The organism is Xanthocytophaga flava (assembly GCF_030068545.1).
In the GTDB taxonomy this organism is placed as follows: domain Bacteria; phylum Bacteroidota; class Bacteroidia; order Cytophagales; family 172606-1; genus Xanthocytophaga; species Xanthocytophaga flava.
The window spans coordinates 230,686-278,316 of sequence record NZ_JASJOR010000009.1 but is presented as its reverse complement, the minus strand read 5'-3'; the positions used below and the strand labels follow the sequence as shown (position 1 = coordinate 278,316).

Below are 47,631 nucleotides of genomic sequence, written 5' to 3'. Positions count from 1 at the left end.
ACAGTTTCAAAGTCTTATTAATTCGGTTTGAGAAGAAGGCGCCTAACTGGACTGCATTTCTCTATATGGCTTTCTCTATTCGTTTTTTACGTAAAATCCAACCTCTTAATAAATACTAAACAACTTCATAGGTAAAAGTATAGTCATTATCAGAACGATAATTCCAAGTCCAGGTGCGAAATTCATATCATCCATAAGTTATATATAATTGTATCTGACAAACTCAAAGCTAAAAGTGATAAAGGCTCATATATAGAATGCTCTAGTATATATAGCCTTCTCTATTCGTTTAATGTAAAATTTAACCTCTTAATTAATACTAAATAACTTCAACGTATCCTTGATCTGTTATATATCAATGCTATGTTTTTTGATTTTCCTGTCGTTCAGATTGGTGATAACGTCAACGGCAGAAAAATATGAGATTACTGATCTTCTCCATCAGCAGATACATGTTTTCGCTTTTGGCTGATACTATAAACTATTCCTGCTATTAGTCCAATCAGCCCGCCTGCATAACTGAAGTTGTGCATGGAACCAACTGCAATAAAACTTTTTTTGTCAACCAGGTTTTCTTCAGATATCCACCAATTTATGTCTGTATCTGCCAAAAAAAGTCTACCGTATACAAGCCCAATAAGACCAGTTACAAATGCAATGAGTATGGTCACACTAATTGCTCCCATTGTGGCACGAAACATTTGTTTGTGGTTTTTGTGTACTAACCCAACAAGCCCAAGAATAAGTCCGATAAGCAATCCCATCCACCAGGTTGCCATAAACCCAACAACAGAAACTTCAATTCTTGGGGATGGGAATATAGCTTCCGTACCTAAGTCCATAAGCCCGAATTGATAGAACTTAAACTTTGTGTAATACTCAGGTGAAATTGTATACGTCAACTGGTCATGTAAAATGCCATAAAGTCCACCGATTAGCGAGGCAATTACAACTATCAAAATAAGAGTGACAAATTTCTTCAAAGTATTTCTTATGATTGTTGAGCTTGGAAAGCAAACCAATGAGGGGATAAAATGCATAAAAGACCACAATGGACTAAAAACTACTATTTTAACTTATAGATGGCTTTTTCTAACCCACTGATATTGCCCGGATATCCTTCAAAATCATAAACAAATTCACCTTTCTGATTAATTACAATGGTTGTAGGGTAACTATTGATATCATATTGAGTGGCTATTTGCTCTGTTTGGGGGATAATGGCAAATCCAAAATCGCCCTTCTCTTGTACATATTTTTTTAATTTATCTACCTTTTCCCGGGCAAAGGAAATAAACACAATAGTTGGGTCGCTTTTATACTTCTCAGCTAGTCTTTTTAATTCAGGCATTTCTTCTATACAAAAAGGACACTTAATAAACCAAAAGTTCACTACTATTATCTTTCCTTTTAGCTGATCTGTAGAATAGGTTATGCCATTTATATCTGTTGTTGTAAATGAAGGTGCTTGTGTATGATATTGTCTTTTAGGAGAATTAGATTGAAGCTTTTCTTTTTCTGGTTCGTTAATTCCTCTCAAAGATATTTCTGTGATTGACAACCCACTGACTTTATAGTCTCCCACAACGTATTGACCTGTTTTTAACTTGTCTCGAAATTCATTTTTAGAAATAGATTTTCCATTACTATCTATAAAAACAGTTGAGTTGTTTACTTTAGGTTTTTGAGCAGAAGATTCTACTATACTAATACATATAATCAGAAGTGTTAACAATGCTATTTTGTTCATTTCCTATTGCGGTAGTTTATATATGTTGTTACTTTATTAACAACAACGAGAAAGAGTTTTATTTTAGTAGGAAATAAAGTCTTTTTCTGAGTATAAATTAGAAATGTGCTCTAAAAATAGCCAAAAGATCACTTTTAAAGCACCTCATTGTGTTGTGGTCCTTGTTTGATGCATCTTTTGCAAGATACAGCACGAAATATTCCGTAGCATTTCACCCCAATGCCTGTGCCATTTCTAAAAGCAGATTTTTATTTCTCAACAAGGTTTCAAACTTGTCCATATTTGGACGAGTGGTATTCATTTCTGGATAGCTAATGGAAGTCTGTGGCCTTGGTGTCAACTTTATCAGCAATTAATTTATTTCAGGAAGGACAGCCTCATTGCCGTATAAGGCTACACCGAAATAGTTTTTTTTGGATGTAAAGACAAACATATTTACTAATCAAAAAACTTACTTGATTGAGTTCATTTAGTGGCTCTCTTATTGGTGTACTCACTCGCAACTTGTTGGCCCATCATTCAGCTTGGGAGAACGATGGCATCATGACAGATATAAGTTAAATCGCATTAGTAGAGAAGGTAATTGTTGTAGTAGACTATCTTTCTTCTGTCGATGGCTTTGCTTTCTTACCCATTCCCTTTTGCCACCATGCAGTTATGGTGATACTTCTGTAGCAGGACAAAAATCAGAAATACTCCACCCGAATTAGTACCAATAATCTTATGGTATCAATTCAACAAATTTGTTGGATACGGATAATTGGGTAATCTGTCTACTCTATCTTTAATATCCTCCCATTTTAGAGAAGCCCAGGCTGGAACAAAACCATTGCCAAAATCACCTCCTAATTTGACAAGTGCATACAAAGCTACTCCCAATAGATAACTTATAGTATAATATCCAAATACAGTAAGTGATACAGTATCTCCTTGATATGTGTATATAAAGTTATCACTTGGATAGTGAGGATTTATTATCTCATATTCATCATAAATTACCTCTATCCCAGTAATTTCATTGATTTTCGCAATAAACTCTTCTACAGACGGAGGTATATCGGTAAATTTAATGTCTCTATGACATACCATATCGTAACAGGGTTATAGTAAAATAAAACAATGTTTAAGTTTATTTAATTTTGTAGTATAAAGTATAATCATGACTATAAACAAGCTTTTAAAGGATACTATAAATGATCCTAATATTATTGTTAGTACGACTGTAATCATGCACACGATTACTTTCAATTTCCAGAATGGCATTACAAAAACTTTTCCACTTGACCCAAAAAATGCTATAGATTCTCTGCTATTAAAGAGTAACCAAACTAATGTTCCTATTAATTTAGCTGTTGAATATTTAAAAAGCATCATAGAGAAACTAGACTATATTCGATTGGTTAAAGCCATTAGAGGTAAAATAGACAGAGTTAATTATATAACTGATAGTGTCCCTTATCCCATATTGGAAATTGTATATTCACTGAAAGCTTTTAACAAAGTAAATTACTATTATAGAAATACAGTATTTACACAAAATGCTCTTTTTCATCTAACCTATAATGAAAAATGGCTAATAGATATTGCTGCGGTCAGACCACTTGTAAAAAAAGATGGTGAGGATTTTATAAACAGGCTGCTTGAAAATTTGTACATAGATACTCTTCATCTCTGAAAAAGGACTTTACCTCAAATCTAATCCTGTATTTGAGGTATTTTATTGAGGTGGCCTACTTTAGTGAGACAAGACTGAGACACCACTAGTAATTTTTTACTCTTTATCTAGTATATACTCTAAGGCTACAGGACTATACGGATACATATACCTCTTGTCATTCTTCAGATACTTTAAGTGCTAAAATATCAATTACATTATCAGTATCCATCCGAACTATGATATGTATGGAAGATAATCCACTATATATAAGCCATTGATATTTCTGTTTTCGGGCTAGACTTTTAAAGTTTCAGGCTATTGGACGTGTATACAATTATAGACCTTTGTCCTATGTTACGGTTAAAAATGAAGAGCTATTTGTATGAATGATAAAAGTAAAGAATAGGCAAACAGGTATACAGAAATAAGCTTGTTCATTGCTACTAATTTTCTTTTCAATAGGCTCCTTTATTTGAAGGATAGGTATAGCACTCTTTTGAGTTCATACCTACATCAAAAAAAGCATTTTTAACAACAGACTATATATCTTCCACTATTCTAGTAATGCAAGTTATGATTAAGCTAGCTATTTTGCTAACACGCCGAAAAGGGATGACACATCAGGAATTTGTAAATTACCGTCGTGATATACATGTGCCACTTCTTCTCTCAATTCCAGAGACAAAACAGTATGTCAGAAAGTTTGTTGTGTCTGTACCCGTTCCTGCAACGGGTTACCCCAATCCAGCCTATGATACCATGATAGAAACATGGTTTGATAGTGTTGACGATATGAATGCATTCTTTTTATCTGATAATTTTAAAAAGAAAGTAGATCCTGACCATAGTAACTTCCTTGATATTCCTGCAGCTGTATGGCTGGTTACAGAAGAGACAGTAGTTATATAAGCTACTGTCTCTTAGAGGTACATGTCAGCCAAAATGCATCAGGCTTTTTGTGTGGGTATTGTAGTTACCAGATGCTGGACTGGCATTCGGTAACTACAATACCCACATTGTCTTTCATCTTAGAAACGGATATTCCATTGGAGGCTACTGTACAATTCTTTACCAGCAGTGTCGCAGCATGTTAACACTAGTGTTAACATGGGATAGTCTTAAACAGTTGAACTTACTCAATAGAGCTTCTGGCTGCCTGTGAATTTTGCTACTTTCGTTTTTTGTTTGAAACAGATTTTTTATGAAAACCCATATACGCATCAACAAAAACGCTGACCTGATTGAAAGCCTGTCAACTGATTTCTATACGATCCGTACGAAAGATTCGGTTGATCTACCTTCCGGCTTAGGTTCAGGAACTGTGAAGGGATTTTATTTCCCTTCACAGTTAAATGTATATATAGGAAGCCACCATTTGCACCTTCCCTGGCAGCTGGAAACAATCAATGAACAGGACAGCACAACTTTCTGTATTTTTGCAAGCATTGTATCCAATAAAATCACAATCAAAAAAGATGGTGAATGGGTAGACATGAATCACAACGGACCCAATAGTATTTTGTTCTATTCGGCGGGTTCTTCTGTCGAAATCGCATTTCCACCCAATGAGCCCTTCAAGACACTGTTCATAACTTTTACCAGTGAGACGATACGTGCCATTATAGACCAGCCAGATGTATTGAAAGGGCTTACTCCAGGTTCACCATTCCTTTATTTATCTGAAACGACTCCGGAGGCCGTAAACTTGATTCGTAAATTGGGTAGCATCTCCGATGAAAACGGGCCTTCCAGATTTGAAATGTATATTGCTCTTCTTAATCTGCTTAGGCTCACATTGTATCGAACGTTTGTTAGTAAAGAACGTTACAATTACTCCGGCCTTTTAAAGGAAGATGTAGAGAAGCTGTTTTCAATTCGGAGAAGGCTCATGGAGAATAGTCACCTGACACTAAAGATTGCTACACTCGCAGAAGAAGTCGGGATGAGTGAGAGTAAAATGATTAAACTATTCAAGCAGGTATTCAGCTATACTGTCTATCAGTTTGCCCAAAAGGCAAAGATCATCAAAGCAAAAGACCTGCTCACCACACGAAATTACAATGTTTCTGAGGTAGGTTATATGGTTGGATACAGCAATATGACCCATTTTGCGAAAGCATTCAAGAAGCATTACAAAGTTAATCCCAGCGAGTATCTGAAGAGTGTACTTAGTAATAGGACAAGTACATATGAAATACGCCCTACTCAAACAATTTCCTGAAAAATCTACTATTTTTAAAATTGTCCGGTAGTCAACAAATAAGGTACGTATAACAAGAATTTTAGGGAGTGTGACTGCTCCATTTCTTTGGTTTCATACCCTTATGTTCTTCAAACAATCTTCCGAAATAGCTAAGGTTACTGAATCCCAGACGATAACCCGTTTCTGATACGGATAAGCGTTCCTCTCGCAACAGTCTGGCAGCCTCTTCCATTCGCATATACTGAAAGTATGTGTACAATCCTTTACCAAATACCTGTGTAAAAACTTTGCGCAATTTGAGTTCATTCATTCCACTTATTTTTACTAACTCACTGATTGGCAATGCACAGTCAAGTGACGCGGCCATGGCATTGCGCACCTCATATACTTTGCTTATTTCATCACGAGTTACTTGCTGATGTGAGACCGACTCCCTGCGCGAGAGGTTATTGAACAGAAAGTATAGCAATTCCAGTGCTTTCATAGAATAAAAAAGGTCAGGAAAGCTAACGTTATGGCTGTTGTTCAACATCTGATCTACAATAGAAGCTATCTCCGGCGACATAAACTCTTCTATCCAGAAGGTACTGTCCGCATCAAAGAGATAACTAAATTGTGGCTGATCTTTACCAAGAAACCTACTTAGGTAGGTCATTTCTATAATAATGGAGATCTGTTTGATATGTGACTGTTTGGCAAAATGTACCTCACTTGTCATATGCAAGGGAGTGATCCGTACATGTGAACGTTCTTGTTGTAAGTTGCCGGGCAGGTCTGCTACATTTTCCTGACCGTCGTTGAATACATTCTGAAATGAAAACAGTAGTCCATTTTTGATCACGGTGATTGGCTCCCTCCGAAACGAGAAGGCTTCTTTTGCCACCAGAGAACGCATCATAATTATCATTTCCGGCAGTAAATCTATAGTCCTGACGTAATTAAACTGTAATACTTTCAGGTTAGCTATCTGTTCAAAAACCGGCACGCCAAGTTTTTCCGCGAATTCTAACATCTGATCTTTACTCTGCTTTTTCATTTTTTTTGGACTATTAATAGTCGGTAACCGGCTATTTTATGCCTAAACCTACCAATATTTTTGTAGGTGTAAATCAACTAAAAATACAATGAAAAAACGAATCATCATTTCAGGAGGCGGCATTGCCGGGCTTACTGCTGCGAAATTATTACATGAGCAAGGACATGAAATTATAGTCATCGATAAAGCCAGAGCTTTTACCAAGGCTGGTTTCTTTGTATCACTCAAAAGCTTTGGTGTGGATATTATGGACCAGATGGGACTGAAAGAAGAACTGATTCAGGAGGCGACACCTTCGTTGTTTATGCATTGGTTAGACGCGGAGGGACATATGATTCGTGATATCAGTTATGAAAAGGTAAATCAAAACACCACTCAATCCATTCTGATCACCCGTGGCGGTCTTCACCATGTATTGTACAAGAGTGTCAGAAATGAGATAAATATCTTGTTTGACACCACTATTGAACACCTGGAGCAGCATGATCAAAAAGTCAATGTTACTTTATCCACTGGAGCTGTCCTGGAAGCCGACCTGCTGATCGTTTCAGAAGGGTTACGTTCTTCTACCAGAGCCCGTTATTTCCCGGAAAGCCAACTGGAAGATTTTAATCTTCTGTATATGGGTGGCAGGTTAAAAGGAAATCATCTGTATACTATAGGTACAGTCAGAAATTACCTGGATGTAAACAAGATGTTTGCTATCTATCCAGTCAATAAGGAAGAAATTGCTATTCAGTGCTATATCCATACTACGGACAACTTACCAGCAGTACAGGAAAATGCCCAAAACCTGTTAAAAGAGACATTTAAAACGTATCCCAGTGAAGTACAACATGTAATCAACAACTTTCTCAAAAACGGCCTGATGTTCGTTGATAAAATGGGTATGGTGCATGCTCCTAACCTAGTCAATGAAAACGTAGTTTTGCTTGGTGATGCAGGATATTGTCCTACTGCCTTATCAGGTATGGGGGCTTCCTTATCTATCTATGGTGCAAAGGCTCTGGCTTACTTCCTGGCAACGTATGCAGAAGATCTTGCCTTATCACTTCAAAGCTATAATTCATTACTGCAACCGATCAGTAAAAAGTTTCAGGGCAATGCCAGAGACAATGTAAAATCATTCATACCCAAAAATGAAGCTGACCTCGCCCGCTTTACACACTTGTTCAGCAATGCAACGGATGAGCAGGTAAGCAAACTAATGACTGATCAGCTTATACTTACTCAGGAACAACTCCACTTCACCCTGCCAGCAGATGAAAGGTAAATAACGATCATACTTCCAACAGTTAAGGTGTGTTATCACTTTATTCATAAACAGACTTTTGGCTGAAACAAAGCGTAATTTGGCTAAAAGAGATTGCACATTGACTCTGACCTTTGAGAAAGATAAAAACAAAAATAAAGAGTTATGAAAGCAATTAGAATTCATGAATTTGGTGGACCAGAAGTAATGCGTCTGGAAGAGCTGCCATGTCCGGTCCCTGCAGCGGATGAGATTTTAGTACAAGTATATGCCAGTAGTGTTAATCCTGCAGATTATATTATCCGTCAGGGCGGAAATGATATCTTACGGCCATACCTGAAATTGCCTCTGGGATTGGGGCTGGATGCAGCAGGTATTGTTGAGGAAGTGGGTAGTGAGGTCAAAGACTTCAAAAAAGGAGATAAAGTATATGGTGTACCGAACTTTCCGGGCGATGGCAGTTACACAGAATACCTTGTTGCCAGTGCAACCCGGTTTGCACGCATGCCGAAAACCATTAGCTTCAACGAAGCAGCTGCTTTTCCATCGTGTGCATTGATCGCCTGGAGCGGTATATATGATTTAGGCAAGCTTCAGCCAGGTCAGCGGGTTTTTATTCATGGCGCTGCTGGTGGCGTGGGCAACCTGGCTGTGCAGATTGCAAAAGCAAAAGGTGCCTATGTGATTGGTACGGCATCGCCTCATAATTTTGATTTTTTGAAAGAATTGGGCGCTGACGAGACCCTAGACTACAAAAACCAGCCGTTTGAAAGTTTATTTGGCAGCATTGACCTTGTATTTAATGCCTCACCTGTTCGGGATGACCAGACTCGTTTGAATTCAGCTGAACTCTTAAAAAAAGGTGGTATTTTTGTTTGTACACAGCTAGACAGTCCCTTTACAGATGAATTGAAAGAAGCACTTGCCGCAAAAAATGCAACAGGCACATATGTTGGCGAAGTCAGTATGGGGTATGTTTCGTTGCTAAGTGAAATAACAAAACTTGTAGACGAAGGTAAAGTAAAAGCTGTTGTGAGTAAGGTTTTTCCGTTGGATCAGGTAGCAGAAGCCCACCGGGAAAGCGAAACGAAACACGTTAGGGGTAAAATCATACTGGAAGTCAAAAAAGAAACCAGATAAAGAATGAAACGTTTTGCAACAATCAGCGAATTTTTACAGTTCAGGCACTTACCCAAACCCCAACACCCACTCATCTGTGTATTTGAGATAAAGTCTGTTGAACGTTTACGCTTGGAAGAGCCTGCAAGCTGGTTGTATGATTTTTATGCTATTGCCTTAAAGAGAGTTTCCAATGTGGAGGATGCAAAATTGAAATACGGGCAGCAGCAATTTGACTTTGACAATGGAATCATGTCGTTTGTTGCACCGGGACAGATTTTGAGTTTGTCGCTTGAGGACCATGTGGAAGCAATCCAACAATCCGGATGGATGTTACTCATCCATCCGGATTTCCTCTGGAACACACCACTGGCACAAACTATCAAGCAGTATGATTTTTGGGATTATTCGGTAAATGAAGCCTTGTTTCTCTCTGAAAAGGAAGAGACGACCTTAGTTCAAATTCTGGTAAACATTCAGCAGGAGTGTCATTCAAACATTGATAAGTTTACCAAAAATATTGTCATTTCACATCTTGAGACTTTGCTCAATTATGCGGATCGCTTCTATCACCGCCAGTTTATCACACGTGAAAAAACCAATCATTATTTATTGGAACGGCTGGAAAAATTGCTCAATGATTACTTCGCTAATGACGATCTCATCACAAAGGGATTACCCACAGTAAGTTATATTGCTGAATCCCTAAACTTATCGCCCAAATATCTGAGTAGTCTCCTTAAAGTGCTGACCGGGCAGAATACCCAACAGCATATTCATGAGAAGCTAATTGAAAAAGCTAAAGAAAAACTTTCATCCACTGACTTATCTGTTGGTGAAATTGCTTACGCACTAGGCTTTGAACACATCCAGTCATTCAGCAAATTATTTAAATCCAAGACCCAACTATCCCCTATCGAGTTCAGAGCTTCTTTTAAGTAAGAACAAGCATACTAAGGTTTGAAACATGGGTGAGGCTCTGCCATCTTATCGTGTACCATAACATTTCTAGAAATAAAAAAAGTTTCTGGCACAAGCATCCGCTCAATGCTGTCAACGTAAGGCAAAGACCCTTATTCCCATCGTTCATGTTGGTGATAACACCAACATGGGGAAAAATGTAAACTTGGCTCTCTCTGTCCCAACACAACGGACGTTGCTTTTTAATTAGGTCTGAACAGACGTTCGAACCAGCATCTTTCTTTTTAAAACCTTCATTTCCAGAAAAGTTATGGGACAACATAATGCTCTACCATAATTATTATCCATACTGAACGGAAAGTGGCTAAAAACTTGCCCTTTCCCTGATGGAAAGATGGTTTGTATTAATAGACACAACACATACCCATCAAAATGTCCGATTTGTCCAATGGATAAAGGTAGCAAAAGCCCAATTTTGTGCCATTACCTAACGACAAATAACATGAAATTAAATCACATCAATTTAGTGGTAGCAGACATTCCCAAAACAATACGCTTGTTTGAAAATCAGTTAGGGTTTACATGCATTCAGAATCGAAAAGATGCGATTGCTGTCTTAACCAATACTGAGGAATTTGCTTTAGTACTTTGGTCATCAAAACTCAACAAGGAAGCCACTGTACACTACCCTGAAAATTTTCATATTGGATTTTATCAACCCGACAAAGAGGCTGTACTTACTGTTTATCAGAACCTGAAAGCGGAAAATGTCACATTTGAAAGTGAGCCCAAAAACATACGAAACACGTTTGGCTTTTATTTTTATTTTGACAGTTTACTAATCGAAATCAGTGTTATTCCTGACTCATTTGACTAAACCACCTCAAACTTCCATTCTGTCCTTCTGAAAGAACATCACTTTCTCCTGTCCTTCTGAAAGAATCTTGTGACAAATAGAGTGGCGCTTGTTTCGTGAAAAAAAATTTATTCAGAAACCACAGGCCGCCGGTCTTGTCACGAGCTCCTTTCAGGAGGACAGAGTGTGGATGTTCCTTTCAGAAGGACAAAAAAGGGTGTTAGGGACAATAGCTCGGAAAAGATATCTTTCCTAAAACCTCAAAATTGAAAATGGTTAGGTTTGGTTGTTATTATACTTAAAACACAAATCCAGATCTGCATTTTGAAACCTACACCTGTCACCGTAACCAGCGTTACTTCCAGAATGGATTTTGTACCAGATTAGGGTTTTTATCAATTTCAGACTGAGGAACAGGAAACCAGTAATTCTTTTTAGAAAAAACCCGGCGTTGATAAACCGTCCGTTTAAAGTACGCCTTCGGATTCTTCTCATCATCGCTAATTTCTGTTCCGTTAAAGTTCATGCCAAAAAAATCGCGATTCAGGACTTCTTCCCCAATCTTCCATCTGCGGATATCGCTATACCGAATTCCTTCACAGTTTAGTTCTACCCGTCTTTCGCGTCTGATGGCAGCTCTGATTTCATCCTGGCTTCCGGCAGCTACTTCCGGTAAGCCAGCTCTTTCTCTGATTAGATTTAAGTATTTAAGGATATCCGGATTGCCGGGATCAGTCTCATTTAAAGCTTCGGCATAGTTGAGGTATGCTTCTCCTAACCTGTACAGAATTCCAGGACGGTACGGATTGGTACGATTTCGTGGATCATGGTCAGGATGCACTTTTTTTCGTAACAGATAGCCACTTTGAGGTGCATCATGGGTAGGGCCACCATCCCATTCATCTATCATAAACCGCGTTGTACGATTCTCTCTTCTGTGCCAGGCTCTGTTGTATAAGACAGATATATAAAAGCGGGGTTCGCGATTGCAGTACATATTGTAGGTACCCGCTAAGGTAACTTTACCCCCTCCCTGTACTTCACTCCACTTTGTATTGCGGAATTCATCAGCCGTTGAAAAGCCTTTCTCAACATAGCCAGAATTAGGATCATCGATAGGCAAGCCATTTTTCATAAAGAAAGCATCTACCAGCGATTGAGTAACACCCAGTCCACCATTGCCCCCAGTGCCACGTGGTTGTGAGTGTCTATCGTATTCCCATGTCTCACTATTAGGTCGTGCAAAAAGAATTTCCGCATTGCCATCTGTCGTTCTTTTAAACATCATATTCTGATACGACAAAAACGGATCAATGCTTCCATTATCATTGTATTCATAGTATAGTTTATGTCCGGCGGCATGAGCTTTGTCGATCAATAGCTTGCAGGCATCACTGGCACGCTTCCATTTATTGGCATCATAGGAAGTATTGAATAAAGCTTCCCCTTTGTCATTGACAAAACCATTGTAATCCGGATTGCCATTTGCCAGGGGACTTGCTGCAAATAAGAGCATACGTGCCCGTACGGCTAAACACATAATGGATGTAGCTCTGCCAAATTTTGCATTACTGGCATACTTGTCGGGCAATAAGCCGGATAATTCCAGCATTTCAGAATCCACCCAGTCTATTACCTTGTCAAAAGGAGTCTGTCCTATCAGCAATTGTTCTGAAGTTGCATCACTTGGTATAATCTCCCGTACAAGAGGCACAGGACCATAGGCTTCTGCCATGAGCCAGTAATAATAGGCAATCAGGAAACGTGCTTCATACTTCATATTATCTGCATCCTCCTGCGTAAACTGTTGTGCAGGATTTGGTTTGACATTTTCGATCAGAATATAAGCTGACCGTATCCTTCTGGGTAATTCATACCAGTAATTGGGCCCCCAAAATGAATTCGTATTCCAGTTACCGGTTTGTTTGGCAATCACATCCCATCCAAATTGTTCCCATCTCGGGTTAGGGCACATGTCATCTGACAAAGGATCGTAACTGATATTACGTGCATAATCCCAATAAGGATCCGGAATGTTGGCGTATACCCCTGCCAACCATTCTTCTGTCCGGGTTTTGTCTTTAAAGACCATCTCCTGTGTAAGCAAATCATCTGGCATCTTGTCCAGAAAATCAGAGCAGGACTCTGATAAAATAATCAGCAAGAAGAGTATTGTATATCTGAGTACTGTATAGTTCTTCATCTTTTCCCGTATGTTAAGTAGGTCGTAAAATTTAAAAGTCAAACGTCATACCGATAGAAACCGACTTCATAATTGGATATCTGTAGCCATTATTCGGTCTGTTATCTGGCCGGGTATCAATTTCAGGGTCCCAGAGTTTAAAGGAGGAGAATGTGAAAAGGTTATTTCCTGTCACAAATATCCGGCTGTCTTTTATCCCTATTCTGCCAATTACATTCTTTGGTAAGGTGTATCCTATCTCAATGCGTCTAACCCTAAGAAAACTCATATCTTTCATCCACCAGCTGGACGTCTGCGTATTATTGGCCAGTGTACTGATCTGACTGGAGGCATTGGATAATCGGGGCCAGAAGACATCCTGACGTGGATTTTCGGCTGTCCAGCGATCATTGGCATTGGAGTAAATATTTCCTAACGCGCCATTACCAGAGCCAGGCATAAAGGAGCTTGCATCTCCAATAATCCGCGAGGTTCTTCCTGTACCCTGAAAGAAGGTTCCCGCATCAAAATTTTTGTATTGCACACTCAATCCGAAGCCATACACAATCTGAGGATCCACTGTTCCACCAATGGCTGAGACATCAAGCGCATCCACAATTCCATCCTTATTCACATCCTTATATTTGATATCTCCGGGTTGCACCGGGCCAAACGTCTGTCTTGGTAATGGACTTATCAATTGGCCAGTTGAAACGTCGGCAAAGTCTTCAGTCGTAAATAATCCTTCTGCTACCAGTCCCATAATCTGCCCTACAGGTTTTCCTGTAAGCGATCGGTTGGTACCAATGACAGCACGTGCCTCATCCTTCTCGATAATTTTATTTTTAGCGTAGGTAAATGTACCCCGTATAGATACAAGCAAGTCAGTGAAAAGCTGCTTATTTACATTCAGGGAAATATCAACTCCCTGGTTATCTACCTTGCCATAATTGGCCCAGGGTTTTTCAACAAATCCACTTGAACTTGGGATGTTTTCACGCCTTAAAAAGATATCTTTTCGTTGTTCCTTAAAGAAATCAGCCTGGAACTGAATACTATTGTTTAGTAGCGCCAACTCAAGGCCCAGATTTGCTTTGGTAACGGTCTCCCAGGTTAAATTTGCCACTCCATAGTCACCCTCTCTTCGTCCTGTCCGTTCATAATCATTATTTACGCCCCATCTGTATTTATCTGTCTCTCCAATGGTTGTAATGTAGGCAAAGCGACGTCCATCTAACCGATCATTTCCAACTTTCCCAAGAGAGGCTCTTAGTTTAATTTTTGAAAAAGTGGCTTTAAAAGGCTCCATAAAGTCTTCTTCCGTCAGAATCCATCCAATAGCAGCGGATGGGAAAAATCCATAGCGCTTTCCTTTGGCAAAGTTTTCTGAACCGTTATACCCAAAATTCACCTCAGCAATATACCGTCGGTCATATGAATACGAAAGGCGGGCTGCCAATCCCTGATTTCGGAAAGGAAGTGCTTCTCCTTTATCATAGTTGCGTCTGTTACCAAGAAGCAATGCATCCAGAAAGTGCTTTCCAAAGGCTCTTGAATAGGTAAGGCTACCTTCCATATACACACTTTTATCACCCCATTCAGAAGTCTTTTCATACCCCAGAAAATCCTGTCCATTCCTGTAAATAACCAGATTCAAAGACCCATCTTCATTTCTGCCTACAGAGGGACTATAGTAATTGGGATCTTTACTTCTTTTTACTCCAGTAGAAGAAAATCGATCAAACGCAAACTTTACTCTTCCTTTTAAGCCTCGAATAACTTTGTCGAAGTCCTGTTCAACCCCAAACAACGACTCAAGTTTACTATCGCTGACACGCTGATATCCCCTTTGGGTAGCTAATGCCCATGGATTAGCCCTCTCCGGAACAACCGGAATTTCTCCACTGGAGTATTTGGTCGGATGGACGAAAGGAGGTGTCTCAAAAGCCAGATAAAACAGATCGTCGATAGATTGAGGAGGGCGATTCATATCCTGCAGGTATCCTCCAATATTTATTCGCAGCAGTGTTGAAGGAGTGATATCCAAATCAACATTTGAACGCACATTATACCGATGCAGTTTTAGGGAAGAATCCCACATCTGTGCTGGGTCACGTGCAACAATGCCTTTTTCCGAATAATAAGATCCTACCAGCGAATAGCGCAAGGCTTCGCTGCCACCAGAGGCAGTCAGGTTATACCGGCTATTAGAGGCATGATCGTTTGTGATAGCATCCAGCCAATTCACATCGGGATATAAATCCGGGTCTGTCTGATTGCGGGTATTGTCAATTCTATCCTGAGAATATGGAATGGCAGGAGCGTTCGTTTCCCTGGCAATAGTATTGAGGAGTTCCATATAGTCAGCAGCACTCAAAAAGGAAGGTAGCTTGGTTGGTTTTGTAAAGCCTTGTTCATATCTGAAGCCGATAGAAGGCTTGCCGATTTTGCCCCTTTTTGTGTTGATCAGAATGACTCCATTGGCACCCCGAACACCATATACAGCACTGGCAGAGGCATCTTTCAGAACAGAAAATGATTCTATTTCCGCAGGGTCAATGTTGTTTAGCGAACGCTCCACCCCGTCAACAAGTACCAATGGATCTCGTGCTCCCTGGAAGGTAGAAATACCTCGTATCCAAAAAGTAGAATTATCATAGCCTGGCTCTCCGGAACGTTGCACCGCTATAATACCGGCCACCTGTCCTGCCAGGTTATTACTTACGGATCGAGTAGTACCAAATGACTGAAGTTTTCCAGGTTCAATGGTGGTAATGGCTCCTGCCACCGTATATTCTTTTTGTGTACCAAAAGCCACTACCACTACCTCATCCAACGTTTTAGAATCAACAATCAACTTAACATTTACTGTTGTCTGATCACCCAATACTACTTCTTCTGTTTTGTAACCGATATAGGAAAAAACAAGAATGAGTTTCTCACCTGTAACAGCAAGAGAATAGTTGCCTTCTGCATCAGTAGTAGCCCCGAGTGTAGTCCCTTTTACACTCACGCTCACACCCGGAAGAGAGGCACCTGTATCATCAGTCACTTTACCTGTAACGGTCCTGTCTGTTACAGAAATACCCGGAGCATTTATCACGGTACCCACACCATTCTGCGATTGCTTTGTCAAAATGATGTAATTTCCCGAAAGCTGATAACTGATATTTAACGGATAAAAAATCCCTTCGAGAATCCGGGATAACTTTTGATCTTTGTAATCAAACGAAAGCTTTTGATCAACGGCAATTGCCTGGGGATTATAGGTGAATTTTATGTTGACTGACTTTTCTATTACTGACAAAACATATTTAATGGTTTCACCCTCTGCCTTGATTGAAATTACCTTATCCATTACACTTTGCCCATATATATCTGTTGGTGCAGCCATAGCTACACCTGATACAATCAACATAAGCAGAAACTGGATACTGGTAAATTTTGTAATAGTAACAATCAAACTTTGAAGTGTATGATATTTTTTCATAACTTTGGTAAGTTTAGGTTCATAAAATAGTGGACAAAGCGAATCCTGTAGCTTTGTGTAGAGTACCAATCGCTACAAAGCCGGGATTGAAGAGAACAGATCGGTGATGCTGGTAACATCACCATCTTTTTTATGATTAGGGTTTTGTATTTTTTCTATCTCATAGGCAAAACAATTTTGGTGAGGGCTGGATCGATTAACATCCGGAACTGGTGATAATTACCTTAGCATCAATAACTTCATAGGTAGCACCTATGGTCTGACATATGATTTTTACTTTTTCGAACAGGGACTCATTCCCCATGGGTGCGGTTAAAAAACAATTTTTCATTGTCTCTGCATTGAACATAATTTCAATACCATATGCAGTCTCCAACGTGTTGAAAACTTCTGCAATGGGAGTGTTCTCGAATCTAAAATCAGCTTTGGTAATCTTTGCATTTACGATCTGAGGGGAGTCAACAATCATTTTGTTAAATGACTGTTCAGTTCTCTGATAGCTTACGCACTGGTTAGGCAGAAGGGTAACTCCCTCTCTACTATTGGTTATCGATGTAGTGGCTACATTAGACTCTGTTTTAAGGGTATAAACCGAGACCTTGCCAGTCTTCACAGAAACCACTATATTTTTTCCATCTTCCGGAGCCTCAACATGGAAGCTGGTTCCCAGCACCTTGGTAAAGACTTCATTGGAATGAACAATAAACGGTTTGTATGGATTTTTGGCAACTTCAAAAAAGGCATTTCCCAACAGATATACATCCCGTGTAGAATCGTTGGTATAATCTGTTTTATACTTGAGCCGGCTTTTATTTTCAAGTACAATCATACTTCCATCAGACAACAGAACCTTTACTGGCTTTCCAGTCTGGTTTACCTGTTCACTATATTCCTCCTTTAAACTATTGTGGTAGACATACAGATCTGAACGCGGTTTGGCTGTATCCTGTCGACTCACAAACCATACCATCACACACAAGCATAGTAACAATACACTGGCAGCAGCCAGGAAACGAATCTGACTGACAGATCGCTTTATGGGCTTTTCTGTTTCTGTATCAGAGGATATATGGATTTGTGTTTTAGATTCTGTTCTGGCCTGAATTTTATCCCATAACGCATCTATGACTACAGGGTCCTGGTGTGTTTCCTGTGCTCGTTTCAGGTTAAGTACCAGTATACGTGCCTGTTCTACCTTTGTACTTAGTTCAGGATGTTCATCCAGATACCGCTCCCAATAAGCACTTGCTCGCGGATCGGATTGATGTACCCAGTCAATAAAGCTCTGATCTGAGGCAAAATCCTCGATCGTATAGTGTGTATAGTCCATTTGTATGGGAATGCATTAGGCTTTCCATATACTAATGGACTAACCTTCTTTTTTTAACTCTTTTTTTTGAAAAAAAAATAAGAAAAAAAGAAAGTAGCCTGCCGAGGCCTGTAAACCAGGTGTTTTAATTATTTATGCATTGAAGAGAAATTGTATCAGGTCGAAACAATCTTAGATATCACCTTGTAGGAATCTTTGTCATGTACACATCAGGGAGTATCGAGATTTCTACTAATATCGTAGAAAATAGCCATACACTCGGACTCTTTTTTACGAAAAAAGTAAGAAAAGAAGAAAGCAGCCTATCGATACTTGTAGGTTAAGTTTTAGTTTACGAAGGGCACTGTAAATAAAATTGCAGGCCGACTGGTAGTTTACCCCCATGATCTGGGCAACTTCCTCATTGGAGAAGTTATGATAATAACGAAGGTTGATGGCTTCTTTTTGTCTTTTGGGGAGTTGCTCCAGAAGCGTTTTCAGATTTTCCATCTGTAAAGATTGAACTTCAATGCCAATCAGCTGGCTTTCATGTGAAGGATATGAAAAATAATTCTGATTCAATTCCGTATTGTATTCTGTACTTTCTAAGCTGGAGAAATCCTTTGTATTTGTATTGTGATAAATCTTATAGCGAAGTGCCTTAAATAAATAAAATTTCACTGAGGTAGTCTCTGCAATTCGTTCCCGGCTTTCCCATAACTCAAAAAACAAATCCTGAATGCTATCTTCGACTAAGGTACGATCAGAAGTAATCTTATTGCCATAATTTAATAATGCAGTCACATACTTTCTATAGATAGAGGCAAATGCAGCCCTATCTCCGGCCTTGAAAGAATGCCATAAAGTATCGTACTGCGAATTAGATGAGGTCATAATACAGCGTTATTGTAAATGCGGAATGAAATTTATATAAATAAATGAATATTCCACATACTATCCCCAAAGAAAAGTTCATCTTAATCCTATTAAAGTTCAAAAAAAACAAAGAATGGGCTTTATGGCTGTTTTTACAGCTATATATAGAGACAAGGCAGTTTGTGCATATCCCACTAACAGGGAACTGGCTAACTAGATAATCAGGACAAAGCTTTACGTTGCCAAATGCTTTGTTATTACTCCTCTGAGTAATGGCCTAATTGAACAAACCGGATATACCGTTGCAGATAAAGTTGTTTGGGTGTATTTCCAGTATGTTTTTTAGTTTGTCTGATGAAATGAGACTGATCATAGTAATGGTCTTGTGGATAAAAATCACCTTGTCCAATCTGAGGTAAGGATGAAAAAAAGGCAAGTTGTTCTAAATACACCTTTAACGGTAAGCCAAATGTATTTGTGAAATACCGATTGATTTGTCGGGCAGCCCACCCAGTTTCAATAGCCAGCTTGTGCACAGGAATGGTTCCCTTTGAGTGATAGACCAAGTCTAAAAGCTTTTGTTTTCTTGGATCAATTATCACTGACTGGAGGTGTTGATGCAAATGTGTACTAATGGTATCGACAAAGCTATCCAGTGACGTTTCTGCTTGTGGATCAATCTGTTCAAAATGTATGGGTGGTTTTTGAATGGAATTGGTTTCTAAAGTCGTCTTGAGCAAGTACTCAACTGCTAACAGTTTAAAGCGAATGCCATAGAAGACAGCCTGATTAGGGATTGTGATATCCAGAATGTGGGTTGCTAAACCAAAAAGATCCATTCGATTGGGCTTATCAGGCTGCACGGAGATAATCAGTTCAATACCCGCATCTGGTACTACCGTATAGTGGGTATCTGCGCCACTGTTATTCTGCGTCTTCCAGAAAGAAAAGATGAAAGCTTTAAGTGGCTCGCCTGGTTGACATTCTGAATAATCGATGGTCATAAATCTACCCGAATTAGTGTCAATAAGTTTACAACTATCAATTCAACAGATTCTTTGGATACGGATAATTTGGCAACCTGTCTACTCTATCTTTGATATCTTCCCATTTTAAAGATGCCCAGGCAGGTATAAATCCATTGCCAAAATCACCTCCTAATTGCACGAGTGCATACAAAGCTACACCCAACAGATAACTTATAGTATAATATCCGAATACAGTAAGTGATACAGTATCTCCTTGATATGTGTATATAAAGTTATCACTTGGATAGTGAGGATTTATTATCTCATATTCATCATAAATTACCTCTATCCCAGTAATTTTATTGATTTCCGCAATAAACTCTTCTATAGAAGGAGGAGTATCTGCAAATTTAATGTCTCTATGGCATACCATAGCGTAACAGGGTTATAGTGAAGTAAAGTGGTGTATGATTCCTTTCAATGAGCCTATAATTAATTCAAAGTCATTAGATAGCTTAATTATACCTATTTCAAAAACAATAGCCAGGATATAAAAGATGAACTTTCCGAGCTTTTTCTCAAACCAACTCATAATCAGGCCAAAAAAGAGGATAAAAACATTAAGATAGGAGAAAACAAAAAGGATTAGTAAAGCAATGTCTATTAGTCTATTAAACCCTGGAGAGGTAGTTTCAACTACTGAAAAAGGATCACTTTTTAAAAGCTTTGTTACGACAGATAGAAGAAAAAGAAAAGTTATACCAAACGCTGATACATCACAATATCTGAGAAATCTTTGTCGAAATTTCATTCGTTCTATTGGTTTGGGTATGATTTTACGAGGTTTCACTTCAACTCGTTTTCGTTGCTGTGGTTATCACCAGCAATCTTTTATTAATACGCAGACTGGTGATAACACCACGACAGGAAATGATTGCGTTTGCAGGAGGTTGAGTGAATTAATGTTTAAAATGACTTATTGTAATCTTTAGTACCTGTTAATCTGTTTCAGGATGAAACAAACTCAAGATAAGTCCCTTTATTGTTTTTCTTGAAAATAGATTGTGTTTTGTGTACTACTTTTCTTCATAGAAAACTCTTTTACATATCCTTTAAAATACGGAGCAACTAGTTCATTCTGTAATTGTATAGAATTTGTTGTAGAAAACTGGGCCATACGTTGATTATAAAATGTGTTACCAGTAATCTCTATGCTTGTTGTATCTTTTTGGATAAATAGTTGTTCTTTATCTGGAAACACCTTCAATATCTTCTCCAGCTCTGCAACACCATAAATATAGGTTAGTTTGACTTTGCCTTTTTTCAATATCTCAATCTTTTCTGGATTTTTTATGGTTAGCGTTGTTTGAAAGATCTCTTGAGGTTTTAAAACTTTAAAGCTTTCATATAAAATATTATAGTCTTTGGAATCATAATAGTAAAAGATATTAACATTAAATTTATCATAAATATCTATATTTTTTGGGTAGATATATAAAAAATTAACGAGAGGCCAATCATCTGCAATACTAATAAGAAGTGTTTTTGGATCTACTAGAAGAACTCGCCAATCCTGCATCCAAAGCACATATTCCTTTTTTGAAATATTTTTGTATGTAATTTGGAGGGTGGTGTCCTTATCCATCGATAAAACAATGGATTGAGAAAGCGGAGAGCCTTGACCATAACTAAAATCTGTCAGAAAGAAGCAAACTAAACAAAAAAACGTCCAAGATTTATTCATAAGATTTAGGATTGAAGATTGTTACCATTTAGTCTGTTTTTGCGTTCCTCGAACTCTAGAATGAAATCTCTCTGTGTATTTCTCTACCAATCTGTAGTAAAAAGACACCCTCATCTGTTGCTCCGCTTCCCGACGTGCAGATTGGAGATAACCTCAACCTGTGGAGGGAAATTTACTATTTGGACAAACTGTCGGATCAGATAAACTTCTCCCCTTCCTCATCTATAGGGAGATAGTCTTATCCATACCTGTGTTATTGTTTATCTCGCTCATCTGCAATTTTTTTAGGCTTACGTATCATCTCTATTTTTCCTTCGGGATTAACCCTATACAAGGTTTCATAGGATTCATCCCACTCATCTGTATCTAATTTCGGATCTTCAGTTTTGGCAACTGATACTAACTGATACACCTTTATTGTATCACCACTGAAGTAGCTATGGGTCCTTGTGGAAAATTGATATAATCCTGATGGACTACCAACTTCCGGATCTGAATTACTCAGATTCTTTATGTAGCATACAGGTATTCCATCTATATACTTTCCAGTAGGATCAACTGTAATAAGATTTTGTTGCTGGATTACAAAATCATCCCAAAAGCTTTCAATCATCATTACCAGAATTGTAGAATAATTGTTTGTTTCTTTCTGAAAAGCAACTGCTTTAAAATACTGAAACTGCAATTCAATGTTGTATCTGTCTTTTTCAGGTATAGGATCTATCCAGGCTTTGACTTGTTCCTTATTCAGATCTTTTAACTGTCTTATGAAAGATATACTATCCTTATTTACTGTTATCTCCGCTGGTTTTAGAAGAAACATATCTGGATCAGGAATGCAACATGTTTTGGTATTGGCAGAACCAACCGCAATTGACTTTTTACTTAGGGATTGATCTATACTTTTATTGAATACGCTGTCTTTTTTGATAGTCGTATTGCTTTCTTGAGTGTTACATGCCACAAACACAAAAAGTATAAATAGAGAATTTAAACCTGATTTCATAAAAGGACTTCGATCTGCTGGGCTTTACTGATGGAAAGTAGGTTTGTTATTTGTCAGAATAATACAAATAAAAAATACAGATTTCAAACAGTTCTATTATATATACATGTAAAAGTCTGCCTATCAGCGATTTTATAGAATCACAAAAACCAAGAAAAATACAACCTTGGTTTTGAGAGCCTGAAACCTTACGAACAGGCTTGGCGGATAGAGTCTAATGAAGCGGCAGAGATTACCACAGCTACTGATATACAAAAAAGAGTACAGTAAAACTCCACACTCATTTTGAGGAATACTTCAACTGCTACAACAACCATACTAATTAGTGTAGAAAGTAAAATTTGACCCTGGCTAACATGAATTGTGCTATAAATCTAGATTTTCATTACTGATTAAGCTAGTTATATACTCAGGGGATTCTGGCTACACTTTTGACAGATTAGGCTAATTTTCAGATGCTGGCTTAGCTTACCTTTGCATTATGAAAAACAATAGAGAAGACAATCAGGATCTGATCACATCACTGCCAGGTACTACAAACTTTGCTGTGACAACAAATGTTATCAGTCAGCCACACACTATAAAGGCAGACCAGATTATCAGACATTCTGGTGTAAAGAATTTAGTATAACACAGGCCAAGTTATGAAAACTATATCACAACCCATCATTTTCAAAAGCATATCAGAGTTTATGCGGGCACTTGAGCTGCCTAAACCATTGCATCCCCTGATCGCGCTGGTCAACTATAGTACGGAAAATGTTACCCGTAAAAATGCAGGGCGTAGCTTTCTGGTCGACTTTTATAAAGTTTCCTTTAAGAAGGCTTTCAGTGGTCAGATAAAATATGGACAAAGCTATTATGACTTTGAAGAAGGTGGCCTGGCCTTTTTAGCCCCGAATCAACTTATCACCATATCTGGGGACGAAAACTGTTATGAGGGATACAATCTGTTTTTTCATGCTGATCTACTGCGGAATTATCAGTTGGGAAAGAACATTCATCAGTATGGCTTCTTTACCTACGCCGTAAATGAAGCCTTGTTCCTCTCAGAGAAAGAGAAAAACATAATTGCTGGCTTGTTTGACACGATTGCTGCTGAACTGGAAACAAACACGGATGCCTTCAGCCAGGATGTACTTGTTTCACAGATTGAATTATTACTTAATTACAGTAATCGCTTTTATAACCGGCAATTTCTGACCCGAAAGGCTATTTATCATGATCTGATCAGTCAAATGGACACCTACCTGGCAACCCGTTTTGCTGATCAGCAGAGTGGTATACCTACTGTACTTGAGGTAGCGAATCATCTTCAGGTATCACCCAGATACCTGACAGATATGCTTAAGTCGCTGACAGGTCAAAGCGCACAGCAGCATATCCATGATCGCTTAATTGAAAGGGCCAAAACAATTCTAAGTACCACTCGATTGACGGTAGCTGAGATTGCGTATCAACTGGGTTTTGAGCACCCGCAATCTTTTAATAAATTGTTTAAGCGTTACACCCATCTTTCACCCAACATCTTCAGAAAGTCTTTTTACTAAGCTCTTAAACAAGTCTTCAGCAACCTGTACTGTACACAGGCTGTTAGGTTGACGTTGATTGCTAAACAGATAGCAAGTCATCAATCCCTTTGTAAAAAGTTATCCCTTTTATGTATCCAGTAATGGGTACTCAGGTATTGCTATGCCAATTTTTAACAAAAACACATCATGAATAGTCAAGAAATAGAAGATAGAGTTTTTCTCAGAGAGCTGATTGATAGCATTTCTATCCTGGCAGATAAAAAAGATGTGCACGCCCAGGTGCAGCTTTTTTCTGAAAATGCAATCTCAGAAACCTATATAAACGGCAAGCCATTTTTAAAGCTAAAAGGCCGCATAGAAATGGAAAAAGCCTTTACTGAGTTTCTTAAAAACGTTGAAATCGTCTACCATTTCAATGGACAGCAACAGGTAGCTATCCAGGGCAATAATGCTACCGGGACATGCTATTGCTTAATCACCTTGATTGGCACCGAAGATGGCAAAAAAATAAAGACCAGTATCGGGGCTGTTTACCAGGACACATATATCCGTCAGAATAACCGTTGGCTGATCACAGAGCGAATAGGAAATTTTGAGTGGCAGGAAAAACACGAAGTCAATTCTTAACAGGTAAACCCTTCACAGCTTAAGTCCATAATAAGAATCCATTCAATAAAGAACATACTAAAAATCAATACAATGCAACCATTCGAAAACGCAACAGATAATATAAGCAATACACAAATGATGAAGGCCATTCGGCTCCATACATTTGGTGGACCAGAAGTACTACGTTATGAGGATGTGCCACTTCCTACAATCGAGCCGGGCGAGGTGCTCATTCGTGTGCACGCAATCGGGATCAATCCACCTGACTGGTATTTACGTGATGGATATAAAACAGTTCCAAACTTCAAGCCACCCGTAACTTTACCTGTCATTCCCGGATCGGATGTTTCGGGTGTTATTGAGGCCATAGCTCCAGATGTGCAAGGTTTCGCTGTTGGTGATGAAGTTTTTGGAATGATTCGCTTTCCCAGTTTCGGAAAAAGTGCTGCTTACGCTGAATATGTGGCTGCACCTGCGTCAGATCTGGCACACAAACCAGCTGCCATTGATCATATACATGCTGCAGGTGCCCCTATGGCAGGCCTTACAGCATGGCAGTACCTGATCCGGTTAGGGCACAACGAACCTAACCCATTTCAACCTCAGCCTCATAGTCCAGTACCACTCACTGGTAGGACAGTGCTCATAAATGGGGCAGCAGGCGGTGTGGGACATCTGGCAGTACAGTTGGCAAAATGGCAGGGTGCACAGGTGATTGCAGTAGCCTCAGGAAAGCATGAAGTGTTTCTGCGTGAGCTTGGTGCAGATCAGTTCATCGACTATACAACGCATGCTCCTGAGGAGGTGGTGAAGGAGGTAGATCTTGTCCTCGATACACTTGGCGGACCTACTACTGGACGTTTCCTTCGTATTCTCAAACGTGGTGGTGCTTTATTTCCCGTGTTCCTGGGTTTTGCTGACCATGAACAGGCAGCAAAGCAGGGCGTAACGGTTTCGGCAGCCCAGGTACGCTCAAACGGCCTGCAACTGGCAGAGTTAGGAAGCCTTCTTGATGCTGGAACTGTCCGTATAGCTATTGATAGCACGTTTCCTCTTTCAGATGCCCAAAAGGCTCATGAACGGGCTGCTCTTGGCCATATTCAGGGAAAGATTGTGCTTACAGTAATGTAATACTGTGTACAAATAATGACATCAAAAGGTATAGTTAATACCTTTTGATGTCATCAGATAAAAACTACGACCAATAAGTATAACTCACTTGCATAGAACTTGTAGATAAAACATGGATGGGTCTTGAAGTGGTTGCTATCTGGTCCACTCCCTGTAAATCGCTCAATTCATCCTATTATACAAATGGGTGGAAAATCTATGGAGTGAGAAAATCAGGCAGAAGGCTTTACTGCTTGATAAGAATAGAGTTATTGGCTTGAGAGGTTGTCTAAAATTATTCTTAAAGGCTGCAAAGGTATATTTCGTGGTGAGTTTATTTAGACGATCAGCCGAAAAACAGGTAAAATTGTAGCTCGCATGTTTTTAGTTTGTATATAACGTTACTAGGATCTGACTTTACAAAATGAAGCTGTTTAAACAAATTTTAAAGAGACGAAAAGGATAGATTTTGGAGCGAGACGAAATTATTTTGCCTGGCGTAGCCTTATGAAGGCGCAGCACAAAAGATGCTTTTCAGCTTCAATCCCCAAGTTGGTGTTATCACCAACTTGCATGAGGGGAAAGTGGTCGTTGGTGATAACACCAACGACGGGAAATGGTTCTTCAAGAACTTTCGTATAATCTGCCTTTGCAGCCTTTATAAATTTGTTTAAACTGCTTCAATAGCTATTTGACAACTTCTCAGAGCCCGTATGAAGTTTTATCTTTACTATAGAATGCTTCTATGCGTATTTTTATCGGCAAGGATACACATATATAGCCAGTATAGAACTTATATACAAAGCTATTGCCTAAAGAAGCTGATCGGATAGGATGTAGCTAAAACAGATACCAACCAAACCTATGCAGGAACAAAAAGACATTATAGATTACTATGACAAGATAGCGACAAATTATGCAGCTAAAATCCAAGATGAATTTGCGCCTAATCAGTTTGAACGAGTTTTAATACGAGAATTTGCGTTAGAAGTCCTCCATAGAGGAAAAGTGATCGATGTGGGGTGCGGTTCCGGACAAATTACTGACTTTTTATCCAAGCATAAGATCACCGATCTGGTGGGCATAGACATGTCTTCTCAAATGATACATATTGCAAAAGAGCAATACCCCTTGCTGCAGTTTGAGGTGGCAGACCTCCAACAGCTACCTTATCCAGATCATTCTTTTGGGGCAGTCCTTGCTTTTTACTCCATGATCCATTTTGATGAAGAGCAACTGAAAATCGCATTTCAGGAAATTAAAAGAACCTTGTCTGCCAATGGACAATTCCTATTGGCTTTTCATACAGGTAACTCGATCAGGCATCTGGATCAGTATGTAGATCACCCGGTTAGCATTGATTTCTATTTTTATGAAATCGGGCATATCATGGAATTGCTGATAGCACTCGGATTTGAAATCATAGACATAATGGAACAACCCAATCCTTCGGCTTTGGAAAATGGGAGTAAACGAGCCTACATCTGGTCGCAATACAATCCTTCACTCCTTTGACTTTGAAACGGTCTGACTATTTGCATATTTCTACTATCAACTGGAATCACAGGATTCTAGTTGATATGAATAGTGAAGGCTTCTGGTCGGTATTAGTACCAATGAACTTTTTATCATCATTCAGTTTAGTAATAACACAATGACAGGAATAAACATCTACCCTTTTCAGGGTGATGTTTACTCTATTTAGATATTCAGCTTGTTGTTCTACCTGGGAGAATACTTTACGATATCAATGCCAACACCATTAGGGTCCTGAATAGCAAAATGCCTGTCGCCCCAGGGTTCATCCCGAATGTCAATTTTAATGGGAATACCTTTTTTCTTTATCTCCTGATAGATCTTGTCCACATCATCCACTTCAATAGTCAGATACATTCCCTGCCCCTGAAACGGTTTATGAAAAAGTGATTGTTGGGAAGCATGATTAGGCAATAGAAAGCTTAATTCTGCTTGCTGGCCAGGAGTATGCAGCAATATATAAAAGTCATTTTCAAAAGTAACACCAAAGCCCAGCACATTGGTATAAAAAGCCTTGCTTTCAACCAGTTTTTCAGTGATAATACCTGCGTTTAGTTTCATGGTATGTCGGTTTGATGATGATAAATGAGTTTGTGTATAACCATGGGTTATCAGACAAACAAATGCGAAAACAGAGAGTATCCTTTTCATAGAGTTGTGATAAAAGAACACTGCAAAGTTCGGAGGGCTAACCGTAAAAATATTGTAAAAATCGGACAAAGTTACTCTGCAAAGGCCTTACCGGGTGTAGTGCCATACAAGTGTTTAAAGTCTTTTATAAAGTGAGCCTGGTCATAGTAGCCAAGTTCAAAAAATAGTTTATTGTGTCGCAAGCTCTCTGCAGAAGGCTGTGTATTGAGCAAATGCTGAAATCGGACTACTTTACAAAAGATTTTAGGTGTATCGCCAATGTAAAATTCAAAGAGTCTGCGTAGTTGTCTGGAACTAAGACCTGTATCCAAATCTTTCTCAACATCAAGAACTCCCTGGTGATTTAAAATAAGTTCGATAGCCTTATATACTCTGTTATCGTTATCAAAACGCACCTTCGATAATGAGTTAAACAGATAGGTGTCCAGCAATGTTTTAATCTCATGTAGTTGTAAGGAAGAGGTAAAATGCTTGCCAATATATTGAGCCATTTCAGGAACCACCAATGCCAGATCTTCCAGTCGATTGCTTAGTTCAGAAGCACTGATTCCAAACAATTGTGCAAACATAGTAGGCAAGAACCGGATTCCAATATAATTAAATGTATTGGCTAGTGAGAACTCGGTGTACTTTTCACAGAATCCCATGACGAAGGCATTTTGCAAAGCATTTAGTTCAAAGAAAACATCAATACAGCCATCCGCAACCACTCGATAGGTGAATGACTGTGACAGAGGTTGTAACGTTTTTAATTGCCAGTAGCAATAGATGAACGGCTGAAGTGCCGGATCGGGTAAAAACTCATAGTATTGTACATCAGGAGTAGAGGGTCGGATGGTTGGTTGTACAGGTGTATATAGCTTTCGAATATCAGCAGGTTGAGACATACATATTTTGAGGCTTCTGGATTTATAAAAGTATACTTTATTCAACTAAACATCCAATATATAGCAGAACTTGGCATTATCAGTAGTGCGCTTTTCTCCATTGTTCAGCTTGCAGAGGATATATTGGAACATGTGATGAGAATAGAGAGATGCAACTAGCGTTGTATTAGCTAGCATACTCATAGACCTAATTTAATGATAGCATCTTTTGGCTTCGTCGACTCAAATACAACCTTCCCATCAACCAGTATGTAATATCCCTTCTTCTGATTATACTGTTTGCCTGTTTTATCATAATAAATCGTTAGGGTTTTATTTTTATAACGCACATTGTCCAGACAGTAATAATTCCACTCATGTTCGGGAAGAAGTGGATGGACCACAAGATCGTTGTCTGCAGAGGGGCGTATACCAACGAGCCCTGTTATAATTAAATCGATAAATGTGGAATGGTTATAGTCTTTCCCTCGTTCTTGACCTCCTTTCTTCTGACTCCAGGTACCATTTTCCCAGGTCTTTAATCTTGTTCTGGATACCCAGTCTCCGGTAAATAGATTAATGTTTTCATCTATCCAAGGTTGTGAGTGGCATCGGGGAAGCTGATTTGGTGTGAGGAACTATATATTTTTACTAATTGGTAGTAATCATTTTTTGATACGTATGGCTGAGTGTAATTATTGAGCAAATTGGCCATTGCCGTAAGTGTGATTGACGTTGAAAATGGCCAGCTTGGTCCATTCCATTGGCATTCATGCCCTTGATAAGAAATCCTGAATTTTGGATGGTTTTGTGCTGCAGTAGTGGGATCATATTTTGCATAAAAATAGTTGGGATTCATTACGTACTTCCATGCTTGGGAATATTCTTTGGGGGGAATGTTAAAGTACCATGGGGTATAGCCATGCAATTCCAGTGCATCAGAAAATGTTAAATTTCCACCCCAGGGAATTACTTTATAAAATGCTGCCTTCCTGTCCCATAACCTGGTATTGATGTTTTTTTTGATTGTGTCTGCCTTACTTTTATAATACATTGCTTTGGTTGTATCCTTAAGTTTGAAGGCAAGATTCATCAAAGCCTCCGCTTCAGCAAACATATAACTATTTATAGTTGCTCTGTATCCTTTCGTATCACAGTTGGGATATTCACCTGAAATCGATAGTTCCATTCCATCTTTGTTATCTGTTTGCCAGAAGAAACCAGTAGAATCCCAATTTTCTCTTTCCCACTCCCTGAAGTTGTATTCCAGATAAGGAAACAACTCTGCCAGCAATGAATCATTGGGATGCACATGGGTATAGTTTATTAGCGCATTGGCTATTCAAAAGGAATAACCTCTTGCTGTTTTTGCCCCACTTCCTTTTAGCCAAAACCTTGCATATTCTTCAAAATAGCTCGTTTCTTTTAACCACCTTCCTTCCATAAAATGAAGAGCGGCTGCACAGGCAATCGAATTGTATTTACCCGCCCAATACACATCTGGAAGAAACTCTGTGATAATGTGACCTTCTGGCGTATTACGGATATGTTTACGATAGGTCCACCACCTGAAATAGTATGTTTCTTCCAGTTGCTTATCCGGACAATCAAAAAACGGAATATTGTTTTCTAAAAAACTCCATGCTTTCTCATTACTAAAATCTCCGAGCTTATATAGTTCATAATCATTTTTATTGAATGCTTCTATATAATGTTTGTAGTTATCCTTTTTTAAAACCTGGCCAGTAGTAAACTCAACAATTGACAAAATAGAAAACACCAATAGCTTTTTCATATATACAGGTCTTACATGTTAAATACGTAGGTAAAGCGACAGAAGCAGTATAAAACTTTCTATATGCATCCAATCTAGAATGTTAAGATAGTGATATAAAATACAATAGTAAGTGAGCGGAAAGCTATTTTTAGCTAACACTCACTTACTAGTATTCTCACTTACTTATGTTATTTTACAAATTAATCAGACACTCTTTGAAAAAATGCATTAAAATGTATCTAAAAAGCTCTTATTTTTAATTTTGCTATGCTCTTTTGATGTGATCAATTGCACTTCTTTAGTTCCTTCCTGCCATCACACCACCATCGATATCCCAGATAGCTCCGGTAACCCAGCTTGTCTGCTCTGACAACAGGAATACAATAGTCTTTGCGATATCTTCAGGTCTGCCCACTCTGCCAATGGGATGAAAAGTATTAAACCCCTGCAATGTTTCTTCTATTTTGCTATCTTCTATAAAAGAACCGTAAATAGGGGTTACTACTACTGCAGGCGAAACCGCATTTACACGGATATTGCTGTCGGCCAGTTCCATTGCTAAATGCTGTGTTAAACTATGTAAGCCTGCTTTTGCCATCGAATAAGCAGAAGACGGAGTAGCTTTAATAGCTTGTTTTGCCCACATTGATCCGATATTTACGATAGAGCCTCCCCCATTCTCTTTCATAACTTTAGCAGCTGCCTGAGTAATAAAGAAAAAGGCTTTGTTGAAGGTATGGTATATATCATAGTCCTGCTCGGTATGTTCTAAGAATGATTTTGGACTAAAATAACCTGCTGCATTTACCAGGTATTTTAAATTGGGCATTTCCCCTTGTAATGATGAAGCAAAAGCTTTCACTTCACTTTGTGTGGACAAATCTACTCCTTTTGTTTTTATCGCTCCAGAAGCAGATAGCTCCTGTTTAGCTTTTTCAAGATTCTGACCAGTTCTGCCTACAATTACAACCTCTATCCCTTTTTGCAATAAAAGATGTGCCGTGGCTTTTCCCATTCCGGTTGTACCACCAATAATTAATGCTTGTTCCATTCTTTGATTTTTTATACGATGAACGTTTTGTTGTTGCAAAGTTCAGCAGAAGACCAGGCTCAAAAAATGGACGAAATTGAAAAGAAATGGTAAATTCAGGAATAGGTAAATTCAGGAACGGGCTTAAATACTAAGCAATAAAAAACCACCAGCACTTCCTGTTACTAACACGACGACAGGACTAGCCTTTTTTGTAAAAAGTGTTAGAACAAGGCATATCAACAAAATTACTGTCCCCTGCCACTGTTGTATAGATGCGCTAAATAAATGAAGTCCTACTACAGCGATTACTGAAATGGATGCAGCACTAAGCCCATCTAAAAACACTCTTACTTTCTGGCTTTTCCGGGCAACAGAAAGTAGCTTATGCAGAAAAAAGGAAATAAAAAAAGAGGGTAAAAAAATACCGATAGTTGCTAGTATACCACCTGTGGTCCCACCAATAAGATATCCGGCAAACGTGGCACTCGATAGTATAGGGCCAGGAGTGATTTGTCCAACAGCAATCGCATCCAGTAATTGCTGATGATTTAGCCAGTGGTTATTTTGCACAAGTGCTTCGTCCATATACGCAAAGAGAACATACCCACTACCGTACAATACGGCACCAATTTTGAGAAAAATGAAAAAGAGCTTAGCCTCTGAAAAATGTGCAGGTATGTGCAGATGTGTATATATCTGACCCAGAACAGGAGAAAGAAACGGACCGGAAAATACTGCCACTGTGTTTTTTACATGATAAGCCACATAGTTTATAATACCTGCTCCCAAGATAAGCAATACTTCATTGAGACCATACAGGGAGCCTGCAAAAACCAAACAACACAGTACACTAAGTATTTTATTATCTTTCAAGGTAGTCGCCGATAGCCGAAACACAGTACTTAGTACTAAGGCTGTAGTTGCTGGTCTGAGGCCAAAAATAACGTTCTGCACATCTGGAAGTGAGCTATAGGTCTGATAAAGGTAACCCAGAAGTAAACAAATCAGCATAGCAGGCAAGATATAACAGATACCTGCCAGTACTAATCCCATTCTTCCGCCGCGTTCCTTCCCACAATGCATCACTACTTCCACGGCATTGGGTCCTGGAATGATATAAGAAGCACTCAGAACATCCATGAAATGTTGATGATCAATCCACTTTCTTCGAATCACCATTTCGTTTTCTATGGTGGCTACCATGCCTACAATGCCACCAAATCCTATTGTGCCCAGTTTTAAACAGGAGGTAGCAATTTCCTTTAATTTTGTCACCTTGCTTTCTGCGCTGTTTTCGTCCATATGATAAACGTATGATTATATTTTTGTGATAGGCACTAAAGTCGTCAAACGATAGGATACACTTCAGCAGGCATTTAAAACTTCTCAGAAACTGATTTTGCAGAAATAATTGCACCTTCCATGTAGCCAGCAAATCGGGTGGCTGTCTCTGTACCACAAAAATGCAGCTTACCATCCATATACGATGAACGCAACACCGGATGACCATTATTTTGATGTGGTCGCAGGATAACAGCACTTTCATCCTGAATATATTCACCATCCCATACTTTATCAAAATAGGCGATTGGGTTGGCTGCTTTTGATCCCAAAAGTTCACCAAGCTGGCCCAGTACAAATTCTTTCCGTACATCCTGACTATAGGCAGCAGCTCCACCATTTAGAAATCCGGTAAATCCATACTTATTTTCTTCAAAATTGGTATGGTCATACATTTCTACTACTATCCCAGCATGGGAGTATACCATGCCTGAATAGCCTTCTTTTCTCCAGAATGGCTCAGCATATTCCAGGGTAAACTTGATTGAACCAGCAATCCAGGTTTGCACTGTCGGAAAGAGTTGACTGACAGCTTCTGGCAATGTGGGTGAAAACTGAACTTTAGTAATGGTTAATTGAGGTGGCAGACAAACAATTGCCTGATCTGCGCTAAAAACAGTACCGTCAGTTGTCTCAATCTGCACCCCAGCATTGGTTTGTTTAATAGCAGAAACCTTTTTATTCAGGTGAATTTGTTCGCGGTTTAGTTTTTTAGCCAATGCATGGATAAGCATTTGTGTTCCCCCAACTAGTCTGTAAGATGGGTTATCTGCTGCTGGAACAAAGAATTTTTGTGGAGGTTCAAATGATTTTGTTTGAAAAAGAGCAATACCTTCCGAATACTGCGGGTACTTTGTCAAACCCAACTCTTCTATTAACCCGAGCAAATGGATATGTAGATCCGAAAACCAGGTAGCACCTAATTCCAACGGTGTCCCAAGCAAACCTGTAACAGTATGTATGCGTCCACCCAGTCTGTCAGACGCTTCTAAGACAGTTGCCTCCATACCTTTTTTCTGAAGAAAGAATGCTAGTGCTAAGCCACTTAAGCCACCGCCAATAATAATTACGTTTGATTTCATCGCACAAAAATGATTCTTTAAAACAGGGTATTTAGTGGACAAACGCGAATTTGTATGGTAGATATGAGCAATCTCCTAATAGTGGCGCAACGATCTTCTTTATTGCTGTCAGATTTTTGTAGATTCGTTGTCAAATGCAAGTTCGGAAAAATAACTTTCTGAAATAGAAGTAAAGAAGAATAACATAGATCGTAGAAAGGTTATGGCAAAAGAAGAAACTACAATTAATGAATACCATCTGAACAGGCATCAACCCGATAAGCCACAATTTGCTATTCATGATCTGCATGAATATTTAAAAAAGCATCAGAGTAATACAACCAGACCACATATTCATAGCTATTATCAGATTATCTGGTTTAAAAGTGGAGCGGGCAAACACTTTGTCGATTTTAAAGAGTATGAAGTTTTGAATAATACCCTATTCTTTATTGCTAAAAATCAAGTTCATTATTTTGATCCAAATACCCATTACAAAGGCTTTCTATTACATTTTAATGAAACCTTCCTGGTCCAGAAAGACAATGAAACAGACTTCTTTTTGAAATATACGATTTTTAATAGTCCCTACCAGCAATCCTCCTGCTGCATGGATAAGGATATGGATTCTATCTTGGAGGAATATATCAGACAAATCATTCGGGAGTTAAAGGGTGAAGAAGCATTTGGACGGGAAGAATTAGTAAGAGCATCGCTAAAATCCTTTCTGATTCAGGTACAGCGCAGGAAAAATGAACTTGAGCAGGCAGACAACATTGATTCATTTACGTTGAATGAGAAAAGAGTTCAACTTATCAAATTTGTAAACCTGGTAGATCAGCATTACACAAAGGGATTTTCCGTAGCTGAATATGCCGATTTACTATTTATATCTTCAAGAACCTTATCAGATATTACTAAACAAGTTTTGAACAAAACACCGTCACAGATGATACAGGAACGTATTATCCTGGAAGCACAGCGGTTGTTATTGCACTCTAATATGAATGTGAATCAGATTGGCTATCGGTTAGGCTTCGATGATCCTTCTTATTTTGTAAAGTATTTCAAAAAACACACCCAACTATCACCTTCAGAGTTTAGAAAGTCTATTTCCTGAATTTACCATTCCTTTTCAATTCCGTCCATTTTTTGAGTCTTCCTCTCTTTCGACTTTTGCCTTATATTTAACATTTAAATCCAATGGCAAAAGCATATTTACAAATCAGTCTGAAGATTGATCAGGCAGACAGAGCAAAAGCAGCAGGCGTTTACACTCAATACAAAGCACCTTTCCTGGATACTATAAAGGGAGCAATATCCAAAGAACTCCTAATACGAGAGGAAGATGTTCAGGTGTTACATGGTTTTGCATCTGCCGATGATGCAAAGGCGTATCTTTCAAGTGATCTGTTCACCAGTGATGTTGTGGTTGCATTAAAACCGTATCTGAAAGACACGCCTGATATCAGAATTTATATTGTAGCATAACATAATTTTGACCGCAAACGGAAATACCACAAAAGCTGAAGAAATATCATCTGTACCCAATCATAGTATCTCATCATGATTTCTCAAGATAAAATCAGCACAACATTTGACCATTTGATTTTTGGTTCTTACTCACTTGAAGATGGAGTAAGTTTCATTTATGAACGGCTTGGTGTTTTGCCACAAAAAGGAGGGCAACACCTGATGATGGGAACGCATAACGCTGTTGTTAAACTAGAGGATCAAACCTATCTGGAAGTCATTGCTATTGATCCAAGCCTATCCAACCCACAAAGGCCACGCTGGTTTGGCATGGACACCTTGCAACCAGGAAGCGAGCCCAAATTACTAACATGGGTAGTTAGAACCAACGACATCCAAGGAGCCGTAGATCGTTCAACAATGCAACATGGCAAAATCGAATCGTTACAGCGTGATAGTTACCAGTGGCAGATTGCTATTCCCGAAAATGGCCAGATGCCGTTGCAAGGGATTGCCCCTACGATCATCCAGTGGCAGGGTCAAACCCACCCCGCTCAACTTTTATCTCCTTCTGATCTGACTCTTGAGGCAATTGAAGCATGGCATCCAAACGCAACTGAAGTGAACGAATGGCTAAGTCAAATAGGTTACCAGGGAAAATTTACTGCCCACCTACCAGAGGGAGGAAAAACAGATAAGTCTAGGTTAAAGGTCACACTTGGATCAAAAAAGGGAAACATAACATTTGAGTCTTTTGTTTGACTGAACATTCTCTTGCTCAACTAAAGGACTTCGATTGAGTCAACAGGCAAACGTAGTTGCAGAGGTGTATTCGTTTTAATCATCCTATTTTACAAAGTCAGTTCTTTAATACACATTTGGTTTTTACCATCGATTCATATTTTAGTAGTAACAATGGGGCTTAGATACAACCAGATAAAAATAATCGTAAGCTATTTGTGACACAAACCCTATAAACACATGAGTGGATCAAATCTATTTTATGTTAGTTTTGATTCACTCAGTGCGATTCTTATTCCAAAGCAAGGTTATTTTTCTGTATTCATACAACGTATCAAATCATACCAATGGATAACGATATAAAAAGGCTTACCCGATTGACTGCCATTTTAACACAGTTGCAGTCAAAACGATTAATCACAGCCCGAAAGCTGGCGGATAAATTTGGCGTGAGCAACCGAACCATTTACCGCGACATGAAAACACTTGAAAGGGCAGGTGTTCCCATCGTTATCGAAGAAGGTAAAGGGTTTCGTATTATGGATAGTTATCGGCTACCGCCTATCATGTTTACTGAAGAGGAAGCGAATGCATTGTTGACTGCCGAACTCATTATACAGTCCAGCAAGGACTCTTCCCTGATCCAGCTATTTTCTGAAGTTACAGGAAAAGTACGATCTGTACTGCCGGACATAATTTTAAGCAAAACCGAAAGGTTAGAACAGAAAATGGGCGTTTCCAATACCTATATTGATCAGACTCCCAAAAGCAAGTATTTGATCGATATTCAAAAAGCATTGGTTGATTGCTTAGTGATTCGTATTGACTATACCAATAAAGCAGGCCAGTGCACCCAGCGGAGTGTAGAGCCTTTTGCTATCTACAGTAACCAATACAATGAATGGGTATTGGTCGCGTTTTGCCAGCTAAGACAGCAACTACGCTCGTTCTCGTTAGTGAATATAGATAAACTATTGATTACCAACGCAGGTTTTGAACCTCAAAAAATAACCTTCACTGAATACCTAAATAAGGCATTTGGTAACTAAAACTGGCCAGCACGAAGCGCTGGCCAGTTTTCAGGAGTAATCAGGCAAAATCGTCATAGAAAAACTGTTCTTTGACAATTTTACCATTACGAACTTCGAATACACAGATTTGCTCTTTGTTCTTTCTGGGTTTGCCTTGCATGGTAACATCCATTCCTGTCATCATTGAGAAAAAGAAGGTAGAAACAACCAGTTCACTCATGTAGCTGCTGTGCATTTGCTCAACCTGAGAGAAAAAAAGACTTTCTTTTTGTCTGAGTGCGTCTATTCCTGTCACTACCAAAGGAAGCTTAGAGTCGTTTTCAGGCTCAATACTGACGGCATTCGGAGCGTAAAGTTCATTTTGAATTTGCTCATAAAGGTTTTTCTGGATGAGCTCATAATACCGGTTTGCTACTTGTTGTGTTGTCATAATTTTTGATGAATTAAATGATCAGGAGCAAACGTAATTTGGTAGTGAGACAACCGTATGTCTAAGGTGCTAAAAACTTTTACACTATTTTCGGCTTGAATTGCCATTTTTTATCAGAAACCAGAGATCACTCTATTTGTCACACATGTCCCGCTCAGGCCCACGCCGTTGCGTGGCAAGCAAGTCGTGACAGGTGTGGAGGGGAGTTTCTTTCAGAAGGACAGGGAGGGAGTTTTCTTTATCGGATTGAAGGATCGGAAAAAGTTTCCTTTTTGGATTATCACGCTGTGGTGTGACAAAAAAGTAATATGGTAGGAAGAATTAAGAAAGAGACAATAAACAAATGAAGAGAGAATAGTTCTCAAAAATTACCCCAAGCCCACATTTTAAAAACATAGACTTGGGTTTTATTCAGATACAACAGTCGGAATAAATCATGCTTGTATTATCAGCAATTTATTTTCCTGCAAACTTACTTTTCAGTTCACGTATGAGCTTGTTTACTACTGCTTTGCTGGAATTAAATCCGTTAGTACCATTTGGGCTTGATTTATAGGCATTGGATTCCCACATTACTTCTCCCTTCGGATCGATCAGTTTAGCCACCAGCATAACAGAAGTTCCACCCCAGGAGGTTAAGGTGATGCCCTTAGATGCGGTAACATCGATTTTGATTTGAAAGTCTGCTGCTTCTTTCTTGTCAACTACCTTCCAGTATCCCCACTCTTTAAGTTGTGCCTCCAACTGCTCGGCGGTGTGGATAGCATTTTCATTTTTAGAGGTATTCTCTACAAAAACCTTGTTGCCTGCTTTCAAAGCAGCTTGCTGGGCTATACTGTATCCCAACGAAAAGAATAAACAAAGACAAATCAGGTATCTTTTCATAGTATGTAACAGGTAGGGTCTGTGAAAAAATGATTGAATAAGGCAGGTTAGCTGCCACTTTTAAGTAGTCCTGATCTTTGATCAGCTACAGAAGCAAAACTAGGGCAATGGGTAGGAAGAGTCAATCCCGGAAAACCAGGATTTTTTTACTTTGAGGAGTTAGAGATTGTCTAAAATAATCTTAAAAGCTGCAAAGGCATCTTTTCTGCCCATCGTTGGTGTTATCACCAACGAGTTGTTTCCCATCGTTCATGTTGGTGATAACACCAACTTGGGGATTGAAGCTAAAAAGCATCTTTTGTGCTACGATTTCGTCCATTTCTCGGCCCGTAGCCGCTGGCTATGCCCCTCAAAACACGCTTGGTCCGCTCTAAAATCTGCTCTTTTCGCCTCTTTAATACTAATTTAGACAACCTCTCAGGGAGATTAAAAATACTGAGTATTAAATCGAAAAGGTAACAAAGCAGGATTTGAACAAGCAAAGACCACTGTATTTTTGTATTTTCGTACAATTTTAACAGTAAGAGTTGAGGTACATAAAAATGTATAATACTATTAGTACGTATAGCCAATGAGGGTAGTTATTTCAGGCAGCGATAATCGTGTCATATCTGAGACAGAGAGCATTTCAGAAAATGACTTGTCGTTTCAAGCATATAGTAAACTAAAATACTCCAGCAATGAGAGTTTTTGGAAAAGTAGTGCCCATGAAATCAGGTACAATGGCACCCATATTGCCAGACACACTGTAAATGTGTTAGAAGACATTTCGCTTCAAACCTTTGATGCACCAAATGTTGTTAGTCTTTTTTTTGTTGAAAAAGGTATTATCCAATCTGAATCGTATACTGGAGATCGGTGGGAAATAGGCGCTTTGCAACATAACCTGATTTATAACTCTTACAATACCACCGAAACGTTGTTCAAAAAGCAGACTGACTTACGACTTACTATCGTAAGCTTTGCACCCAGGTATTTTATGGAAATGAGTGATGGAGGTGGTAAGGTTATGGACAAGATTGCCTCAACTGTTGCAGGGGGACAAAGCTTTGTGTTAGGTAGTGCGTCCAATCTTCGCCTGAATTTACAAATGCTACAGCTTTTACAGAGTTTGGGTCAAACAGGATATAACACAGCCGTAGAACGGCTCTTGACTGAGTCAAAAGTTTTGGAATTACTGGCCTTACAGATTGGTCAACTTCATAAAGAAGAAACGCTGATCCATGGCAAAAAATTAAGCGCTATGGATATCAAAAAACTGCATGACGTCAGAGATATTCTACTTTCAGATTTGTCTGCAAATTTCACTTTGCATTCGCTTAGCCATCAGGTGGGATTGAACGTGTATAAATTAAAATTTGGATTCAAATTCCTTTTTGGACAGCCTGTTTTCAACTACTTAAAAGAAGCAAGACTAACCTATGCAGCTCAGCAACTTGCACTGGAGACAAAGTCTATCACCCAAATTGCCTACGAAGCAGGATTTGCCACTCCAAGTCATTTCAGTGATGCGTTCAAAAAGTTTTATGGTGTATCGCCTAATAAATTTCGTTAGGTGATTTAAATCCCTTTTACGAAACTCTTACTCCTTTTTACGAAAGATCAATGACCAGATTAGTCTCACTTTTGCAAAAAAAGATATTGTAAAAATGAGAAATCTCCGTTTTAATTGGCTAAGAGTATTCGTAAGCCTGATTATTTGTGTTCCCTGTTTCTGTAGTGCACAAGGGAATGATGTTGAAATTAATGCAAAATATCATCCTACGTCCAGGTATGTTCCGCCAATGGACAGTAGTTCCAGAATTGGGAGTAGCCGCCAGGTTGAGTTTACCCTAAGTTCTCATATCAGTCTCTACAAAAAGATTGATACCACTACCGGAAAAGTAAAACTACTGAATGGGGCATTTTTTGGAAAGAAAACCCCTTTCTCAAATTCGGGATATAACAAACAAATACTTCCCGATGACCTGTATTCCATTAGTGCGGGCATTTCCTATTATGCGTCAATAAATAAAACATGGGCGTATACGCTATTTCTCAATTCAGCGTTAAATACAGATTTTATTTCTGTTGACTACAACGATCTCTTTCTTACGGGTGGTGTACAATTTATCAGGCAGTTTTCGCCAAGATTCAGGTTAGGGTTTGGAGCCATAATCCATAATAACCTGGGCAAACCTATGTTCTGGCCAGCATTATCTGTTTATTGGAATTTTGGGAGGCGCTTCAATGTTGATATCCGTGTCCCTGACGAAGGCAATGGGCTTGCTTATACTATTGGAGTAGGTTATCAGTATAATGATCATTTCAAACTTGGCTTTGCATTTAAACCATACACTATTTCATACGACGTTGAACGTAAAAATGAAATAAACAATCGTTTAATGAACTATTGGCAGCTGCCATTTGAGCTTTCCGGAACATATACCAGAGGGCACTTCGGCTACACTGCAACTATTGGCTTTACAGCGTTGAGAAGTTTTGCCTATGCAGAGAAAGACATAAAGAATATGTTCACAAAATATCCTTACCATAGCCTGAGCACAAACCTTATATTCGGTGCAGGCATCAAGTATCGGTTTTAACTCCTTGCCGAATCCATTGAACTCTACTGAAGGAGTATAGGCTACTTTGTAAAGGATCGAGATAGTAGATTTTGAAGCCTTTACAAAGTATACTATACACTTTATCCACTCAGACCTGGCTTTGATTGTGTTTATACATTTCTTATGAAAACGGTTGAAATCTTTAAGACTAATGTTCAAAATGACAAAGATGCCAAAAGAATCATTGCTTCTTTTTTAGCTGTCTATCCTTTGTATAAAATTAACTTTGACCTGGAAGATGAAGATAACATATTCAGAGTTGAAGCCAATCACTTGGGTATAGGGACAGGAGATAATAATCAATTACATGGTAGATCTTGGCTACAGCTGTGAGCGAATAGACTAATTGTCAAATTAATCTGGCAGAGCTAAAAATTTCGGATGAGAAGAAACTATGCAAAGGCTTCATTGTATGTTGTGGTATCGATCCATCAAAACGAACCGATTTCAATGCCTGGTTAACAAATTCTGAAAAGAAAAAGCGAGTCAGTATATACTAACTCGCTTTTATATACTTTAAACTGAAAAATCAACTTTCTTAGAAACGAATACCAAATTCAGGAAATCCATATACTGATTGATTATAAGTCAATTCAGGATATGTCGATTTGGTACTACCATAGATAGTAGAGACAAAGGTAATATTGCCTTTTGTTACAGGAAACACATCATATTTTGAACTTGTTTGTCTTTGCTCGGTATATGATTTTAAATAGTTTATGTAAAAAGGTGCCCCATTATTGTAAACAGTAATGGCATATTCTTTATTAGCCGTAAGTGCAACTTCGCTAATGTTTGCGGTTGCTGAGGTAGCATCTTTCGATTGAGTTACAGTTACCTGAGTGATTGATTTCTTAGCTTCCACATCCCACAACGTTACCTGGTAGCTACCTGCTTTTGGCATATGTGTTCCTAAGTGAACGATCTTACCCGTTTTACTTGATTTGAAAGTATAACCTACTTCCAAAGTTTCTCCCTCATCAAAAATATAGCTGGTTGTCGTACTATCAGCCATAAAAGTAGCAAAAGGTGTTTCTGTTGGAGCTACTTCATCATCTTTTTTACAGGCGCCTAAAAGTAATGTTAACCCTAATAAGGCATAAGCTGAAAATTGTAATGTTTTGCGCATAGTTTTCATTAAGAGTAATGTAGATTAAATTGAGTGAAGAAGAGAGATAAGGCAAAGCTACCATAAAACAGAAAGATAATATTTTGAATAGTGGTCCAAACATCTCAGATGTATGATAGTATGAAAAACACATCTATCAGATGGTTACTAAGTAGATTGAGAGGGATTTACACTATTCCAGTTATTATTATTTCAGAACCTTTGCCCAGGAAAAGAGAATGGAGAACATAGATAATGACCAGTACAGACCACCCTCTTCATTTTTTGCTTGTCCAAAAAAGGGCATCAAATGAGAATTTGTTGGGCCAGGATGTGTGCCAGCCGCAAAAAAGGACCTTTTCTCCGATCCTACACCCACTGAGTCAAAGCCAACTTCGCGGAGAAAAGATTGCCAGCGCACCTACACCACCATCCACGATTGAAGTCGGCTTGCTCTCTTTCTGACATTTGGTCTTACTTTCTCAATCACATCCTTTACTCAAAATTCGGGATGATTTATGTTAATATTTGAGAAAGCTTTTTATTTGAGAAAGCTCTTTGTTTGAGTTTATTTATTGTTTTGACTAAAGTAAAGAAGGAATAGAAACTGTATTTTTGGAAAGTTGAAGCTAGTATGAACCAATTACCACGTTTATGCATTATACTACTATCGCTTGCTAGTATACGCATTCTAAGTTGTTTGTTATTTGTTTGCCTGCATCCTTCTTATACATAAGAAATCCATTGGCACTACATCGTATCTCTTTTGTAAAGAGTTCTGAATTGGACACTCCCGTCTTTGCCTGTTTTACTGTTCTTGTTCGTCTTTAGCCAAAACTGTTGTCTGTGCTGAAAATCTCTTTACTAGTATACGTTCAACATTTTCGCTTTATTCTTACAACTACAATAGAACTAATTAGTTTCTATTCACTTGTCCGCCTTCTTGTATATAGTCGCGGTTTATCCCTACTGATTCTATGCGCAAAATTCTGATTGTAGACGACGATCCGGAAGACAAATTTCTCTTGCAGATCGCATTTAAAGAAAATGAAATTGATAATCCATTGGTGTTTCTTGGTGACGGATTAGAGCTGATTCACTATCTGGAACAAAACCAGGATTCAGACCTCCCCGCCTTTGTACTATTGGATCTGAATATGCCTCGCATGAACGGTAAGCAAGCATTGCGAGAACTCAGATCAGACAGCCGATGGTATGGGGTTCCTGTACTCATTTACTCTACTTCTACTAACATATCGGAGATTTGTGAATGTTACCAACTGGGAGCCAACTGTTATCTAATTAAGCCTTCAGACTATGAAGAACTCATTAGAATGGTAGCACACACCCATGACTTCTGGACACAAACAGCTGTATTATTTGAGGCTTAGGCTGTTACACCATCGTCCCCGAAAAGTGTATACAAAATCTCTGATGGCTTTATCCAATCCATATTCCTTCAGCAGAACAGGAACTAGTTTGTAAGAAATTGTCCAGGATAGTGTTTAGGTTGTTACCTCTCTGAATAATTGCCAGAGTGCTATTAAATGTAGATCCGGCCAATCGGAAAGGGAAGAAATGACACTACTTTTTGCAGCTGTCAGATCTACCTGCAGGAGTGCATTCTGTAAAACAGGTTTGATAGTATGGAGTTGCTGCTCAAGATCCAAGCGTCTTTCTACAGATACAGGAGTTGGCTGACCTTGTACAATGGAGTTATATTCAATCTGGTATTGAAGGTAAGAGCAAAAAACAGGGCGAAGCGTATCACTCAGCAGAAATAATTGCAACTGTTTTGCTATTTTATCAATCTCGATTTCAGTCATAGACTACATAAATAGAATTTATACATAAAGGCTATAAAATAGTATACCCGAGGTAATATTCTACAAATACCATTTTCCCCTGTTGCCCAACAGGAAATAACTTGTGTAGAATCGAAATAGCTGTATCTGCTAAAATAATACTGAAAGAATTTTCCGGTAATGTGAAAATATTATCCTAATATGCCACCTGTTTGCTATTGATTAGCAGCATGTTATTTGTTACTTTAAGAGCGAATAAGTGAAAGCGTCTCCAACCAGCCCGTAAGAAGGAAGGGGATCAGATAGTACTCTCTGGCACTACTTTTATCTTGTAAAACTATCCATACAACGTTCATCAGCATACAAAAAATATCTATATGGAGTCTCATGATTCTTTAGTAAGCAATACCCTTTATCAGCTAGCAGAGCAGAATGATTTGATAGTTTTTATTTTCGACCCGGATACAAAACAGTTTCTTTACCTCAGCCCTGCGTTTGAACAGATTTTTGACCGAAGCCGTGAAGGTCTTTTATATACTGATCTTTTTTCTTTGCTTGATGCTGACGACCAATCGTATCTGGAAGAAGCTTATCAAAAGTTGCTTTCCGGAGAAGATAACCCGACAGGAGAAGCGAACAAGAACCTTGAATTTCGGATTGCCTTAGCTGATGAGACCATTAAATGGCTACAGGTAAAGCCACTATTGATTACTGATCAACACCATACACGCCTGATTACGGGTACGGCAGAAGATATCACTGCCCGGAGGCACTATATAGAATTGGAGAGCAGACATGCCAATAAGAAAAATGCTATTCTGCAAATCCTTTCGCATGATCTGGCAGGTCCGCTGGCTACTATCCAGTCGTTATCTTCGGTTATATCCACTGCCATCCAATCATATAAAAATGAAGACATCAGCAGGCTAATCGACCTGATTACCCAGACCAGTAAACGTAGCATTAAGATAATCCGGGACTTCATAGAACAGGAATTTCTGGAATCAGCAGAGTCAGACTTGGTGAAGACACGCGTAAATCTGGTCGAAATTGTAGGACAGATGCTGGAGGAGATGCAGCGATCTGAGCAGTATCTGCAGAAAACGTTTCATTTTACCCATTCTGACCCAACTATCTACGCTGTAATTGACGAAGTGAAGTTTGTGCAAATTATCAACAATCTTCTTTCCAATGCCATCAAGTTTACTTCTGATGATGGGGTAATTACTGTCTCAATCGACGATAACGAACAAACCGATACCATTCGGCTTACTGTCAAAGACAATGGGATTGGTATCCCAGAGAAGTATCATGCTTCCTTGTTTGATAAGTTTACCAAAGCACGCCGACCGGGTTTACGAAAAGAAGTAACCGTTGGCCTAGGTATGTCTATTATCAAAACCATTGTAGAATGGCATCAGGGAAAAATCTGGTTTGAAAGTAAGGAGAATGCAGGAAGTACTTTCTTTGTGGAAATTCCACGGTATGGAGCCTATCACAAATAAGTATTTCATGGTCGCTATACGGGCAGATTGTGTGGTAATAACAACTTTCCCGCAGGCTCACCTGAATACTGAGCTTGTATCTCCCCCTCTTCTCTGCGGTATCTAATCGCATTTACTATCAGGTTTTTCAGGACACTGCTCAATAATCTGGTTAAAATCTATCGGCATTGCTGTCACTGCGGTATTGATACTATACGAATGCGTTAACACAAACCGAATAAGCTCGTCCAGACGTCCAATCCGATTCCTGATTAAATCTATATAGACTTACGCCTGTCCGCAAAGTTCTTCCTGTTTAAGTAATGATATTCGAGTAGTGATAACAAACCTACAATAGAGGTTATTGGAGTATGGATATCAAGCTATACTTTATACACGTACTGATCCAGTTTTTCAAAAGAGAAGTGCCCCTTTATTAATTTATACACATTTATAAGCTTATTAGAAGAGTTATAAATGAAATAATATACAAATCTGCGAAATTTGATTTTGATATATATATCTAAAAATAGTTATATTTGAGCCCACATAAAGGCTTGTTTAACTGACTTTTATTATTTTTTACAAGTATGAGTAAAAATCTCTTTGAACAAAGACTTTCTGAATGGGAAGACTGGTCTGATGTAGCATTTCAACTGGGAGGTATAGGAAGATGGGAACTCGATCTGAGTCAGTATACAGTGTATTGGGATGACCGGTGCCGGGAATTGTATGGTTTTCCTTCAGAGGAAGCACCTGCTTATAATGACTTGTTAGAGTATATATATCCTGAAGATCGGGTAAAAGTAGAACAGGCAGTTAATCAAAGCCTTACTTTTTCTGATTACTCTCCTTATAACATTCGTTTCCGAACTATTGGCGTTCAGGATAAAAAAATACGCTGGATACACTGCAAAGGTAAAACGTATTTTAATCCGGAAGGAAATCCGTATCGGTTTGTCGGTACAGCACAGGATATAACGGAACTGATTGAATCCCAAACGCAGGTAGCGACTTCCGAACGTTTGGCAGGACTAGCGCTGGAAGGAGCCAATGCAGGCTGGTTTACCATTCGCCTGGCGGATAATTACATGGAGTATTCTAAGGCCCTGGTCAAAATCATGACAGGAACCGAACAGCCCGCAAACCGTAACTTGCTGATAGAACATCTACACCCTGATGACACTTCTCTGCGAGATAAAGCATATCAGGAGGTTACAGAGTCAGAAAAGCTTCGTTATGAGGCCCGCTTTATCTGGGATGATGGCTCTATCCACTGGGTCAGAGTCATTGGCGCCTATCAGTATGACAGTAAGAATACTCCTTTTTTCTTTGCTGGGATTGTTCAGGATATTACTTCTGAAGTATTGGCCCGGCGTGAGCTACAAGTGAGTGAAGAGCGATTTCGCAGTATTGTTGAGCAGGCTCCCATGGGATTAGGATTGCTAAAAGGATCAGATATGATTATTGAGGTCGGTAATCAGCGAATGTTTGATTTATGGGGTAAAGATAACTCTATCATAGGCATGAAGCTAATGGCAGCTTTGCCTGAACTGGAAGGACAAGGATTCTGGGAGTTATTACAGAATGTGTATCATACCGGAGAGCCTTTCCTGGGGAAGGGTACACTGGCAAAATTACAGCGTAAAGGAAAACTGGAAGATGCGTATTTTGATTTTGCCTATAGTCCTCTACGCACCGCTACAGACAGCGTATCAGGGATAATGGTACTGGCAAATGAAGTGACGGCTCAGGTACTAGCCCAACAAGGACTCAAAGCTAGTGAAGCTAAGTTTCGTTCCCTTATCGAAGAAGCTCCATTTGCTACCGCCCTTTACCGGACAGAAGAACTACTGATAGATATTGCCAATCCTGTTATGATTGAGCTTTGGGGAAAGGATCAGCAGGTGATAGGCTTACCTCTGGCCGAGGCGCTACCAGAACTGCAATCACAACCTTTTCTGGAAATATTGGCAGAGGTATACAAAACAGGTAACGCGTATCATGCCACACAGACACGGGTAGACCTTGTCCGGAATGGAAAATTAGGTAGTTATTATTTCAATTTTACTTACAAGCCACTTCGCGATGAAAAGGGGGAGATATACGCCATCTTAAATATGGCCGTTGAAGTGACCTCTGAGGTATTGTATCAGATAAAGCTGGAAGAAAGCGAGCTTTTT

46 protein-coding genes (1 of these 46 only partly in view) are annotated in these 47,631 nt (G+C 39.0%); 22 read left to right on the top strand and 24 right to left on the bottom strand.

The features are described from left to right. Positions 1 to 425 precede the first annotated feature (425 nt). The 3 genes from QNI15_RS15715 to QNI15_RS15705 form a co-directional block, all read right to left on the bottom strand. Complete coding sequence (locus tag QNI15_RS15715; protein WP_314032522.1) at positions 426 to 983, bottom strand: hypothetical protein; 558 nt, start codon at positions 981 to 983, stop codon at positions 426 to 428. Positions 984 to 1,066: 83 nt separating this feature from the next. Next, a complete protein-coding gene (locus QNI15_RS15710) occupies positions 1,067 to 1,750 on the bottom strand; it encodes a TlpA family protein disulfide reductase (protein WP_314032521.1) in 684 nt (227 codons plus the stop codon). A gap of 729 nt (positions 1,751 to 2,479) precedes the next feature. Continuing rightward, the gene (locus QNI15_RS15705) at positions 2,480 to 2,839 is read right to left on the bottom strand and encodes a hypothetical protein (protein ID WP_314032520.1); all 360 of its coding nucleotides are present in this window, start codon (positions 2,837 to 2,839) and stop codon (positions 2,480 to 2,482) included. Between the two features lie 70 nt (positions 2,840 to 2,909). On the opposite strand from QNI15_RS15705, the gene QNI15_RS15700 reads away from it, so the two are divergent. The 3 genes from QNI15_RS15700 (at position 2,910) to QNI15_RS15690 (ending at position 5,628) form a co-directional block, all read left to right on the top strand. Further along, positions 2,910 to 3,425, top strand: a complete 516-nt coding sequence (locus QNI15_RS15700) for a hypothetical protein (RefSeq protein WP_314005474.1) — start codon at positions 2,910 to 2,912, stop codon at positions 3,423 to 3,425. 546 nt (positions 3,426 to 3,971) lie between these two features. Continuing rightward, entirely contained in the window at positions 3,972 to 4,316 is a 345-nt protein-coding gene (locus tag QNI15_RS15695; protein ID WP_314005476.1) for an EthD domain-containing protein, read from the top strand. A gap of 292 nt (positions 4,317 to 4,608) precedes the next feature. Then, positions 4,609 to 5,628: a helix-turn-helix domain-containing protein gene (locus tag QNI15_RS15690; RefSeq protein WP_314032519.1), complete on the top strand. Its 1,020-nt coding sequence runs from the start codon at positions 4,609 to 4,611 to the stop codon at positions 5,626 to 5,628. A gap of 61 nt (positions 5,629 to 5,689) precedes the next feature. Here the strand turns inward: QNI15_RS15690 and QNI15_RS15685 are convergent, their stop codons facing one another. Next, positions 5,690 to 6,646 carry a helix-turn-helix domain-containing protein gene (locus tag QNI15_RS15685; protein ID WP_314032518.1) on the bottom strand — a complete coding sequence of 319 codons (957 nt, stop codon included), beginning with the start codon at positions 6,644 to 6,646 and terminating at the stop codon, positions 5,690 to 5,692. 88 nt (positions 6,647 to 6,734) lie between these two features. Between QNI15_RS15685 and QNI15_RS15680 the strand changes: the two genes are divergently transcribed. From QNI15_RS15680 to QNI15_RS15665, 4 genes are all read left to right on the top strand, one after another. Next, entirely contained in the window at positions 6,735 to 7,919 is a 1,185-nt protein-coding gene (locus tag QNI15_RS15680) for an FAD-dependent oxidoreductase (protein WP_314032517.1), read from the top strand. 144 nt (positions 7,920 to 8,063) lie between these two features. Then, positions 8,064 to 9,038, top strand: a complete 975-nt coding sequence (locus QNI15_RS15675; protein WP_314032515.1) for an NADP-dependent oxidoreductase — start codon at positions 8,064 to 8,066, stop codon at positions 9,036 to 9,038. Positions 9,039 to 9,041: 3 nt separating this feature from the next. Beyond that, positions 9,042 to 9,959 (top strand): helix-turn-helix domain-containing protein, encoded by a 918-nt coding sequence (locus QNI15_RS15670; protein WP_314032513.1) that lies wholly within the window; start codon positions 9,042 to 9,044, stop codon positions 9,957 to 9,959. Between the two features lie 481 nt (positions 9,960 to 10,440). Continuing rightward, the gene (locus QNI15_RS15665) at positions 10,441 to 10,815 is read left to right on the top strand and encodes a VOC family protein (protein ID WP_314005497.1); all 375 of its coding nucleotides are present in this window, start codon (positions 10,441 to 10,443) and stop codon (positions 10,813 to 10,815) included. 334 nt (positions 10,816 to 11,149) lie between these two features. Here the strand turns inward: QNI15_RS15665 and QNI15_RS15660 are convergent, their stop codons facing one another. The 8 genes from QNI15_RS15660 to QNI15_RS15625 all read right to left on the bottom strand — a co-directional run bounded on the left by QNI15_RS15660 (position 11,150) and on the right by QNI15_RS15625 (position 22,327). Next, a complete protein-coding gene (locus tag QNI15_RS15660) occupies positions 11,150 to 12,997 on the bottom strand; it encodes a RagB/SusD family nutrient uptake outer membrane protein (RefSeq protein ID WP_314005501.1) in 1,848 nt (615 codons plus the stop codon). Between the two features lie 31 nt (positions 12,998 to 13,028). Next, the gene (locus tag QNI15_RS15655) at positions 13,029 to 16,466 is read right to left on the bottom strand and encodes a SusC/RagA family TonB-linked outer membrane protein (RefSeq protein WP_314032511.1); all 3,438 of its coding nucleotides are present in this window, start codon (positions 16,464 to 16,466) and stop codon (positions 13,029 to 13,031) included. A 196-nt stretch (positions 16,467 to 16,662) separates the two neighbouring features. After that, entirely contained in the window at positions 16,663 to 17,796 is a 1,134-nt protein-coding gene (locus QNI15_RS15650; protein WP_314005507.1) for a FecR family protein, read from the bottom strand. A gap of 270 nt (positions 17,797 to 18,066) precedes the next feature. Next, positions 18,067 to 18,669, bottom strand: a complete 603-nt coding sequence (locus QNI15_RS15645; protein WP_314005510.1) for an RNA polymerase sigma factor — start codon at positions 18,667 to 18,669, stop codon at positions 18,067 to 18,069. 239 nt (positions 18,670 to 18,908) lie between these two features. After that, on the bottom strand, positions 18,909 to 19,655 hold the full coding sequence (locus QNI15_RS15640; RefSeq protein ID WP_314032509.1) for a DUF6597 domain-containing transcriptional factor: 747 nt from the start codon (positions 19,653 to 19,655) through the stop codon (positions 18,909 to 18,911). A gap of 37 nt (positions 19,656 to 19,692) precedes the next feature. After that, positions 19,693 to 20,052, bottom strand: a complete 360-nt coding sequence (locus QNI15_RS15635; protein WP_314032508.1) for a hypothetical protein — start codon at positions 20,050 to 20,052, stop codon at positions 19,693 to 19,695. A 606-nt stretch (positions 20,053 to 20,658) separates the two neighbouring features. After that, entirely contained in the window at positions 20,659 to 21,363 is a 705-nt protein-coding gene (locus QNI15_RS15630) for a hypothetical protein (protein ID WP_314005520.1), read from the bottom strand. Between the two features lie 253 nt (positions 21,364 to 21,616). After that, positions 21,617 to 22,327 carry a hypothetical protein gene (locus QNI15_RS15625; protein ID WP_314032506.1) on the bottom strand — a complete coding sequence of 237 codons (711 nt, stop codon included), beginning with the start codon at positions 22,325 to 22,327 and terminating at the stop codon, positions 21,617 to 21,619. Between the two features lie 523 nt (positions 22,328 to 22,850). On the opposite strand from QNI15_RS15625, the gene QNI15_RS15620 reads away from it, so the two are divergent. From QNI15_RS15620 to QNI15_RS15600, 5 genes are all read left to right on the top strand, one after another. After that, positions 22,851 to 23,000 carry a hypothetical protein gene (locus QNI15_RS15620; RefSeq protein WP_314032504.1) on the top strand — a complete coding sequence of 50 codons (150 nt, stop codon included), beginning with the start codon at positions 22,851 to 22,853 and terminating at the stop codon, positions 22,998 to 23,000. A 13-nt stretch (positions 23,001 to 23,013) separates the two neighbouring features. Beyond that, positions 23,014 to 23,919, top strand: a complete 906-nt coding sequence (locus QNI15_RS15615) for a helix-turn-helix domain-containing protein (protein ID WP_314032502.1) — start codon at positions 23,014 to 23,016, stop codon at positions 23,917 to 23,919. 168 nt (positions 23,920 to 24,087) lie between these two features. Continuing rightward, positions 24,088 to 24,528, top strand: coding sequence for a nuclear transport factor 2 family protein (locus QNI15_RS15610; RefSeq protein WP_314032500.1), 441 nt, complete (start codon positions 24,088 to 24,090; stop codon positions 24,526 to 24,528). A gap of 72 nt (positions 24,529 to 24,600) precedes the next feature. Next, positions 24,601 to 25,641: an NADP-dependent oxidoreductase gene (locus QNI15_RS15605; RefSeq protein WP_314032498.1), complete on the top strand. Its 1,041-nt coding sequence runs from the start codon at positions 24,601 to 24,603 to the stop codon at positions 25,639 to 25,641. Between the two features lie 843 nt (positions 25,642 to 26,484). Continuing rightward, positions 26,485 to 27,135, top strand: coding sequence for a class I SAM-dependent methyltransferase (locus QNI15_RS15600; RefSeq protein ID WP_314032497.1), 651 nt, complete (start codon positions 26,485 to 26,487; stop codon positions 27,133 to 27,135). A 207-nt stretch (positions 27,136 to 27,342) separates the two neighbouring features. On the opposite strand, the gene QNI15_RS15595 is transcribed toward QNI15_RS15600, so the two are convergent. From QNI15_RS15595 to QNI15_RS15560, 8 genes are all read right to left on the bottom strand, one after another. Next, a complete protein-coding gene (locus QNI15_RS15595; RefSeq protein WP_314032495.1) occupies positions 27,343 to 27,807 on the bottom strand; it encodes a VOC family protein in 465 nt (154 codons plus the stop codon). A 71-nt stretch (positions 27,808 to 27,878) separates the two neighbouring features. Next, positions 27,879 to 28,694, bottom strand: a complete 816-nt coding sequence (locus tag QNI15_RS15590) for an AraC family transcriptional regulator (RefSeq protein WP_314032493.1) — start codon at positions 28,692 to 28,694, stop codon at positions 27,879 to 27,881. Positions 28,695 to 28,873: 179 nt separating this feature from the next. Then, positions 28,874 to 29,104 carry a glycosyl hydrolase family 65 protein gene (locus tag QNI15_RS15585; RefSeq protein ID WP_390902197.1) on the bottom strand — a complete coding sequence of 77 codons (231 nt, stop codon included), beginning with the start codon at positions 29,102 to 29,104 and terminating at the stop codon, positions 28,874 to 28,876. 158 nt (positions 29,105 to 29,262) lie between these two features. Beyond that, complete coding sequence (locus QNI15_RS15580; protein WP_390902196.1) at positions 29,263 to 30,000, bottom strand: MGH1-like glycoside hydrolase domain-containing protein; 738 nt, start codon at positions 29,998 to 30,000, stop codon at positions 29,263 to 29,265. Positions 30,001 to 30,015: 15 nt separating this feature from the next. Next, on the bottom strand, positions 30,016 to 30,468 hold the full coding sequence (locus tag QNI15_RS15575; RefSeq protein ID WP_314032490.1) for a hypothetical protein: 453 nt from the start codon (positions 30,466 to 30,468) through the stop codon (positions 30,016 to 30,018). A 280-nt stretch (positions 30,469 to 30,748) separates the two neighbouring features. Beyond that, entirely contained in the window at positions 30,749 to 31,501 is a 753-nt protein-coding gene (locus tag QNI15_RS15570) for an SDR family NAD(P)-dependent oxidoreductase (RefSeq protein ID WP_314032489.1), read from the bottom strand. Positions 31,502 to 31,624: 123 nt separating this feature from the next. After that, positions 31,625 to 32,785 carry a chromate efflux transporter gene (gene chrA, locus QNI15_RS15565; protein ID WP_314032488.1) on the bottom strand — a complete coding sequence of 387 codons (1,161 nt, stop codon included), beginning with the start codon at positions 32,783 to 32,785 and terminating at the stop codon, positions 31,625 to 31,627. A 74-nt stretch (positions 32,786 to 32,859) separates the two neighbouring features. Beyond that, positions 32,860 to 33,906 (bottom strand): flavin monoamine oxidase family protein, encoded by a 1,047-nt coding sequence (locus tag QNI15_RS15560; protein WP_314032487.1) that lies wholly within the window; start codon positions 33,904 to 33,906, stop codon positions 32,860 to 32,862. 202 nt (positions 33,907 to 34,108) lie between these two features. On the opposite strand from QNI15_RS15560, the gene QNI15_RS15555 reads away from it, so the two are divergent. From QNI15_RS15555 to QNI15_RS15540, 4 genes are all read left to right on the top strand, one after another. After that, positions 34,109 to 35,005, top strand: a complete 897-nt coding sequence (locus QNI15_RS15555; RefSeq protein WP_314032486.1) for a helix-turn-helix domain-containing protein — start codon at positions 34,109 to 34,111, stop codon at positions 35,003 to 35,005. A gap of 83 nt (positions 35,006 to 35,088) precedes the next feature. Then, on the top strand, positions 35,089 to 35,376 hold the full coding sequence (locus QNI15_RS15550; RefSeq protein ID WP_314032484.1) for a hypothetical protein: 288 nt from the start codon (positions 35,089 to 35,091) through the stop codon (positions 35,374 to 35,376). Between the two features lie 75 nt (positions 35,377 to 35,451). Further along, positions 35,452 to 36,120, top strand: a complete 669-nt coding sequence (locus QNI15_RS15545; RefSeq protein WP_314032483.1) for a VOC family protein — start codon at positions 35,452 to 35,454, stop codon at positions 36,118 to 36,120. A gap of 326 nt (positions 36,121 to 36,446) precedes the next feature. Further along, complete coding sequence (locus QNI15_RS15540) at positions 36,447 to 37,148, top strand: helix-turn-helix transcriptional regulator (RefSeq protein WP_314032482.1); 702 nt, start codon at positions 36,447 to 36,449, stop codon at positions 37,146 to 37,148. Positions 37,149 to 37,188: 40 nt separating this feature from the next. On the opposite strand, the gene QNI15_RS15535 is transcribed toward QNI15_RS15540, so the two are convergent. Both QNI15_RS15535 and QNI15_RS15530 read right to left on the bottom strand, forming a co-directional pair. After that, a complete protein-coding gene (locus QNI15_RS15535) occupies positions 37,189 to 37,560 on the bottom strand; it encodes a SnoaL-like domain-containing protein (RefSeq protein ID WP_314032481.1) in 372 nt (123 codons plus the stop codon). A gap of 456 nt (positions 37,561 to 38,016) precedes the next feature. Then, the gene (locus QNI15_RS15530; protein WP_314032480.1) at positions 38,017 to 38,445 is read right to left on the bottom strand and encodes a hypothetical protein; all 429 of its coding nucleotides are present in this window, start codon (positions 38,443 to 38,445) and stop codon (positions 38,017 to 38,019) included. A gap of 571 nt (positions 38,446 to 39,016) precedes the next feature. Here QNI15_RS15530 and QNI15_RS15525 point away from each other — a divergent pair. The 3 genes from QNI15_RS15525 to QNI15_RS15515 all read left to right on the top strand — a co-directional run bounded on the left by QNI15_RS15525 (position 39,017) and on the right by QNI15_RS15515 (position 41,384). Beyond that, positions 39,017 to 40,000 carry a helix-turn-helix domain-containing protein gene (locus QNI15_RS15525; protein ID WP_314003083.1) on the top strand — a complete coding sequence of 328 codons (984 nt, stop codon included), beginning with the start codon at positions 39,017 to 39,019 and terminating at the stop codon, positions 39,998 to 40,000. Between the two features lie 94 nt (positions 40,001 to 40,094). Further along, positions 40,095 to 41,030, top strand: a complete 936-nt coding sequence (locus QNI15_RS15520) for a DUF6268 family outer membrane beta-barrel protein (RefSeq protein WP_314032479.1) — start codon at positions 40,095 to 40,097, stop codon at positions 41,028 to 41,030. A gap of 144 nt (positions 41,031 to 41,174) precedes the next feature. Then, entirely contained in the window at positions 41,175 to 41,384 is a 210-nt protein-coding gene (locus tag QNI15_RS15515) for a hypothetical protein (protein ID WP_314032477.1), read from the top strand. Positions 41,385 to 41,589: 205 nt separating this feature from the next. Here the strand turns inward: QNI15_RS15515 and QNI15_RS15510 are convergent, their stop codons facing one another. Next, complete coding sequence (locus QNI15_RS15510) at positions 41,590 to 42,180, bottom strand: hypothetical protein (RefSeq protein WP_314003093.1); 591 nt, start codon at positions 42,178 to 42,180, stop codon at positions 41,590 to 41,592. A gap of 956 nt (positions 42,181 to 43,136) precedes the next feature. Between QNI15_RS15510 and QNI15_RS15505 the strand changes: the two genes are divergently transcribed. Further along, on the top strand, positions 43,137 to 43,550 hold the full coding sequence (locus tag QNI15_RS15505; RefSeq protein WP_314032476.1) for a response regulator: 414 nt from the start codon (positions 43,137 to 43,139) through the stop codon (positions 43,548 to 43,550). Positions 43,551 to 43,664: 114 nt separating this feature from the next. Here QNI15_RS15505 and QNI15_RS15500 read toward each other — a convergent pair whose 3' ends face one another. Further along, positions 43,665 to 43,985, bottom strand: a complete 321-nt coding sequence (locus QNI15_RS15500; protein WP_313978052.1) for a hypothetical protein — start codon at positions 43,983 to 43,985, stop codon at positions 43,665 to 43,667. A gap of 356 nt (positions 43,986 to 44,341) precedes the next feature. On the opposite strand from QNI15_RS15500, the gene QNI15_RS15495 reads away from it, so the two are divergent. Together QNI15_RS15495 and QNI15_RS15490 are read left to right on the top strand one after the other, a co-directional pair. Next, complete coding sequence (locus tag QNI15_RS15495) at positions 44,342 to 45,469, top strand: PAS domain-containing sensor histidine kinase (protein WP_314032474.1); 1,128 nt, start codon at positions 44,342 to 44,344, stop codon at positions 45,467 to 45,469. 569 nt (positions 45,470 to 46,038) lie between these two features. Continuing rightward, positions 46,039 to 47,631: the start of a PAS domain-containing protein gene (locus QNI15_RS15490; protein ID WP_314032472.1), read on the top strand. 1,599 nt of this gene lie beyond the right edge of the window; only the first 1,593 of its 3,192 coding nucleotides appear in the window; it begins with the start codon at positions 46,039 to 46,041; its stop codon lies off the right edge, out of view.

Bases quoted from the DNA above. Each gene is read 5' to 3' on its own strand.
- QNI15_RS15710 (WP_314032521.1), bottom strand. From the start codon at position 1,750: ATGAACAAAATAGCATTGTTAACACTTCTGATTATATGTATTAGTATA.
- QNI15_RS15705 (WP_314032520.1), bottom strand. From the start codon at position 2,839: ATGGTATGTCATAGAGACATTAAATTTACCGATATACCTCCGTCTGTA.
- QNI15_RS15700 (WP_314005474.1), top strand. From the start codon at position 2,910: ATGACTATAAACAAGCTTTTAAAGGATACTATAAATGATCCTAATATT.
- QNI15_RS15695 (WP_314005476.1), top strand. From the start codon at position 3,972: ATGCAAGTTATGATTAAGCTAGCTATTTTGCTAACACGCCGAAAAGGG.
- QNI15_RS15690 (WP_314032519.1), top strand. From the start codon at position 4,609: ATGAAAACCCATATACGCATCAACAAAAACGCTGACCTGATTGAAAGC.
- QNI15_RS15685 (WP_314032518.1), bottom strand. From the start codon at position 6,646: ATGAAAAAGCAGAGTAAAGATCAGATGTTAGAATTCGCGGAAAAACTT.
- QNI15_RS15680 (WP_314032517.1), top strand. From the start codon at position 6,735: ATGAAAAAACGAATCATCATTTCAGGAGGCGGCATTGCCGGGCTTACT.
- QNI15_RS15675 (WP_314032515.1), top strand. From the start codon at position 8,064: ATGAAAGCAATTAGAATTCATGAATTTGGTGGACCAGAAGTAATGCGT.
- QNI15_RS15670 (WP_314032513.1), top strand. From the start codon at position 9,042: ATGAAACGTTTTGCAACAATCAGCGAATTTTTACAGTTCAGGCACTTA.
- QNI15_RS15665 (WP_314005497.1), top strand. From the start codon at position 10,441: ATGAAATTAAATCACATCAATTTAGTGGTAGCAGACATTCCCAAAACA.
- QNI15_RS15660 (WP_314005501.1), bottom strand. From the start codon at position 12,997: ATGAAGAACTATACAGTACTCAGATATACAATACTCTTCTTGCTGATT.
- QNI15_RS15655 (WP_314032511.1), bottom strand. From the start codon at position 16,466: ATGAAAAAATATCATACACTTCAAAGTTTGATTGTTACTATTACAAAA.
- QNI15_RS15650 (WP_314005507.1), bottom strand. From the start codon at position 17,796: ATGGACTATACACACTATACGATCGAGGATTTTGCCTCAGATCAGAGC.
- QNI15_RS15645 (WP_314005510.1), bottom strand. From the start codon at position 18,669: ATGACCTCATCTAATTCGCAGTACGATACTTTATGGCATTCTTTCAAG.
- QNI15_RS15640 (WP_314032509.1), bottom strand. From the start codon at position 19,655: ATGACCATCGATTATTCAGAATGTCAACCAGGCGAGCCACTTAAAGCT.
- QNI15_RS15635 (WP_314032508.1), bottom strand. From the start codon at position 20,052: ATGGTATGCCATAGAGACATTAAATTTGCAGATACTCCTCCTTCTATA.
- QNI15_RS15630 (WP_314005520.1), bottom strand. From the start codon at position 21,363: ATGAATAAATCTTGGACGTTTTTTTGTTTAGTTTGCTTCTTTCTGACA.
- QNI15_RS15620 (WP_314032504.1), top strand. From the start codon at position 22,851: ATGAAAAACAATAGAGAAGACAATCAGGATCTGATCACATCACTGCCA.
- QNI15_RS15615 (WP_314032502.1), top strand. From the start codon at position 23,014: ATGAAAACTATATCACAACCCATCATTTTCAAAAGCATATCAGAGTTT.
- QNI15_RS15610 (WP_314032500.1), top strand. From the start codon at position 24,088: ATGAATAGTCAAGAAATAGAAGATAGAGTTTTTCTCAGAGAGCTGATT.
- QNI15_RS15605 (WP_314032498.1), top strand. From the start codon at position 24,601: ATGCAACCATTCGAAAACGCAACAGATAATATAAGCAATACACAAATG.
- QNI15_RS15600 (WP_314032497.1), top strand. From the start codon at position 26,485: ATGCAGGAACAAAAAGACATTATAGATTACTATGACAAGATAGCGACA.
- QNI15_RS15595 (WP_314032495.1), bottom strand. From the start codon at position 27,807: ATGAAAAGGATACTCTCTGTTTTCGCATTTGTTTGTCTGATAACCCAT.
- QNI15_RS15590 (WP_314032493.1), bottom strand. From the start codon at position 28,694: ATGTCTCAACCTGCTGATATTCGAAAGCTATATACACCTGTACAACCA.
- QNI15_RS15575 (WP_314032490.1), bottom strand. From the start codon at position 30,468: ATGAAAAAGCTATTGGTGTTTTCTATTTTGTCAATTGTTGAGTTTACT.
- QNI15_RS15570 (WP_314032489.1), bottom strand. From the start codon at position 31,501: ATGGAACAAGCATTAATTATTGGTGGTACAACCGGAATGGGAAAAGCC.
- chrA (WP_314032488.1), bottom strand. From the start codon at position 32,785: ATGGACGAAAACAGCGCAGAAAGCAAGGTGACAAAATTAAAGGAAATT.
- QNI15_RS15560 (WP_314032487.1), bottom strand. From the start codon at position 33,906: ATGAAATCAAACGTAATTATTATTGGCGGTGGCTTAAGTGGCTTAGCA.
- QNI15_RS15555 (WP_314032486.1), top strand. From the start codon at position 34,109: ATGGCAAAAGAAGAAACTACAATTAATGAATACCATCTGAACAGGCAT.
- QNI15_RS15550 (WP_314032484.1), top strand. From the start codon at position 35,089: ATGGCAAAAGCATATTTACAAATCAGTCTGAAGATTGATCAGGCAGAC.
- QNI15_RS15545 (WP_314032483.1), top strand. From the start codon at position 35,452: ATGATTTCTCAAGATAAAATCAGCACAACATTTGACCATTTGATTTTT.
- QNI15_RS15540 (WP_314032482.1), top strand. From the start codon at position 36,447: ATGGATAACGATATAAAAAGGCTTACCCGATTGACTGCCATTTTAACA.
- QNI15_RS15535 (WP_314032481.1), bottom strand. From the start codon at position 37,560: ATGACAACACAACAAGTAGCAAACCGGTATTATGAGCTCATCCAGAAA.
- QNI15_RS15530 (WP_314032480.1), bottom strand. From the start codon at position 38,445: ATGAAAAGATACCTGATTTGTCTTTGTTTATTCTTTTCGTTGGGATAC.
- QNI15_RS15525 (WP_314003083.1), top strand. From the start codon at position 39,017: ATGAGGGTAGTTATTTCAGGCAGCGATAATCGTGTCATATCTGAGACA.
- QNI15_RS15520 (WP_314032479.1), top strand. From the start codon at position 40,095: ATGAGAAATCTCCGTTTTAATTGGCTAAGAGTATTCGTAAGCCTGATT.
- QNI15_RS15515 (WP_314032477.1), top strand. From the start codon at position 41,175: ATGAAAACGGTTGAAATCTTTAAGACTAATGTTCAAAATGACAAAGAT.
- QNI15_RS15510 (WP_314003093.1), bottom strand. From the start codon at position 42,180: ATGCGCAAAACATTACAATTTTCAGCTTATGCCTTATTAGGGTTAACA.
- QNI15_RS15505 (WP_314032476.1), top strand. From the start codon at position 43,137: ATGCGCAAAATTCTGATTGTAGACGACGATCCGGAAGACAAATTTCTC.
- QNI15_RS15500 (WP_313978052.1), bottom strand. From the start codon at position 43,985: ATGACTGAAATCGAGATTGATAAAATAGCAAAACAGTTGCAATTATTT.
- QNI15_RS15495 (WP_314032474.1), top strand. From the start codon at position 44,342: ATGGAGTCTCATGATTCTTTAGTAAGCAATACCCTTTATCAGCTAGCA.